This is a genomic window from Mesorhizobium sp. M1D.F.Ca.ET.043.01.1.1, from assembly GCF_003952385.1.
In the GTDB taxonomy this organism is placed as follows: Bacteria; Pseudomonadota; Alphaproteobacteria; order Rhizobiales; family Rhizobiaceae; genus Mesorhizobium.
Window position 1 is genome coordinate 5,564,861 of sequence record NZ_CP034444.1, and the last position, 57,284, is coordinate 5,622,144.

Genomic DNA, 57,284 nt, shown 5'->3' on the forward strand with positions numbered 1-57,284 from the left:
CGTCGATGGTCTCGTCAAGCTCGCGGCTCAGGTCTCGACAACCATCGATTGGACGGCCTGCCTGGATGCTTGCCGCTCCTCCCGTCCCGCCCGCGTGCTCGAACTCGGACCTGGTAACGCGCTGTCGCGGATGATGACCGAGTTCGAGCCCGGCATACCAGCGCGCAGCGCCGCCGATTTTCGCTCCGTCGCTGGCCTGCGCCGGTGGATGGAAAGTGGCGTCCTAAACATCCAACACAGATGCGGGACCAACCGCTCATGAAGGGAGATAACGCATGACTATTCTCTACTCGACCAAGGTGACGGCAACCGGCGGCCGCAAGGGAACGATCCGCAGCGAGGACGGCATTCTCAATCTCAAGCTTGCCATCCCCAAGGAACTCGGTGGTGTGGGCGGCGCCACCAATCCCGAACAGCTCTTTGCCGGCGGCTATGCCGCGTGTTTTGAAAACGCGCTGTTGCGTGTTGCTCGGCAGTCGGGGCATCGCTTCGCCGATGGCGACGTGATCGTCGTCGCTGAAATCGGCCTCAGCCGCAACGAAGCCGATGCCTTCGTGCTGCACGCCTCTCTCGCCATCACCGTCTCCGGCGTCGATCAAACGACAGCCGAGGAGCTGGTGAGAAATGCCGACGCCATTTGCCCCTATTCCAATGCCGTTCGAGGAAACGTCGATGTCGCGAAGGCAGTGGTTGCCATATGACGATCGGCAGAAACAGTGATGATAGCCTTCGGCATATGTCGCACGTCAGACCGACTTTTTTCTCGGGCCGAATGTCAGTTGCTTTCAAACAGGTCTTTCGTTCCCTTCAACATGCTAGTCTAACTGCAGCGCAGGAGCGGGGAGCGATGACAGGTCAAGCGATGGTCCGGACGGACGAGGGCTTGCTTGCCCCGCCGCATGTCGAAGCTAGCGCGCACGCTCCGATATCGTTCGGCAGCTTTCGCCTGGATCGGGCACAGCGGCTACTCCTGCAGGATGGCGAGCCTGTTCGGATCGGCTCGCGCGCCCTTGATTTGCTGATTGCCCTTATTGACCGTGCCGGCGACATCGTCAGCAGGCATGAGTTGCTGGAACTCGTATGGCGAAACGTTGTCGTCGACGAGGCGGGGGTGAGGGTACACATGGCTTCGCTTCGCCGGGCTCTAGGAGACGGTCGAGACGGGGCACGATACATCGTGAACGTCGCCGGCAGGGGCTATAGTTTTGTCGCTCCAATAACACCCAACGAACCGGATCCGCGGCCGCCTCCACCGGCGGCGTCTTTGGCACCCCGATCCACAGGCCGTGTTCCACCGCCACCTCGTTCGCTGATCGGCCGGGAAGCCGTCATCACTAGCCTGAGCGAACTCCTTTTGGCGCGCCGTTTCATCAGCATCGTCGGACCGGGAGGCATCGGCAAGACGACAGTCGCTGCGGCCATTGTCCAGAGGCTGCAAAGTGCATTCGACGACACGAACGTCATATTTGTCGATTTCGGCGCAATGACCGAGGGCCGCCTGGTTCCCGGGGCCGTCATCGCGGCGGTCGGCTGTGCAATTGGAGGCGCGGATCCAGTCACCGAACTGGTGACCTTCCTCGCGGACAAACGCGTGCTGATCATCTTCGACAGTTGCGAGCATTTGGTCGATCCGACGTCGCTCTTGGCCGGCGAGCTCTTTCAGCGCTCGCCAGGCGTGCATCTGCTGGTGACTTCCCGTGAATCGCTACGTGTCGATGGAGAGACCGTCCATCTCTTGAGCCCTCTGGCCTATCCGGCCGACGAGTTTCCGACAGCGCCCGAGGCGCTGGCGACACCGGCGGTGCAACTCTTCATGGATCGGGCAGCGTACAGCGGGTTCCACGGAGAGTTAACTGACAGCGATGCGCCCGTCGTCGGTGAGATCTGCCGCCGCACCGATGGCATCGCGCTTGCAATCGAACTGGCAGCCAGTCGAGTCGGAACTTACGGCATCCGCGGCGTCGCCAATCTTCTGGCCGGCAATGCGAAATTGCGCTTGGCCGGGCGGCGCACTGTCGTTCCACGACACCAGACGCTCGAAGCGATGCTCGACTGGAGCTTCGAGCTACTTGCGGAACTTGAGCAGCGGATCCTCTCCCGCCTCTCCGTCTTCGTCGGGCTCTTCTCGATAGAAGCGGCGTGCTCCGTTGCTGGCTCGGCCGGAGATGACGGTAAGGCGACAATGGTGTCGATAGCAAGCCTCGTCGACAAATCCATGGTCTGGGTCCAGCCGGTAGGTGAGGTCGTCTTCTATCGCCTTGCCGATGTGACCCGCGCATATGCAATGACGAAATTGCAGGAGTTCGAAGAGCCTGAACCTATTTCCCGGCGCCACGCTCGTTACTTTGCCAGCCTGCTCAAGGGCATTGCGCTCGAACATGGCGCCTATGCCGATATGCGACCATATGCACCGCACATCAACAATGTCCGAAAGGCACTCGAGTGGAGCTTTTCAGACCCGGAATCGCATGCTGTAGGGGTCGAACTGGCAGCCGATGCTGTACCTCTGTTTCTCAATCTTTGGCTACTTTCCGAAGGTAGGCATTGGTCGCGTTTCGCGTTGAGCGCGAGCGATGAAATCAAGGAACTCCCTCGGCGCGAAGCGCGACTGCCGGAGGCACCGGCAGATTCTGCCCAGAACCCACAAGACGATGCGCAGGAATTTTCTGACGCGATCGAGCCGGGAACGAATCTATTAGAGGCTGACGGCGGCGAAATGACGCGATTTCGTCTTTTGGCTGGTCTTAATAGCTTCCTGACGACGCTCGGTGACTTCGAAGGTGGGTTGGCTACTGCAAAGAGGTGCGCCATCATCGCGGATCGGAGCGGAGCGCTCAGCGACCGAGTCATTGCCGAATGGATGCTCGCCGCATCCTACCACACCGGAGGCGACCAGGCCGCCGCCATGACACATTGCGAGCGCGGCTTCGCGCTTGATGCCGAGATCGGCCACCCGGAGATCCGTCTATTCGGCTACGATCACCATTTGCGTGCCGAGCTTGCTTTGTCGCGCATCCTTTGGCTCAGGGGATCTCCCGAGCGTGCTTGCAGGCTGGTCCTGGAAACCATGGAGGGCGCCGCGCTGTCGTCCCTGCACGGTGACTACAGCATGGCCGCTGCTAACGGCGTCGCGGTTCTGCTCTGGAGCGGCAATACTCGGGACTCGGGCACCCACATCGACCGCTTGATAGCGCATGTAGAGACACATCCCTTCAAGTTAAACGCCGCCGCTGCCTTGGCGTTGAAAGGAGAATGGCTCGTGATGGTTGGGGAACCTCTGGCAGGCATCGCCGCACTGCAAGAAGCGCTCAAGATGCTTAACCGGGAGCAGTTTCAAATGGTTGTGCCAGGCGCAGCCAGGGCTCTGGCCGACGGGCTCGCTCAAAGCGGCCAGTATCGCGAGGCGCAAACGATGATCGATGAGGCCACTTCTTCCGCGGAACGAATGGGGCAAAAATTCTGGCTGCCCGATCTGTATCGGACAGAAGGTGAGATCAACCTGAAAGCACCTTCCCCCGATGTCGAGGCGGCCGAGCAGGCTTTCCTCGTGTCTATCAAGCTTGCGGGAGAACAGGGAGCTATAGGGTGGGAACTAAAAGCTGCGATTCCGTTGGCGCGCCTGTTAATAGGCCTGGAACGCGGCGCGGACGCGCTCGCGCTTCTCGCCCCGATCTATGAGGCGCATTCGGAGAGAACCGGCACAACTGATCTCGCGGATGCCGAGAGCATACTGGAATCTTTGCGATGATCGTCACTGATCCGACCGGCTCATCGCGAACGTGCCGGCGCGGCGCCCAAGGCCGGATCGAGAAGCGGAAGTTAAAGGCGCCGGCTCCTAATACCTGTCGGCTGACAGTAGGGAAGCATTTCAAACGATGGTAGGCGTGGCGCCCGCCATCGATGATGGTGGCTAGATCGCCAAACCGCCGGATACCTCGATGACCTGCGCGGTGACCCAGCGATTGTCGTCGGAGAGCAACGAAGTGATCATCGGCCCGACATCGTCGGGAACTCCTGCTCGGCCGAATGCTGTCATTCCGGCGACCTGCTTGTTGAGTTCCGGATTGTCACGAACCATGCCTCCGCTGAAATCCGTCTGGATCGACCCGGGCGCCACTGCGTTCACCGCGATACGGCGCGGACCGAGTTCCTTGGCCTGATAGCGGGTGAGAACTTCGATGGCTCCCTTGAGCGCACCATATGGAGCGCTGCCGGGAATGATGATGCGGGCGAGGCCGCTCGAAAGGTTCACGATCCGCCCGCCATCGCTGATCAGCGGCAACAGTTTTTGGGTGAGAAAGAAAACCCCTTTGAAGTTCACCCGATAGAGCGTGTCGAGTTCGTCCTCGGTCGTCTTCTCGATTGAATTGTGATGTGAGATGCCCGCGTTGTTGACGAGATAGTCAAAGTGCTGGGCGCCAAGCCCTGTCAGCGTGTCACGGACTTTCTCTGCGAACGCATCGAAGGTCGAGGCTTGTCCGACGTCGAGCTGCAAGGGGATGGCCTTGCGTCCGATCGCGGCAACCTCTGCCGTCACAGCTTCCGCTTCAGCGCGAGCCGAATTGTAGGTGAAGATGCTGTCGACACCGCAGCGCGCGAGGCTGACCACTGTGTTGCGGCCCAGACCGCGGCTTCCTCCTGTCACAAGCGCAATTTTGTTTTCAGGTTGCATCATTCGCCTCCACAATCGAGAGCCGGATCCGTTCCAGCGTTTGCCCTGAGAGCGTAAATTCGATTGTTATGGCGGCGCCAGTAAATATTTGAAAAAAATGGCAAAGAAGAAAGCGATTTCCCCAATAATCAACGTTTATAACTACGAAGTGATTTCAGTATTTTTCAATATATACGTTTTTGATTGACGCAAAATCTGTACATATATTCGCGTTTGGTAACAACGGGAGAACACCATGAGCCTGCAGGAAAAAGTCGCGCTGGTTACCGGCTCGGGTCGCGGCATCGGTCGCGCAATCGCGGAACGCTATGCCGCGCGCGGCGCAAGAGTTGTGGTGAATTATGCGAACAACAGCGCGCTGGCTGAGGACGCCGTCGCGAAAATTGTGAGTGCGGGAGGCAAGGCCATTGCGGTCCAGGCGGATGTCGCCCGCGTCGATGACATCAAACATCTCTTCGATACGGTGCTGGACACCTATGGGCGGCTCGACATCGTCGTCGCCAACGCGGGTATCGAGCTGGTCGCCCAATCCGTCATTGACTTCACCGAGGCAGACTTCGATCGGCTCTTCGCGGTGAATGCCAAGGGCGCCTTCTTTACGCTTCAGCAGGCTGCGCGCCACGTCGCCGACAATGGCAGGATCATCTACATAGGCACGAGCAATACAGCGTTCCCCCTGCCTGGCCGCGCTCTGTATGGTGGGAGTAAGATCGCAGCTCAGTTTCTCATCCAGGTGCTGGCTAAGGAGCTCGGCCACCGCGGCGTCGCGGTCAACTCAATCCTGCCGACCGCCATCGAGGGAGCCGGCGTATTTACGGACGGCGTGCGTTCTGAAGTCCGTGAGTTCGTGAAGTCATTCCGGCCGATGCAACGGATGGGTACCGTCGAGGACGTCGCCGACGCTGCCGAATTTCTGGCCGGTGATTTGTCGGGTTTCGTCAGCGGTCAACATCTAATGGTTAGCGGCGGCGGACCGGCGTGAACTGAGAAGCTGCAGTTGGCGTCTGAGTGGTCGATTAAGCTCGGGTTGTCCGCGATCGTATGAGCCACCGCAAGGTGGCGCAGCGGCTCCGATATACTGCTCGTTGAATCCAGCATTCGCAAAACGCGCTTTACAGCCTTTTGCAACGTTAAACTGGCGCCTTGATCGATACGGGTCGATGCTGAGGCCTGAATACAGAAAGCAACAATTCCGCAGAAAGAGGGGATGATGTACAGGCTAGGCGAAACTGCGCGATATTTCGGGCACGAGCTAAGGCAGCCGCTTGTTTCGGCACCGCCCGCTCCGGCCAGCCTCCTTGCAACCGATCAAGAGGCATCCAGCCTGGCAAGTCATTTTGCGCACATCCGGGCGAGCAGGAGTGTTGGCGGGCACGTTGGCGATTCTGCGGTGAGAATAAAGTTGCCCTTCATGGACGTCGTGCTCTCACTGTCCGCGTGTGCCTCCAATGGGACAATGGACGTCCAAGAGTTCGCCATGCCCGCGACCTCGGATGCCATTTCGGCCGACCCGGTTTTGCAGCAACTAGTCGAGCAGTTCCGCCGCTCCGAGAGCGACGATGAGGATGGACTTTATTCTGATGCCATCCGGCTTGCTCTCGCCGCACGATGGCTTCGTCTGCGCTCGAACGGGCAGAGCCAGCCTGTCGATGGATTGCAGCAGTGGCGGTTAAAGCGCGTGACGGCCTACATCGACCAGCATATTAACGAGGCCATCTCGCTTGCCGACTTGGCTCAAACCGCTGGCCTTAGCCGAATGTACTTTGCCGCGCGGTTTCGTGCAGCGACCGGCCTGCGTCCTCACGACTATATCTTGCGGCAGCGAATCGAGCGAGCCAAGGAACTGCTTCTACAAAACGAACAGTCCCTGGTCGACGTCGCCCTAACGACTATCAGCGGAGAACTCGCGCTGTAAGGAATCTGGCGCAATCCTTCGGGCAGTGCCTCGATGATCAGGACAACGCCGTGAGGACGCCTCCGGTTGTTTTCGGGCGACTGCGCAAGGCGCTGGATTTGGCCGGCGCAGATGTTCAGCAGGGGTCAGCGTAGAGACTAATCCGATGATGCAGCAATAGGCGCTCGTGATGGCTGGACATAACGAAGGTTCAATAGTCATCCAGACAGACAAAAACCGGTGCTTACAGGAAATACGTTGGCCTGATCGATGTATATTTTATAGATGTGCCAACGTGGTTGTCGTTGGGCATATCGCTTAACTCAGAAGGAACATGTCCAATGAAAATCAAAGCTGCCTGTCTCGGCGTAACGATTGCTCTTTCCATTTTTGGTGGTCAGGCGTCGGCCGGTGCACTGGATGAGCCGGACACCATGGAGCCATTCTTCACCGATTCCAGCATGAAAACGATGAAGCCCATGCAGGAATTCAAGGCCGTCTTCTTTGCCATGCCGGCTGAAAAGCAGGCGCAAATGAAGGGTGAATGCGCACGTCAAGTTCAGCAGCCGTACACGGACTTCTGCGCGAATGTAAACACGCTCGGAGGTCACAACTAAGACGGCGTTTGAGCCACCGGAACAAAGGTGCGGCGGAGAAAATCGGCAAAATCGCTGCAGCGAACAAATGCAACGAGATGGGCATTCCATCTCGTTGCTAACTGTCGACGACGACGACTGTTTCGATGATCCTTGGGTGTCGCTGGCGGCTGAAGGGCGGGTTACGTCCCGCTTGCGGGAAGGTGTCGCGCTTATGGCGCGGTCCGCGTCGTCTCGTAAAGAAACCAGCTTCGGCGTTCGGTCTCGTCGATCCAGACTTCTAGGAGGCTCGTCGAGGCTACGTCGTTATAGGTTTCGCATACGGCATGCGCTGCCCGGAGGAACCCAGTCAGCCTGCGGTTGTCGTCGGCAAGCTCTGCCAGCATGTCCTGCGGCGTCACATAGTCGGCGTCGTTGTCGAGCAGCCGCTGGATGCGGGCAATGTGTCCGATCGACCGCAATGTCGTGCCGCCGACCTTGCGGGCGCGCTCGGCCAGGGCGTCAGTCGTTGCGAAGATCTGATCGCTCTGCTCGTCAAGCATGACGTGATAGTCGCGAAAATGTGGCCCAGACAGGTGCCAATGGAAATTCTTGGTCTTGAGGTAGAGGGCAAAAGTATCTGCGAGCACGCCAGTCAGTGACCGGGCGATGTCTGTCGTAGCCTGTGCCCCGAGATCGGTGGGCGAATGCAATGCGGCGGGGTTGCGGGTTTGGAGCAGAGTGTTCTGCACGGGTCTCTCCTTACATTGTGCACAGGGCCGGCGCCGCCGGCTTCTGTATCGACGTGACGCAGCAAACAATACTAGCCACCAGCAGCCATAGATATCGGTACAGAGTTTATTTGGTTCATACATGAGGATGACAGTCTCGGTCGTCACCAACCCAAGGTATGATTTTCGGGGCATTCGTCCCGACATAGCGTGTCTAGCCAAAAGCAGGACATGTGCGGAGAGATGGTATGTCTAAGGCAGATGCAGACGATGCAACAGCGCTGGCCAACATATCGCTTCTCGCAATGTCCAGGATCATGGCGGTTGCAGGCCATGACCTCAAGCAACCGCTCCACGTGGCCATGCTGTCGATGGCGCGTGCAGTCGAGGAAGGCGTGCCGGAAGCTGCCGCCTATCGGCTGCGCGTCGCACTCGACGCGATGATGCGTCTGAACAGCGAACTCAGCGACATAGCCCGGCTGTCGCAGATGGACGGCGCTCTCCAGCCAAACCACCGGGTGGTGCGGGTGGCTGATATTCTGTCACGAGCCGATCAAGACTGGTGTTTTTACGCGGAGGCGTGCGGGATCGATCTGCAGGTGTGCTCGTCCGATCTCCTCGTGGAAACCGATCCGGAAATGCTGCACAGCATAATACGGAACTTTGTCGGCAACGCCTTGAAATACTGCGGGCCGGGTGGCCATGTCCGCGTAGACTGCCGGCTTCAGCACGATCGGCTCAACATCGATGTGGAGGACGACGGCTGTGGCATTTCGGCTTCTCGGTTTGAAAGCATCTTCAACGCGTTTGACCGGGGCGACCAAGCCGGCCGAACCGAAGGTCTCGGCCTCGGCCTGACGATCGTGCGTCAGACCGCAGACCTGCTGCGTCACCAAGTAACTGTGCGTTCGGTCGAGAATAAGGGCTCGATCTTTTCGATCGAGCTGCCCCGTCACCTTCCGGACACCTGCGAACCCGAACGATCTGAGGTAGGCAGAATCCATGTGTAATCCTCACTGGATATTTCGTCTGGTTTCCGGCAACGCCATTGACTTGGGGGGCACGAGTACATGGCGTTTTTCTTGCGCTCCAGCTCATTGTGTGGCTCCGACAAATCAGCGCTCCAGCGGCGCCTGCCTATGCGCTACCGACAGGGCTTTCGCAGGCGCCTTCGCGCGCGGCGATGCGTTCTACGAGAGCGAGACGGAAATGGTTGGCGGCGATGGTGAGGTCATACCTGTTTTTTTCGCCATAACCTTTCCAGCCTCGGCGGACGATGGCGACAATGTTCTCATATACGTGGGGGACATCACCGAGCGCAGACACGCGCAGGATGCGATCCAGCAGGCGCAGGCGGAACTCGCACATGCCGCCCGGGTAGCCACACTTGGCGAATTAACCGCATCGATCGCGCATGAGGTCAGCCAGCCGCTGATGGCAATCGTTACGAACGGCGAGGCTGGGATGCGGTGGCTGCGGCGCGATCCGCCCAATCTCGAGGAAGTCGAAACGGCGCTCGGACGCGCGGTCGCGGAGGGACGCAGGGCAAGCGATATCGTCAAGCGCATCAGGGCCTTCTTGAAGAAGGCACCGTCGCACCGTGGCGATCTCGTCCTGTCGGTGCTGGTCGAGGACGCCACTGCGCTCGTCCAGCGTGAGCTCGCGAGATCCAATGTTCAGCTGCACGTCGATATTCAGGCCGGCATTCCGAATGTGCGGGGCGACCGCATTCAACTGCAGCAGGTCCTGGTAAATCTCATGATCAACGCCGCGCACGCCATGTCCGCGCAGACTGGACCACGGCTGCTTTTCATCGGTGTTGTGCAGAACTCCCCGAAGAGCATCGAGATTACAGTACGGGATACCGGGCCAGGCATTTCGGAGGAGCATCTGCAACGGCTCTTCGAACCATTCTTTTCGACCAAGCAAGATGGGATGGGCATGGGTCTTGCGATATGCAGGACGACCGTGGAGGCCCATGGCGGACGGCTGGCGATCGAAAGCCAGCCCGGCGTGGGCGCGACCTTTCGAGTGACGCTTCCGATGACTGAAGGAAGCGCGGCAGATGACCAGTACGATCGGGGCGATTAGGATGAAAGCTGGTTCGACCCCCGCAGAACTTCCGCCGTTCGTGACCATCGTCGACGACGACCCGGGCGTGCGCGACGCGCTCGACAGCCTGTTCCGCTCCGTGGGAATGACGACCCGTGCGTTCGGCAGCGCGGCGGAAATGCTTCAGGCCGATCTGCCACAATCGTCAGGCTGCCTGATCCTGGATGTTCGGCTGCCCGGACTGAGTGGACTGGACTTCCAGGTGCAACTCGCCAGCCATGGCATCGATCTCCCCGTCGTGTTCATGACTGGACACGGTGACATTCCCATGACCGTGCGCGCCATGAAGGCGGGAGCGGTCGACTTTTTGTCGAAGCCGTTCCGCGACCAGGACATGCTCGATGCCGTTACCAGCGCGATCGAGCGCGATCGCCTAAAACGGATTGAGCGCGCCGCTGCGGACGGCCTGCGCGCCGACTATGACACGCTGACCCAGCGCGAGCGCGAGGTGATGGGCCATGTCGTGGCCGGGTTGATGAACAAGCAGGTTGCGGGTGTGATCGGCCTGTCGGAGATCACGGTCAAGATCCACCGAGGCAACGTCATGCGCAAGATGGGCGTCAGGACGCTTGCCGATCTCGTTCGCAAGGCCGAGGCGTTGGGCAGCTCCGGGCGTTGACGGGCCGCAAACCTCCGTATGATTTCCTTTCGGCTCAATCTCCCCCATTTAGAGGTGGAGCCCCGCTTTGGAGACCTGCCGTGAGCAGACCGGCACCTTTCACCATGTCCAAGATACCCGCGATTGCGATCGTCGATGACGATGAGGGAGTCCGAAGCGCTCTCACCAGTCTGTTCAGCGCCCTGGGCTACGAAGTCCGCAGCTATGCCTCCGCGCTGGAATTCCTCGGCGACGACGCGGTCGGCGATCCTGGCTGCATGATAACCGACATCCAGATGCCCGGCATGACCGGCGACGAACTCCAAGCGGAACTGATCGCCCGAGGCCGGGCGTTTCCGATGATCTTCATGACCGCCTTCCCGACCGAGGCGACGCGCGCCCGTGTAATGGCTGCCGGCGCTCTCGCCTATCTGGACAAGCCGGCCGAGGGCGATGCAATCGCGCGCTTCACCGAACGTGCCTTCTCATAATTCGTCTCGGACCAGACGGCGTGAGCCGCCGCTCAGGCAGGCCTTGGGCGAGCAGGATCCCGCAAGGGAGGTCGCATTCGCGGCCTGAGACATACGCCCGGGCTGCTGTTTCAAACCTTGGTATTAGCCGCCGAACCAAGTGTACGATTTTCCCGAGCCGCCCCTCTCCTTAGCTTCCCTCCATAAACAAGCACACCCGCTGGAGGCAGCTATGAACGCAGGCATGCTCGGTTTCGGCTGAACCGTCGCGAACTGGTCGCGGGACCAGGTGGATGACAATCGCGGCACTGCTTCCGGCCGTCGCATCGGCACAAATGACACCTCGGCTTTCGAAAGGAATTCGACATGGGCAGCGGTTACATCGCCACTAAGGACGGCACTCAGATTTTCTACAAGGATTGGGGTGACAAGGGCGCCCAGCCCATCGTGTTCCATCACGGCTGGCCGCTCAGCTCCGACGACTGGGATGCGCAGATGCTGTTCTTCCTTGCGAACGGTTATCGCGTCGTCGCGCACGATCGTCGCGGCCACGGCCGATCCACTCAGGTCGATACCGGAAACGACATGGACCACTACGCCGCCGATGCCTCGGCGGTCGCCGAGCATCTCGACCTCAGGAACGCTGTCCATATCGGCCATTCAACCGGCGGCGGCGAGGTGGCGCGCTATGTCGCCAAATTCGGCGAACCGCAGGGACGTGTCGCCAAAGCGGTGCTCGTCAGCTCCGTTCCTCCGCTCATGCTCAAGACCAAGGAGAACCCCAGCGGTACGCCGATCGAGGTCTTCGACGGCTTTCGCAAGGCGCTCGCAGCCAACCGTGCGCAGTTCTATTTCGACGTGGCGTCAGGTCCCTTCTACGGCTTCAATCGGCCGGGCGCCAAGGTTTGCCAGGGCATCATCGACAACTGGTGGCGTCAGGGCATGATCGGTGGTGCGCTGGCGCATTACGAAGGTATCAAGGCCTTCTCCGAAACCGACCAGACAGACGACTTGAAGGCGATCACCGTGCCGACCCTCATCCTGCAGGGCGACGATGACCAGGTCGTGCCGTACAAGGACGCCGCGCTGCTCCAAGCCAAGCTGATCAAGCACAGCACGTTCAAAATCTATCCCGGCTACCCGCACGGAATGTTGACCACCCATGCCGACGTGATCAACGCGGACCTGCTCGCCTTCATCAGAATCTGAATCGAGGGCGGGACGGATGCAATCATCCAAGCGTCCGTCCCGCGACAACTCGTTGCGCCGCTTTCGTTACACAGCAACAAGGCGATCGGGGAACCAACTATGAGTACCGCCAAGCAGAAATCCCAACATGTCGCATCTCTCGCGCGCCAGACGCCGCGTTTCGAAAGTCCCGAGGGCTCTGTCAGCCACGTGGATTCCAGCGATCTGCCGGTGCTGCGCCAGCTTTCGATCCGACGTCTGCTTCTTGGCGTGCATGGCGTGCGCGAGCCCCATTGGCATGCCAATGCCCATGAACTCGGATACTGCCTGCACGGCGAGGCGCTGGTCACAATCGCCGGCAGTCATGCGCAGCGCGACAGCTTCATCGTCGCCGCCGGCGAGATGTTCTTCATCCCCTCCGGCGCCATGCACAGCATCGAGAACATCGGCGAGCACGCCGTGGAATTCATTTTGGCCTTTTCACATGAAAAACCCGAGGACTTTGGGATGAAAGCCGCCTTCGGTGTGATGTCAGATGCCGTGCTCGGCAATACCTACGATCTGCCTTCTGCCGCCTTTTCCAGCTTCGACCGGTCTGCGAGAGCTAGCGAAATCCTCAGCATTCCCCGTCAGGCAAGTGTCGACGACCAGGACCGCCACGTAAACGCCTACAAATACAGCATTGAGGCGACGCCGCCTCAGATCGATTTTCCCGCCGGCACTGCACGCACCGCCAAGGCTGCCCTCTGGCCGGTCCTGCGCGACATCGCGATGTATTCGGTGACCATCAGCCAAGAGGGAATGCGCGAGCCCCACTGGCATCCGGAAACGGCCGAGTTAGGCTACATCGCATCGGGCACGGCTCGCATGACCGTCCTCGATCCCGACGGAAGCACCGACACCTATATCATCAGGCCTGGCGATACCTATTTCATCCCGCGCGCCTATCCCCATCACATCGAGAATGTCGGGGAGGGGACGGTTCATCTCCTCATCTTCTTCGACCAGGTTTCGCCTGGCGACGTCGGCTACAGGTCGCTGATCAACATGTTTCCCCGGAGCCAGATCGCCGCGGATTTCGGAATGGAGAGATATGACTTGCCGGACTTTCCCTTCACCGAGATCGACCCGTTGCTGGTGCCCCGCTGCAATCCAATAGATCCGGTGCCTTGAAATTTTAGCGCGCCCGCAGGCGAGCTTGGAGACGCCGTGGAGAACAGGAACCATCGGGCAAGAAACCCTGCGGAGAGATCAATGAATGTCGTCGTTCATCCCGCAAGCTTGAAAGCGGATGCTTCGAGCCCCGTCACTTTGCCGTCGGAAAAGCCGAGCATGTCGCTCGTGCGTCGCGTGTTGTTCGGCGTCGCCGTGGTCGCGGCGCTCGGCGTTGGGGCAGGGCTCGGCTGGGAATACTGGACCGTCTGGAGCTTCGAGGAAAAGACAGACGACGCCTATGTTCAGGCCGACATCGTGGCCATCGCGCCACAGGTTGCAGGATATCTTGCGAGCGTCGCTGTGTCCGACAACCAGCATGTCAAGGCTGGCGATATCCTGGCAACGATTGATCCTCGCGACTATCAGGCAGCCGTCGACAAGGCCAAGGCCGACGTTGCTGCAGCCGAGGCCTCCATCGAGAGCATCGAGGCGCAACTCGGGGAACAGCAGGCCCTGATCGAGGAGGCGAATGCCACGCTCAACGCCGACCAGGCGACCGAGACCTATGCTGGGCAAAACAACAAGCGTTTCGGCACGCTCGCTGACACGGGCTACGGCTCGGTGCAGAATGCCGAGCAAGCGGCCTCCCAGATCGCGGCGGCCTCGGCGATGGTCGCCAAGGACAAGGCAGCGCTCGATGCCGCGCGTGCGCAGGTCGGTACGCTCAATGCGCAGCTCGCAGGCGCCAGAGCCACGCAGCAACACAGCAAGGCCGTGCAGGGGCAGGCCGAATTGAACCTTGGTTATACGGTGTTGCGGGCGCCTGCCGACGGGGTGGTCGGAATGCGCGAGCTGAGGGTGGGCCTTTACGTCCAACCTGGAACGCAGCTGCTCGCGGTCGTGCCGCTCGCAAACATCTATATCATCGCCAACTACGAGGAGACGCAGCTTGCCAACGTGAAGCCGGGCCAGCCCGTAAGGATCGACGTCGATACATTCGCGGGCACTCCCGTGCGCGGCACCGTCGACAGCATTGCGCCGGCGAGCGGACAGGAATTCGCGCTTCTGCCACCCGACAACGCGACAGGCAATTTCACCAAGATCGTGCAGCGCATCCCGGTGCGGATAGCGATCGACCGGACCGATCCACTGGCTGGACGCCTCCTGCCCGGCATGTCGGTCACCACTACGATCGATGTTGCCCAGACCCAGCGGGCGAAATAGCCGGAGGACGGTATGGACGGGTCGGACCAGATAGACGTGTTCCAGGCGGTAACGCCGAAAGAACCTGACGCCAGCTTCCGCGAATGGGTATCCGTTTTTGGTTGCATGGTCGGCGCGCTGATAGCCGTCCTCGACATCCAGATTACCAACTCGTCGCTGCCCGAGATCGAAGGTGGCATCGGCACCGGTTCCGACAACGGAACCTGGATATCGACCGCCTATCTGATCGGCGAGATCATCATGATTCCGCTGACCGACTATTTCAGTCGCGTCTTCACCGTTCGCCGCTTCCTGCTGACGAGCGTATGGCTTTTCCTCGCCTTTTCCGTCGCCTGCGCCTTCGCGACGAACCTGCCGCAGATGATCGTGCTGCGCGGCATGCAGGGGTTCTGGGGCGGCGTGATGATCCCCATGGCGTTCGCGCGCGTCCTGACGACGTTGCCGAAGCGCCAGCAGCCGGTCGGCCTTGCCGCGTTTGCGCTGACGGCGACATTCGGACCATCGATCGGGCCGACCATCGGCGGCTACCTGACTGAGAACTACGGCTGGCAGTACATCTTCTTCATCAACCTTGTTCCGGGCACCTTGATGCTGGCGCTGCTCTATCCGACGCTTGAGAAGCAAAAGATGAATCTCGGCCTGCTGAAGCACGGCGACTGGTGGGGTATAGCCTTCATGAGCGTCGGCCTCGCCTGCCTGCAGACCGTCCTCGACGAAGGCAACCAGGACGGCTGGTTCGGCTCCCCATTCATCGTCAGGCTGTCGATCATCGCCGCGGTGGCGCTTGCGATCTTCGTCGCAATTGAGCTGAAAGGCCGTAATCCCGCAGTCCAGCTGAGGCTTCTCGCGCACCGCAATTTCGCACTTGGCACGCTTGCCAATATCGGGCTTGGTATTGCGCTGTTTGGTTCGGTCTATGTGCTCCCCGCCTATTTGCAACAGGTGCAGGGCTATAACGCCGAGCAGGTTGGCTTCGTGCTCGCCTGGGCAGGCCTGCCGCAGCTTCTGATCATCCCTTTCGTTCCTCGGCTGCAGAAGCATTTCGACGCGCGCGCCATTGTCTGCACCGGGCTGGTGATCTTCGCCGTCAGTTGCATCATGAACGCCCATCTCAGCGCGGACAGCGGTGCGGATCAGTTCATGTCGTCCAACATAGTTCGCTCGCTTGGCCAGGCGATCGTGCTTGCCCCGCTAGCGGGTATTGCTGTGATCGGCATCCCGAAGGAGATGTCAGGCGCGGCGTCGGGCGTCTTCAACATGATGCGGAGTTTGGGCGGTGCGATCGGCACGGCGGCGCTCGCTACAGTCGTCACCAAACGCGAACAATATCATTCAAACATCATCGGTCAGTCCGTCACGGCTTATGACGCTACCGTTGAGCAATTGCTCGCGGAAGCACAACATAGGTTCCTGCAGCAAGGAACGGGCGATCCTGCCCTTGCCCGTCATCAGGCCGAGGCTCTGCTGGGCAGCCTGGTCGAGAAGCAATCCCTTGTCATGGCCTTTTCGGACACATTTTTCGTGCTGGGGTGCACTTTGCTCGCAGCGGCGGTAGCGGTGGTCTTCACACGCACCCGCGAAAAAACAGTCGGCTCAACCTGATAATCGTGCAACTCCGAGTATTCCAGCCGCGTGAAGCAGGTGGGGCGGATACGGCCTTGTCGACAGCTTCGCCAATTGGGCGTCTTCATGCAGCTTACGCACAGCATTTGCGGCATGCCTTTGGCGCGCCAGTGGCGACCGACTAGCTTAGCTCATGCGCCGCCATCTCGTTAGGCAATCGCGACTGCGTCCGCAGCGCAATGAACACGTCGCAAGCAAGGGGCTCTTCGTTTGGACGATTCCAAGCCGGCAGAGGTACCTCATTTCTGCGCTTGCACCAGTGCTGGACGTGACGCCGCAATGTCACCCTGCAATATCGAAATGCCAGCGGTGTTCTCAAAAGACATGGGCGGCTCCTGCGGTGATTATCGCGGCAGCCCAGGCATCGGCTTGGTCCACGCCGGAGAGCCCCAGCGCATTTGCCGTCCATCCCCAACGGCAAGAGCGATCCCCGCAGGAGCGCATCGCATTCCCCTCCCATGCGAGTCTCCGTCCGACGGATGCGATCGGCCGATGCCTGAGCTACCCCTATAGCGGGGTGCGGCCTTGCCTTGAAACCGGACAAGCTAGCCGGAGAAGAGCGTCTTCGATGCAGTTGATCTCGCGTCAAATCTCCTCACCCAGGAGCCGTTGGCTCTCGCGCTTACATCGGCGGCGCTGGCTGCCAGGTTCCGCATGAGTCAGCTTAGCCGGAACCGCATCGTTTCAATCCTCAGAATTACCGAACGCCCCTCTCAAGTGAAGCAGACCGATGCTCGCGACAGCCTGAATCCGCTCCTGCGTTCTGGACGTGAGCCGGGTTGGGCGTAGCCACGATGATTCCATCAGGTCGGTCTGCGGCAATCATGTCCGCGAAGCCTGGAAACCACTTCACGCCGGCTTCCTTGGCAATGGTCTCGCCAACCGGCGTGGGAGATCGACCACGGTACTGAGTTGCGCCGAGGACTCGGCAAGAGGTGCTGAATATGGCGCTTACCGATGAGGCCTGCCCCAACGACGGCCAGCTTGACCCGTTGGGTCATGGTCACCTCAGCCCTTGCCCGCCGCCTTGATCATTGTCGCCGCGCGTCGGATGGCAAGCTGGTATCCTTCCGTACCAAGGCCGCAGATCACGCCGTCGGCGCGGTGCGAAACGAACGAATGGTGTCGGAAGCTTTCGCGCTTGTGCACATTGGAGATGTGGATCTCGATCACAGGCCCCTCGAACGTGTTCAGAGCGTCGAGGATGGCGAGTGAGGTATGGGTGAAGGCCGCCGGGTTGATGACGATGCCCGCACCGTCCTCGCGCGCCTCATGGATCCAATCGATGATCTCGTATTCCCGGTTGCTCTGATGAAAGCGGATTTCATGGCCGAGTTCGGCTGCCAGCTTGCGGCAGTCCGCCTCTACGTCTGCGAGCGTTTCATGCCCGTAGATATGCGGCTGGCGTTTGCCAAGCAGGTTGAGGTTTGGTCCATTGAGAACGTAGATCAGGCTCATAGCATGGTGTCCTTCTTGAGCACGCTGTTCTGGTCAGACGAACGCGATTGCTTGAACAGCAAAATCAGGGTCCGACTCGTAGAGATCTGCGCGCAAGCCGAGCCTTCCAGCTTCGAGAGCAGGCGCAGCGATCGTCCGCGCGGCCTCGAGAACGGCAGTGAGAAGCTTCTGCTTGGTCTCTGCAGTACGACCCGGTGCCATCCGCACGATGATCTGGATGAAATGATGATCGACATGCTCATCGCCCACGCAGGAGTATGTCGCCTCCCGCGCAAGCGTGCGCACGGCGGAAGGTTTCACAAGGCCGCCATCGCGAACGCAGCGATGCACGGTCAACGTCAGTCGGTCCATGGCTACATGCTCGCCTGCGCCCCGGCTATAATCGATGATGATATGCGGCATTTGGGATATCCCCATCAAGCCGACAGGCGGCATAGGTCCGTAAAGTGAAGGGACATGCGCTCTGCGTCCGGTGCTATCCCGGTGAACAATTCGAACGCCGCTGCTGCCTGGTAGACGGTCATGCCGCCGCCCCGAAGGGTCCGGCAGCCTTTTCCTTCGGCGAGAGCAAGGAGCTCTGTGACGAGCGGCATATAGACAATGTCGGCCACCCAATGGCGTGGCAGAAGCCATTCCGCATCGATCGGCAAACCAGGATGGCTCTTCATACCCGTCGGCGTCGCGTGGATAAGGCCGTCCGCGGAGCGCAGGGCGGTGCCGACATCCGTCGTGGCACGCGCGCAATCCCACGAGAACCGATCGTTCAACTGCTGAGCCAACGTTTCTGCCCGTTTTGAATCCTGGTCAAAGATCGATAATCTCTCAATACCGAGCTTGATGGCGGCATGCGCCACGGCGACACCGGCGCCGCCGGCACCAAGCAGGACGGCATGCGACTTCGCGACGTTCGGAAGGCCGCGCTGGAAATTCTCGTAGAAACCGTACCAATCCGTGTTGTGGCCGATCCTCTCGCCGTTGCGGAAGACCACGGTGTTGACCGCACCGAGCATCTTTGCATCCTCGGAAAGGCGATTGAGGTGGGCGATCACTGTCTGCTTGCACGGATGTGTAATGTTACTGCCGGCAAAACCGCGCTGCTCTTCCTCGTCCAGCAGGTCCGGCAGCGCGGAGGCGGGAAGGCCTCGCTCGGCGAAGTCGAGAAGCTCGTAACGGTAATCGAGGCCCTGGCGTCGCCCCTCCACTTCGTGAAGGGCCGGGGACTTTGACATTTGGATGTCAGCACCGATCAGCCCCACGAGGAATTTCTTGTCGTGCATTTGCATCGCTTTCGAAAGTCAGTGATGGGCCAGGATTTCACCGAGGAAGGTTTTCGTGCGCTGGTGCTCGGGAGACTTGAAGAAGACTTCCGGTTCGGCCTCTTCGACGATTTCTCCGGAGTCCATGAAGATGACACGGTCAGCGACCTGACGGGCAAACCCCATTTCGTGCGTGACACAGATCATCGTCATGCCGTCGCGGGCGAGCCCGATCATGGTGTCGAGCACCTCTTTCACCATTTCGGGATCGAGGGCAGAGGTCGGTTCGTCGAAGAGCATGACCTTCGGCTCCATGCAGAGCGCGCGGGCGATGGCGACGCGTTGCTGTTGTCCGCCCGATAGCTGCGCGGGATATTTGTCCGCCTGGTCAAGGATTCGAACGCGCTCGAGATATTTTCTAGCCAGTCGCTCTGCGTCAGCGTGGCTTACGCCACGAACACGCATTGGGGCGAGGGTACAGTTCTGAAGTACCGTTATGTGGGGGAAGAGATTGAAGCTCTGGAAGACCATTCCCACTTCGCGACGTACAGCGTCGATCGATTTGGTGCTTCCGTCCAGTACGTGACCCTCGACGACGATCTGGCCTTCCTCGATCGTCTCGAGGGCATTGATGCAGCGGATTAACGTTGATTTCCCGGAGCCTGACGGCCCGCAGAGGACGATCTTTTCGCCTTTGCGGACCGACAAACTGATCGATTTCAAGGCATGGAAAGTGCCGTACCACTTCTGCACATCCTCAAGGGAAATCAGCGTCGATTGATCTTTTGCGGTGAGCACGGAACCCTCCATTTGGGCTTTTACTGCACGGTGAACGGGATGTTCGGAATGGATTCCGGGAACTGCGGCAGATCGATCGCCATCCACTTCTTCGTAATGGCGGCGAGCTCACCATTGGCCTTGATCTTGTCGATGAAGGCGTTGACGGCTTCGTTCCAGTCCTTCTCGCCGAGACGGGTACCGACGCCGTTGTAGGTCGTCAAAAAGTTAATCTTGCGCTCGTACGTGCCGGCACTCGCCGCATCCAGACGCTGACCATAGAACTGGTTGCCGCCAACCGCCTTTACCTGTCCGGAGACCAGGGCCTGGATGGTTGCGGCGTCGTCATCAAAGCGGCGAACCGTTGCGGTGGATCCGACGGCGTTCGTTACTGCCTTGTCCTGCGAACTGGATTTCGGAACGCCGATCTCCCATCCTGCAACGTCCTCAGGCTTCGTAACGGTGTCGGATTTGGCAGCATACAGCGAAATCGTGTTGGCGGCGTAAGGCTTGCTGTACTGAATTGCTTTCGCGCGTTCTTCCGTCATCGCCATCGTTGCGAACAGGATGTCGACCTTGCCGGTGGTAAGCGCCGGAATTCGGTTGGCAACGGCGAGCGGCTGGAATTGAACCTTCACGCCCAATTCCTTGGCAAAAAGGTTGGCGATGTCAGCGTCGAAGCCGTCCTGCGCGCCGCTTGTGTTGACGAATCCCCATGGCGCATTGTCGCCCTGGATGCCGACCACGAGCGTGCCCTTTGCCTTGATTTCCTCTAAAGTTGCCGCAGAGGCGGCCGCAGTGCCAATGGTTGCGAAGGCAATAGTTGCCAGTGCAATTCCAAGAAAAATCCTACGACTGTTATGCATGCTATTCTCCTCCTTACGAGTTTTGCTTCGAGCGAAGCGGTTAGCGGGCAGCTTTCGCCATCCGTTTTTCAAGGCGACTTCCCGCATGGGAGAGCGGCCAGCAAATGATGAAGTAGATTGCGCCGACAATCCCGAAGGCGAGCAGCGGACGATAGGTCTGGTTCGAAATGATCTGGCCGGCGCGGGTCAGTTCAATGAAGCCGACGATTGCTGCCAGCGACGTGCCCTTGGTGAGCTGGACAAGGAAGCCGATCGTGGCGGGCATCGAAATTTTCAGGGCCTGCGGCAGGATGACGTCTTTCATCCGTGAGACATAATGCAGACCGAGGGCGTTGGCGGCTTCCGTCTGGCCCTTCGGCACAGCCTCGATGGAGCCGCGCCAGATCTCGCCCAGGAAGGCGCTGGCATGGAGCGTGAAGGCGACTGCGACCGCGATCCACGCGTTAACGTCGATGCCCAACAGCGCAACGCCGTAATAGACAACGAAGAGCTGCATCAGAAGGGGCGTGCCCTGGAAGACGCCGATATACCCTGCGGTGATCGTGCGAGCGACCTTGTTCTTCGAGGTGCGCAGGAGCGCGATCAGGATTCCGAATATCCCCCCACCGATGAAGCCCACGATCGCAAGCAGCAGGGTCCATTTCAAACCCTGCATCAAAAAGAGAAATTGATCTTCTCCGATGGGACCCATGGCTGCTTCCTATCGCGTCGGGTAGTTGAAGTAGTGGCGAGAAATGAGCGCAAAAAGGCCCATCATCAGGCTTGAGATGGCCAGGTAGATAGCGGTCACCGTGAAATAGACTTCGAAGCTGCGGAAGGTGTCAGACTCAATGCGCTGGGCGGCCGAGGTCAGCTCATAGGCGGCGATCGACGTGCAGACGGACGTTGTCAGTGTCAGCATGATGAACTGGCTTGTGAGCGAGGGATAAATCGCCCGCAGCGCCGGCTTGAGCACGATGAGCCGGAAGACATCCGCCTTGTGAAGACCAAGTGCGAAACCTGCCTCGATCTGGCCGCGCGAAACGCTCTCGATCCCGCCGCGGATGATCTCGATTGCGTAGGCCCCACCATTGATGCCGAGGGCAATGATTGCCGTGACGGTCGGATTGAGGCGGATGCCCATGAGAGGAAGGGCAAAATATATGAAGAAGATCTGCACCAGGAATGGCGTATTGCGCACAACCTCGACGAACACGATCACGGCAGCCCGGGTGATCTCGCTCTTGGAATTCTTTGCAACGACGCCCAGGAGCCCGATGACGAGTGCGAGGAGCATCCCAGCTAACGCAAGGCCAACCGTTCCAAGCGAACCCCATAGCAATTCCGGGGCGCGGTCGAGGACCGCACCGAAATCGAACGTATACCGCATTTAAGACTTCCTCCTCCTGACCGGCCTAGGCCGTGTCGGCGCCGGATCAATGATCCGGTTTCAAAATTCCCAGTGCGCTGGCATGCAGATGCTTTAGATGTGCCTCCGGGTCGACCGACCCGACGAGTGGCACTTCGACCGAGATAGCAGCGCCGTATTCAGTTGCCGCACAGAGGTCCTCCAATGGCAGTTCGCCCTCTCCAGGAGCGAACCTACCGCTTCTCGCCTCGGCGATCATTGCGTCCGATGTTTTGGGCGCAGGACCGCGGGCGTCGCAAAGCTGGATGTGTTTTACCTTCCCTGCATTTGCGCGAAGCTCGTCGATCGAGGCTCCGTTTCGGAAGAAGTGAATCCCGTCAACGAGGGCACCGGCGTTCTCTGCTCGACAGGCATTCAAGACCTCTACGCTGTCCCGAAAGGTCCTTACCGTCCGCCAGCCCATGTTTTCGATGTCGACTGACATGCCATATCGCGCCGCGACGGCGCAAAACTCTGAAAGGTTTGTGGCAAGACGGCCGCCGTCTCGATCATCGCCGCAAACACTCAGCCGGCGCGCCCCTATGTTCGCGGCGGCCGCCACGGTCGCCTCATGGGAGGCCGCAACGAACCTCTCGTCGATCACGAAGAACTCGATATCGAATATCTTGATGCCTTCGCCATCGGCAATTGCCTTGAATTCCTGGGCACTGTGGCTGCCCACCGGCAACTCGTAGAAAGGGGCTCCGGGAAAGGCGGGGTGCAGACGAAGCCCTATCGACGCAAAACCCGCCCGAGCAGCTATCACCGCGAATTCCTTGGGCGGCAGCCCGATCGATGAAAAGTGCGCCACGCCCAGTTCAAGGCGCGGCCCTGGCGTCGCGACGGTCATCACCAGGTCCCCTTTGTCGCAAGGTGATTGCGCAGATTGGTTCCAGTGCGGTGAATATGCTGACGCAACATATCGCACGCATAGTCCAGATCCCGGGCGACGGCTCCCTGAGCGATCTCACTGTGCTCCTGGCTGACGTTGCGGTCACCCGACGTGCGGGTCAGAAACACCCGGCGATAACGGTCGTTGAGATTAAGCAGCAGGCTGCAGAAATGGAGCAGGATCGGCTTCCCGCAGCCGGATATAAGTGTCAGATGGAATTCGCGGTGGAGCTCTTCCCAGCGCTCGAGTGTCTCGGGGCGGGCCGCGTCACGCTCAGTGCGGTTAAGGCGATGCAGCGCGCGCATGACGTTGCCTTCCCACTCCACATCGCCGATCCGCATGGACTCGCGAAGCGCAAAGACTTCGAGTTCTTCGCGCAGGACGGTGATCTCTTCCAGATTGGCCAAGGAGATTGATGAAACGCGGTAGCCGCGATTGTCCTCGAACTCCACCAGACCGTCCGATATCAGCCGCGCCAACCCTTCACGCAGCGGACTGAGGCTTACGTTGAACGTCTTGCGTGCCTTGTCGAGATTGATCTTGCTGCCGGCCTGAAGCTCGCCGGAGATGATCGCCTCACGAAGACGGGATGCAAGCTGGCTCCCAATCGTGTTTTTGCCGTCATCGAGAAAGCCAGAAGACGATGGAGCATCTTCTGCCGGCGGGGCAGATGCGCCGTCATCATGCGGTACCATTGTCCAGGCTCCCGAAATTGATCGTCGATGATGGGTATTATAAACGATTATTCCTGTCAACGTCGGCGTGCCGAAATTTGCAAAAAAGCCAAGCGATAATCTCATTTCTTGCGATAAAAGCTATTTAAATCAAGTAGATAGATGTTTCCATCCCGATCCTTTCGGCATCTTGGTGTGGTGATATTGCGCGGCGGCGGCCTTGACAGATAATCGATTATTTGGATATTCGGGCAAATCGGGAGGTAGCCCCACATGGTGATCAAAACTGAAGGCGATCTGACGCCAGCCGTCCTCGCTGTGATGAATCGCACTGAAGACCCCCGCCTGCGAGAAATCCTCGTGTCGATGGTCATGCATCTTCATGCTTTCGTGCGCGAGGTTCGACTGACTGAGGTCGAGTTTCGGGAGGCGACAGCCATGCTGAACGAGATTGGGCAGCTGCATACTGATCACCACAACGAGTTTGTGCTGATGGCCGGTTCTCTTGGCGTGTCTTCACTTGTCTGCCTGCTGAACAATGGCGACAGAGGACAGACTGAGACCTCCCAGTCGCTGTTGGGCCCATTCTGGCGCCTCAACTCTCCGCGAGTCGAAAATGGCGGGTCGATCATCCGATCCGAGACGCCGGGCACTCCCTTGTTCGTGCATGCCAAGGTCGTTGACCGCGACGGTAAGCCAATTGCCGGCGCCGAAGTGGATGTCTGGCATGCATCTCCCGTCGGTCTTTATGAAAACCAGGACCCGGACCAGGTCGAGATGAACTTGCGCGGCAAATTCACGACCAACGAGCAAGGTCGGTTCTGGTTCAGGACCGTCAAGATGGTCGGGTATCCGATACCGGTCGATGGCGTGGTCGGACGCCTGCTCAAAGCTCAGGGACGCCATCCGTACCGACCAGCGCACCTGCACGCACTGATCTTCAAGCATGGATACAAGACGCTGATTTCCCAGGTCTTCGACCCCAGCGACCCGAACATCGACTCCGATGTTCAGTTCGGTGTCACGGCAGCGCTGACCGGCGACTTCCTTCGTCATGAGGAGCCCCATCCGACCGAAGCGGATATTCCTGGTCCGTGGTTCTCGCTCGACTACACCTATGCCATGGAGCCCGGCGAAGCCGTTTTGCCGCGTCCCCCGATCAAATAAATCACGATTAGCAGAGCAAACGATATGATCACCGAAGAAGAACGCTGGGCCGCGGCAGACGCGCTGCTCAAAGCTGAAATCGAGCGCAAGCCGATCATACAGCCCAGCAAGACCTACCCGAACCTCGAACTCGAGGACGCCTACCGAATTCAGGCTTTGTGGGCGGAGGCGAGGGTAGCCAAGGGCGCACGGATCGTCGGGCATAAGATTGGCCTGACGTCACGCGCAATGCAGATGGCTTCGAAGATGACGGAGCCGGACTACGGCTGCATTCTTGACGATGCGCTTTACAACGACGGAGCGCAGATCAGGGCTGACTTGTTTATCAAGCCGCGCCTCGAGGTCGAGCTGGCCTTTGTCATGGGTGAGGATCTCGTCGGGCCCGGCGCCAGGATCTATGACGTCATGCGTGCGACCGAGTTCGTTCTCCCGGCGCTCGAGATTATCGACTACCGGACCGAAGTCCCTCGAGCGATCACGGACACCATTGCGGACAACGCGGCTTTCGGCGCCCTCGTCGTTGGCGGCCGTATAATTCGCCCGATGGACATCGATATCCGTTGGGTCGGAGCGACTCTTTCCAAGAACGGCGTCATCGAGGAATCGGGCGTGTCAGCGGCGATCATGGGACATCCGGCAGCCGGCATAGCGTGGCTGGTCAACAAACTTCATGCTGTGGGCGGTGGCCTGAAGAAGGGACAAATAGTCCTGGCCGGCTCCTTCACGCGTCCTGTCGATATCGCGAAAGGTGATGTCATCCAGGCCGACTATGGCCCTGTTGGCTCCATCGGCGTGTCGTTCGTGTGAGGTGCCAGTTGGAACATCCCGTCAATCGGTTCAAGCGGAAGCTCCTTGCTGGTCAAAGTCAGATCGGCCTGTGGTGTGGCCTGCCGGGAAACTACGCCGCGGAAATCGTCGCGCCTTCAGGTTTCGATTGGCTCCTGTTCGACACGGAACATTCTCCGGGTGACGTTCTGACCGTCCTGCCACAATTGCAAGCGGTCGCACCATACGACGTTTCCCCAGTCGTCCGTCCGGCCATCAACGACCCCGTTCTCATCAAACGCTTCCTGGATATTGGCGTTCAGACACTGCTCATTCCCTACGTTCAGAACGCGGAAGAGGCGCAAGCCGCAGTCGCGGCCGTGCGATATCCTCCGGTTGGAATTCGCGGTGTTTCTGCCCTGACGCGCGCCACTCGTTTCGGCAGAGTTGCGCACTATGCGCAAAATGCGGAACGAGAAATTTGCCTGTTGCTGCAAGTTGAGACGCGGGAAGCGCTTGGCAACCTCGAGTCGATTGCATCGGCAGAGGGAGTGGATGGCATATTCGTAGGACCGGCAGACCTTGCAGCGAGTTTCGGACACAGGGGCCAACCGAGCCACCCGGAGGTTGTCGATGCAATTGTCGACGCGATTGAACGCCTGAAAGCGTTGGGCAAGCCTGCGGGCATTCTTACCCCGGATGAGAAGTTCGCGGCACGGTGCATCTCACTGGGAACACTATTTACTGCCGTTGGTGTCGATGTCGCTGTCCTGGCGAGGGGATCGGAAGCACTCGCGGCACGATTTGCATCGCAAGGAGCGTGCCGCGATGCCGGAACATGATGAACTCCTCACTGAAATCGCACCGACGGGAGTCATCAGAGCGGCGGTCAACATGTCGAATGCCGCACTTGTCCAACTCGATCCAGTGACAGACGTTCTAGCAGGGCCGAGCGTGCAGATCGCGATCGCACTTGCGGCAGAGCTCGACTGCTGTTTGTCGCTGGTTCGATACGGATCGGCCGCTGACATTCTTGCGGCTGCCGAAGGCAACGAGTGGGACGTTGCATTCATTGCTCCCGATCCGTCACGTGCCGACAGGTTCTCCTTCTCGCCCCCCTATACCACGGTGACCGCCAGCTTTCTGGTGTCAGACAGTAGCCCGCTAGGCAGCGTGGGGCATGTCGACGTCGGAGGGGTGCGCATCGCCGCGGCCAAAACCGCTGCGTATACAAAGCAGCTTGAGCGACAGATTAGAAATGCAATCCTCCTCCACACCGAAAATCCCGCCTCCGCCCTGGACATGCTTATATCCTCCCAGTGCGATGCGGCTGCGGGCTTGACCGAGTCCCTGTCACGTTTCTGCGAAGAGAATCCAGGTTTCCGCGTTGTTGAGGGGACATTCTCGAAAGTGCCTCAGGCGATCGCTGTGCATCGGAGGTGCGTTCACGCTTCAACCTTCCTGTCGGACTTCATCCAGCAGCATTGCAGCGTGGGTAAGCCGAGCACTGGGTAGGACCCGGCCTGGGGTAGGGATCATTGTGGTGGCTGTGCGCGGCCAGGACTCATCCCTCGCGGCCGGCGCGCCATTCCTGCCAACGGATCACGGTGTTCACGCCGAGCCACGCCAACGGCTCGGGAGGAAGCCTCGCGGGCTGTGGCTGATCCGAGAATGTGTTGAGCATGTCCGAGCGGGTGCCGGTTGCGAGATCGACGGCCATGATGCCGGCGAGCGTGCTCTTGACGGTCCCAAGACCGTTCTCGCAGCATGCCGAATAGAGGCCCTCTTCGATCTCGCCGAAGGCCGGAACATGGTTGCGGCTGAGGCAGAGCCGTCCGGCCCAGACATATTCGAACGGAACGTCCTTGAGGTCCGGGAACCTGGCGTCCAGGGATGCCCGCTGCTCGGCGGCGATGCCGGCTAGTCGTTTCTCGCTCACCTGAACGGGCCAGTCGTAGGTGAACCGCGTCCTGATGACGATGCGCGAAGACCCGTCGGCGGAGATCTTCCTGACCGTTGCGCCCATCGGGTCGGCCGGCAGCAAGGCCCACAGGTCGCTGCCAGTCGACTTCGATGTGAAGGGGGCGGTCATCGACGCATAGGTGAAGATGTGCATCAGACGGCCGCGGAAATAGCCAAAGTCGTCGATGTGGCCATTGACGCCGAGGACCACCTTTGGAGCGGCAACTGTCCCATTGCGCGAGCTTGCCTTCCAGGTCTTACCCACCTGTTCGAGTTTGAGCACCGGCGAGCGCTCGAACATGTCGACTTTGGAGACCAGCCCCGCAGCGAACCCCCGGATATAGTCGGCGGGCTGGATCATCACCGTGCCCGGCGTATAGAGGCCGCCCAGGTAGTAAGACGAGCCGGTCAACTCCCGCATCCCGGCGGCATCGATGAAGCGGTGTTGTTCACCGATGGCCTTGAGAGAGTGACCATAGTTGGCATTGAGCGTCATGCCGCGCTCTGTCGCTGCGGCATTGATCTTGCCCGACGGATCGAAGGTGCGTGCGGACATGCCGTACTCCGCCGCGGCGTCGGCAGCGAAAGAGATCGCGGAACGGTTCTGCGCGATCTCTGTCCTGGTTTCGGCTTCACCGGCGACGGAGTATTCGCCCGACGACAGATTGTGCGGCACATCGATCATGTAGCCCGAGTTCCGGCCAGCCGGACCCTTGGCGATTTCTCCGGCTTCCAAGAGGACGATCTTGTCTCCGGGTCGAAGCTGGGCGAGGCGTCGCGCTGCCGAAAGGCCGGCGAAGCCGCCACCGATGATCAGCCAGTCGGCGGAGGTGTCGCCATCAAGCGTGCGGACCAGGAAGCTGCGTTTGCTGATCGCCTCCCAGCCCGAGGTTCCGGATTCCGCCGGAAGGCGCTTGACGACGAGGTCGCTCATCTGACCGTCTCGTCGACCGAGCGATCCGAGACGTCGATCCAGACCGTCTTCAATTCGCAGTAGTTGTCGTGCGCGAAGACCGATTTGTCGCGCCCGCCGAAGCCGGACTCTTTGTAGCCGCCGAACGGAGTGGTCGCGTCGCCTTCGCCGAAGCAGTTGACGGTGACGACGCCGGCGCGGATTTCACGCGAAAGCTTGATCGCCTTGCGCAGGCTCCCCGTATAGACCGACGCGGTCAGGCCGTAGTTGGTGTCGTTGGCGAGCGCGATGGCCTCGGCCATCGAATTGAATGTCGTGACCGAAAGGACCGGCCCGAAGATCTCTTCCTGGAACAGGCGGCTCGAAGGCGCAACACCGTCAAAGACGGCCGGTTCGACATAGATGCCTTTTTGCGTGCCGCCGCCATGGGCGAGAGCGAGCTTTTCGGTTTTTGCATCGGCGAGAAAGGATTTCACCTTGTCGAAATGGCTCTTGCTGACGAGCGCGCCGATGCGGTTTTCCGGGTCGAGCGGGTCGCCGGTCTTCCACTCGCGCATATAGGCGCCGATCCGCTGCAGCAATTCGTCCTTGATGCTGGCCTGGACAATAAGACGCGAGGTGGCCGAGCAGTTCTCGCCCATGTTCCAGAACGCGCCGTTGACAACCTGCTCGGCGACCAGATCGAGATCCTCGGCATCGTCGAGGACCACCGCCGGGTTCTTGCCGCCGCATTCCAGCACGACGCGCTTGAGATTGGAATCGGCCGCATAGCGCAGGAAGCGGCGGCCAGTCGGCGTCGATCCGGTGAACGCCACCATGTCGACGCCCATATGCAGGCCGATCGGCTCGCCGACCTCCTTGCCGCCGCCCGGCACCACATTCAAGACACCAGCCGGGATGCCGGCCTCGTGAGCGAGCTCGGCGACCCGAAGCGTGGTGAGAGTGGTTTCCTGGGCGGGCTTGACGATGACCGAGCATCCCGCCGCCAGCGCAGGGCCGATCTTCCAGGCCAGCATCAGGAGCGGAAAGTTCCACGGCAGGACGCAGCCGACGACGCCGACCGGCTCGCGCACCACCATGGTCAGCGCCTTCGAGCCGACAGGCGCCGTGTTGTCGTAGAGCTTGTCGATGAGTTCGGCGTGCCAGCGGATGGTATGGATTGTGTCCGGCACGTCAACGGTCTGGCATTCGCGGATCGGCTTGCCGCTGTCGAGGCTCTCCATGACCGCAAGCTCGTGGCGGTTGCGCTCCAGGAGCTTGGCGAACTTCAGCAGCACGGCCTTGCGCTCGCCGGGGGCGAGGTGCTGCCAGCGGCCGTCGTCGAAGGCTTCCCTGGCCTTGGCCACGGCGAAATCAACATCCGTTGAATCGCATGCCGCGATCTCGGCAAGCACTTCGCCCGTCGCCGGATTGGTCGTCTTGAATGTCTTGCCGGAATGCGCCGGACGGAATGCCCCGTCAACAAAGGCGTTGGTCGGGAACTGAATCTCCGCGGCGAGTGCCTTGTATTCGGCGGCGGTCAAAGGCTCATGCATTGGTTTGCTCCCGACGTGATCTGGGCGACCGTGCGCTTCAAGGTGGCGACGACGGTCTGAAGGGTTCGCTTTTCTTCTGAATTGAGAGGGCGCAGCGGCGCCCGCACGCCGCCTGCCTTGAGGCCGATCAGCTCGCATCCATGCTTGATCGACTGGACGAACTTTCCACATTCGAGGAAGCCCATCAGCGGCAGCATCGCGCTCATGATGGCGCGGCCCTTGTCGAAGTTCTTCTCGAGCACGCAGGCCTCGTAGAGCGCGACGTGCTCGCGCGGCAGGAAGTTCGAGCCGGCGCAGACCCAGCTCCTGGCGCCCCAGGCGAAGAATTCCAGCGCCTGGTCGTCCCAGCCGCAGGAGAGCGAGATGTGCGGGAACTTACGGGCAAGCCTGTGCAGGTTGCCCATGTCGCCGGAACTCTCCTTGATGGCGATGACGTTCCGCGACTTGCCGACTCGGGAGAAATACTCCTCGCCCATCATCACGCCCATGCGGGCAGGGTAGTTGTAGAGCATGATCGGCAGGTTCGCGGCGCGGTCGACGGTGAGCGCGTGAACCGCATTCTCGCGCTCGGTCGGCAGGGCGTATGGCGGCGAGGAGACGAGGATAGCGTCGGCGCCGATCTCTTTCGCAGCCTTGGCGTATTCGACTGAATCTTCCGTTCTGATGGCGCCCGTGCCGATGATCAGCGGAATGCGCGTGCCGATCACCTTCTTGGCGAAGGCACCGAGATCGAAGCGCTCCTGGGCGCTCTGGGCATAATATTCACCGGTCGATCCGCCGACGATGATGCCGTGCACCTTGGCTTCGATGAGCGACTCCAGAACGTCGGCGAAAGCGGCGTTGTCGATCCGCCCGTCGGGGCCGAGCGGCGTGATCGCCGGTGTATAGATGCCTTCGAATTTCAAGACAGTTCTCCGTTGATGGAGTGGTTTCGATCGATACGCTGTTCGACCGAACAGGGCGTTTTGCAAACTCTCGCGTCATCGCTTTCCGAGAACGGAATTGCGTACCTCACGCGGCTGACCCGGATGACAGAGCCGCCGTGATCTGCCGCAGCGAAATCAGTCCGAGCGGCTGGCCGCCGTCGCCGGTGACATAGGCCGAGTCAAAATTGGAGTTCGTCAGTTCCTTGGCGGCGGTCTCGAGCGTCAAGCCGGACTTCAGACTCGGCAGCGATCTGCCGTCAGATTGCGGCGGGGGTTCCATGACGGCATCGACCTTGATGAAGCGGCCGCGATTGACGTCCTTGACGAACCGCTCGATGTAATCATCGGCAGGACGCAGAAGGATATCCTGGCTGTTGCCCTGCTGGATGATCGAGCCGTCGCGCATGATGACGATCTGGTCGCCGAGCCGCAGCGCCTCGTCGAGATCGTGGGTGATGAAGACGATGGTCTTCTTCAACTCGGTCTGCAATTCGAGAAGCATGGTCTGCATGTCGGTCCGGATCAGCGGATCGAGAGCCGAGTAGGCCTCGTCCATCAAGAGGATCGAGGCATTGTTGCTCAGCGCGCGCGCCAGCCCGACGCGCTGTTGCATGCCGCCGGACAGTTCGTTCGGATAGCGCGTCTCAAAGCCGGAAAGGCCGACGCGATCGATCCAGCGCATGGCCGTATCGCGGCTCTTGGCCGCTTCGACGCCGCGCACCTCCAGCCCGAATGTGACGTTGTCGATGACGGTCCGGTGCGGCAAGAGGCCAAACCGCTGGAACACCATCGCCGTGTGGTTGCGGCGGAATTCCCGCAGCTCCAGCTCCGACATTTCCAAAACGTCGCGACCGTCGATCATGATCGAGCCGGATGTCGGCTCGATGAGGCGGTTGATGTGCCGGATCAGCGTCGACTTGCCCGAGCCCGACAGACCCATGACGACCTGGATCTTGCCGGCCGGCATGGAGATGTTGATGTTGTTCAAACCCAGGATTTGCCCGTGCGCCTTTGACAATTCGGCCTTGGTCATGCCGCCGCGGACCGCCTCGACATATTTCTCCGGCGACTTGCCGAATATCTTGTAGAGGTCGCGGATTTCGATCGATGCGTTGTTGCTAGTCATGTGCTGCACCCCGGTGCTTCTGCAGGCGGTGGCCATAGGCCTGGCTGATGCGGTCGAAGATGATCGCGATGCCGACGATGGCAAAACCGTTGAAGATGCCTTGCGTGAAATACTGATTGGCGATGGCCTGCAGGACGTTGAGGCCGAGCCCCTGCACGCCGATCATCGAGGCGATGACCACCATGCCGAGCGCCATCATGATCGTCTGGTTGATGCCGGCCATGATTGTCGGCATGGCGAGCGGGATCTGCACTTTCCAGAGCTTTTGCGAGCGCGAGCAGCCATAGGCGTCGGCGGCCTCCAGGACCTCCTTGTCGACCAGGCGGATGCCGAGGTCGGTGAGGCGGATGATAGGCGGGATGGCGTAGATCACCACCGCGATGAACCCCGGCACCCGGCCGATGCCGAGCAGCATGACGACCGGAATGAGATAGACGAAGGGCGGCATCGTCTGCATGACGTCGAGCACCGTCTGCATGACCCCGCCGACGCGCTTGTAGCGGTTCATCAGGATGCCGAGCGGGATGCCGATGGCGATGGCGAAGAGGGTCGAGGTGAAGACAAGCGAAATCGTCTTCATCGCATCTTGCCACAGGCCAAGGAGACCGATGGCGATGAGGGTTCCGACGACCGCTGCGACCACCGCCCAGCGCCGTGCCGCAAACCAGGCGATGACCGCAATTGCGATCACGACCAGCGGCCAAGGCGCGTTCGAGATGGTGTTTTCGAAGAAGATGAGAACGCGCTGCAGCGGATAGAAGAAATCCTCGATCGATTGACCGTGGCCGCGCGTCAGCGCTTTGAGCGCGCCGTCGATGGCCCGCTTGACCGCGAGCAGGAACTCAGGATCGAGTTGAGGGAATTTGAAAAGCCAATCCATTTCACAATGCCCTATCGTGAGTGCGCCATTTGGCTGCACATTGCCGGCCATGGGCCGAGAGCAGGGAATACAGGCTACGCCGGCAGACCGAGCCGCCTGGTGGAGGCCTTGAGTGCCCTCAAAGCCCCCACTTGCCCGGTAGCCGGATTTTAGAGCGCGGCCTTGACCTTTTCGGCGACGTCAGCCGGAACCCACTTGGTCCAGACGTCCGGCATCTTCTTGATGAACCACTTCGCGCCGTCCTCGCCGTTGGCCTGGTTGTCGGTCATCCACAGCATCACCTTGCCGACTTCGGCCTGGGTCCAGCTGCGCTTGGCGAGATAGTCCTTGACCGGCCCAACGTCGTCACGGGCCAGGAACTTGCTGCTGGCCAGCGTCACCATTTCAGCCGGCTTCCAGTAGTTCGGCTTCGGATCGGGGCAGTCCTGCTTCGACGTGCAGCGCGCCCACTCGGCGTCGTCGTGAGCCATTTCGAGGCGCACCATCGGATATTTCACCAGGAGCGATGTCGGCGCCCAATATTGGGCGAGAAGTCCCTGCTTCTGTTCATAGGCCTTGGAGATAACGCCATCGAGCGCTGCCGCCGAGCCGGTCGGGACCAGCGTGAAGCCCTTCTTGTCACCGTCGATGGCCTTGTAGAGCTGCGCCGTCACGACCGTGTCGCCCCAGCCCTGGGGCCCCTGGATAACACCGCCTTTCGAGGGGTCTTCCGGAGCCGGAAACAGTTCCGGATGCTTCATGGCGTCGTCGACGGTCTTGATATCAGGATGCGCATCCGCGACATATTTGGGAATGTACCAGCCGGAAACCTGTCCGTCGCTGATAGCCGTCCCGATCTGGCTGATCCGCCCCTCGGCGGCGCCCTTCTTATAGACGTCGCCAAGCAGGCTTGGCGTCGATTCCGACGAAATGTCCGGCTGGCCCTTCTCGATCATCGCGGTGATCGTCGGTACGGTGTCGCCCGCAACGGTCGTGGCGTTGCAGCCATAGCCGTTCTTCAGGATGAATTGGTCGACATTGGACATGGCCTCGGCCGACTGCCAGCTGAAGACCGCCAATGTAACGTCGCCGCAGGCCGCCTGCGCGGCACCGGCGCTCAGCAGAGCCCCGAGGGCAACGGCGGGAAATAGGATTTTTCTCATTGTGTTCTCCTCATTTTACGCGTGGCTGTCTGACAGACCGGCACCGAACCCACGCTGTCCGGCGAAACTGCTTCGGATACGAGGCATCACTCCTTGCCCTCCCTCCATTCGCAAACCGGACCTTGGGAGACGGCAGCTTGCGAAGACTTTGGCCGTCCGGCTCACCATCAGGCGGCCTCGCGCTCGACGAGGGTTCCGAGCGCCTGTCGCAGAGCCGCTATTCTGTCGGCGGGCAGCGCGCGCAAAGGCTTGCGGGGGCTTCCAGCGCCATAGCCGATCAACTCGGCCGCGGCATAGACCGACTGCACGTAGTCGCCCCCCCAAAGGAGGGACATGACCGGCTCGAGCGACGCCCAGATCTCACGCACTTCAGCCCAATTTTTTGCGGCCGCCGCGTCGACCAGAGCCAAAGCCGTCTTGGGCGCAAAATTCGCACCGCCCCATATGAGGCCGCTGCATCCTGCGTAGAGCGCGTAGGCCGCCAGATGGTCCGCGCCATTCATGACCGGAAGGCCGGTGGGAATGAGCGATGCCTGCTTGCCGAGATCGCCGCCGCTATCCTTGACCGTGCAGAAGCCGGGAATTGCGCACAATTCCCTCAGCAGCGATGGTGTGATTGCAACGCCCACTGCCTGGGGCACATTGTAGCCAATGATCGGCAGTCCGCCTTTTGCGGCCTCGGCGTAGAAGTCGATTATGCCCTGGTCATCCGTCGGGCCTTCGAAGAAGGGCGGCAGCACCATGACTCCATGGGCGCCGCAATCCTTGGCGTGGCGTGTCCGCTCGACAACGTCGTCGGCGAGCAGCGCGGAGGTCTGAACGATGATCTTCGCGCGCCCGTTGATGATCTTGGCGCCTCTCTCGACCAGAGACCTCGACTCGTCCGCCGACAGGTAGACGTGCATGCCCGTTCCGGAACTCAGAACGAAGCCCCTGATGCCGGCTGCGATATAGCGCTCGATGTTTTGCTCAAGCCTGCCGAAATCGATGCGGCCCTGCGCGTCGAAGGGCGTGGTGATCGCCAGAGTCAGGCCTGAGAAAGCGAAATCGGACAGGACAATTCTCCATCGATGGAGGAGCCGTTTTCAATCGACGCGTCTTTCGGCCACAGAAAAGCCTCTGCGAACTCTCCTGCGAGAATCCTCAGCGCCCGAAACCGGTCGATCGCTTTAATGGCGCGCAAAATCGCATACCGGCGTGCCGGAGTCAACGAATTGTATTATTTGCGTACACAATTTTTATAATTGGATAACACACTGCTGCCTGAAGAACGTGAGCCGGCGCGTCGTTCGGGCCGAAAACACGACAAAAGCTGTCGCCGGCAAAGCCTCAGCGCGAGCAGAAAGAGCCGCTTGCGCCTGAGCGCCGTGAGAAACCAGTGCCGAAAAGGGGGAGGCGGTCGCAAGGCCGTACCGGCCAGCGGGGCAGATGAACAACCGCGGGGGCAGAGTAAATGGTCGATCTTAATGGAATGCCGATGCCGTCAGGATTCGCCGACCAGGGCATCCGCCTTCAAGCCTTGGGGCGCGATGAACATTTCCATCGTCTCGCGCGACAGTTCCCAATGCTCGAACACCAGGTCGACGACGGCGTCTTCATCGTGACCGCTAATGGCCGAGATGAAGCCGTCATGGTGTTCGACGGCGATCCCCAAACGCCGACGCATGTCATCATTGCGGGGGCGAAAGAAGGTGTGGCCGATACGGGCGTGATCGATCAGCAACCTGCCGAGGCTCGGCTGAAGGTAGGCGTTGCCAGACATCTCGCCGATGATCTCATGAAATCTGTTGTTCTCGACCACCATGGAAAGTGCGTCGCCGGACTTGCTCGCGGCGCGGAAACGCTCCTGCGTGTCCTTCAGGTCCGACATCTGCGAAGGTTTGAAGTTCTGGACCGCCAACCGGCCGATGGCGGCGTAGACCATGGGAGCGACCAGGAAGAACTGTCGAAGAGTCGAGTGGTTCATCGGAACGACCCGGGCGCCCCTGTTCGCACGAATCTCGATGTAGCCTTCGCCCTCCAGTCGGCGGAAGATTTCCCTGACCGGCGTGCGCGACAGGCCATAACGCTCGCTCAGCGCCACCTCATCCAGATCCTCGTCAGGATCGAGTTCCATGGTCAGGATGCGACGCTTCAGATCGTCGTAGAGATTGCCCTTGCTTCCCTTCATGGCGCACCTTCGGAATGATTCTAACGTCCGCTCACTGCTGCTACTGTTGTAACGGTCTCATGGGCTCGCGGGTGAGCCAACAGATTGTATTTTCTTGGTACACAATATATAGGCGGATGATCGATAGCTCGCCAGAGGGAAAGGCATTTTCGTCTCGATGAGCTTTGGATAACGCAAGGGATGGTCCCGAAAACGAATGGCCAAGAAGTTTGCGTTTCTGCTGGTCCGCGATTTCACCCTGTCGCCGCTTTCGCTCTTCATCGATACGCTGCGCCTGGCGGGCGATGAAGGCGACCGCAGCCGCAGGGTGGAATTCGACTGGCAGATCGTCGGCGAGCGCGGCCTGCCGATTCGCGCGAGCTGTGGCGTCGAACTGCTGCCGACGAAGGCGATAAGCAATCCGGAGGATTTCGACAACATCGTTGTGGTCGGTGGACTGCTCGACACGAACCGCAATCTCAGTTCGGAAAAGGAGGCATTCCTTTTGCGGGCCGTCGAGAAGGGTGTGCCCATAACCGCACTTTGCACGGGAAGCTTCGTGCTCGCGCGCTATGGCTTGCTGGACGGCTACAGCGCTGCCGTCAGCTGGTTCCACATCAAGGACTTTCGCGCCGAGTTTCCCGAGGTGAACGCGCATGCCGACAGCCTGTTTTCCGTCGACCGCGGCCGCGCGACATGCGCCGGAGGCACAGGTGCTGCCGACCTCGCCGGCTATTTCGTGTCGCAATTCATCGGCCAGAAGGCGGCGGAAAAAGCCGCCAAGATCCTGGTGCTGGATCGGATCCGCAACGTCAGGGACGTGCAGCCCGTCGGCGACCTGTTTCCCGAGGCCGCGAGCCGCGCGGTGAAGCGGGCCTTGCTGCTGATGGAAAGCAATCTCCAGGAGAAGGTGTCGGTCACCGAGATCGCAAGCCGCCTGAATTGCTCGCGGCGCCAGCTTGAGCGCCTTTTCGCGACCGAACTGGGCACCAGCCCAATGGCCGCCTATCTGGCACTGCGGGTGCATTATGCAAAGTCGCTGCTGGAAGGGAGCGACCTGCAAATAGGGGACATCGCCTACAGATGCGGCTTTGAAAATGCCGGGCATTTCAGCCGGGTGTTCCGCCAGCATGTGGGCATCACGCCGACGCATCTTAGGCATCCCAACCGCTTGGCTGGTCAAGCCGCGAAATGATGCTTGCGCAAACAGCGCGAGGCGAGCGCGGCGTCCTTCGAGCAATTCGGATCCTTCAACAGACAATTTAAGGGTGATCCATTGAAACCATCAGCATTCCGTCGCGGCCCATTGGGGTAAAGCGCAACTGGATTCATGGACATATGAGTCACGACCGACGAACCTTCCGGCAATCAGTACCGTCGCTGCATGGGTTGATCCCAGCACGCACTCCCAAGGGCCACGTGTTGGGTGCCATGGGATGCTGTACCGGACGCAGTACCGCAGTGCACTTGCGAAAGGGAGAGCGGGGGCAGGATGAGAAAGCTCGCCGACAGTACAGCTTAAACTCTGCGGTAGCTTAATCCTAACCGCAGCCGGGCTGAGCGTTACGTCGAGGCGCCGAGCATCTCCGGCCTGCCGGAGTGATCGTCGCGGTTGCAAAGATGCCGTCTCCTTGCGCGTCACGTCCGGCCAGGCGACGTCCCGTGATCCCGCGCCGCTTCTGATAGTTCTCTGGCCGGCTTGTCCGAGGACTGAGCGCGTAGAACAGCCGGCGAGCTCTCTGTTGGGTTCGCATCGAAGTTCCGGTTTCCACCCTGACGAACCTGCCTCCCTTGCCGTGCATTGCTCATCGCCGCACTTTTGATGTTCGGGCTGCCGGTACGCGCTGTGATGCGCTAAGTATGTCCGTTACCGAGCACCGCCCGGAGCCCTGGGTCGTTCTGGCGGAGACGTTCCTCGATCCATTGCGCCGTGCGGTCGTAGGCGTCCGAAAACAACTCGGAATGCCGACTCCAATCCATGAAGCCGACTGTGCCCGAAACCTGCGGACAGACCAAGACATCCTCGTCGCCGACGGCAATGTCCTGCGGCCCGTGTGCCAGCATACTCGCGGCAATAACCTGAAGCATGCTCGGAAGCTGCGGCAAGCGGGCCCGGCCGAAAGGATTCAGCAGGGCGACCGCCATTTCCGATCTGCCGGGGATGCGGTCATAGTCGATGTGGTATTTTTGCGGTCCACTGGACCCAAAGCTCACAATGACATTGGGGCCTGTCTTGAGTTCCCTCATCTGTTCCAGCGGCAAATTGTTCATGATGGCGCCGTCCACCAGCATATCGCCGTCAGCCGTAAAGAACGGCGGCAGGACACCCGGGAGCGAGCCGGATGCCCGAACGGCTTGCCAGAGTTTTCCACGCCGGTGGAGATGGGGCTGACGGCTGCTCAGATTGGTCGAAAGCGCAAAGAACGGAAGCCAAAGATCTTCGATCAGAACATCGCCGTATTCCTCCCGAAGGGCTCGATCGAAGGCTTTGTGGTCTAGAAGCGCGAAACGCGGCAAGGTGGGGCGCCGAAACGCCCGACTCTTGACAAATATGTTATGCGTGCCGCGGTCGATCTGCTCTGCGTCCAACCCTCTTGCGAAGCCGGCCATCATGGCCGCTCCGGAACTCGTCCCGCCGAGATAGTCGAAGCGCCCGCCCGCCTCGACGAAGGCCTTGTAGACGCCCAGATGGGCGCTGCCCAGGGACCCACCCCCCGCCGCCACGAAGCCACGTGCCTTGCAGGAAATAAATCGGACCAGGCGCTGGATATCAGCCCCGTCCTCCAGCGCAACATGATGATGCTGGCCGACATGGGGACGCTCATCGAGCCACGCAGAGGTGCCGGAGACCGCAGCCGAGCGATTGTCGTGAATTAGGACAAGCCGACCGGTCGATGGTGGATGGACCGATAGCGCCAATTCCTCGGACGTGTTCAAGCGAGGCGAGGAGGACGCGTTCGCTAGCAACAGGACGGTATCGGCCTGGCGAATGCAGACTCGTGTCCATTCATTAGGCTCTTCATCGGCGACGTAGACAACGAAGTCAGCTTGCGCCTCCAGTTCGTTCAACCAGTTAAGGACCGGCTGGTCGTCGATCGGACGACCTGCGAACTTCGCGTGGACGTCAAGCCGGGAAACGAACTGAGCGCGCGTGACCGCACCGAACTCTTGCTGTAGGTGCCCGATGAAAACCGGTGAGATGCGACTTCCGCCGGCTGCAATGATGGCAAGCGTTCGGATCTTGGCAGGTTTCTGGAGACGGGACAAAATCGGAGATTGCGTGGCGAACCGGCGCGCCAGAGATATTGTGACCGCCTCTCTCAGGTTCGGCAAAGCCTCGGCCGCCTTCTCGAAATGATTACGACTGATTTCAAGGACGATCGAATCGCGCGCTGCAAGGACCGTGGCCGTACGGGGCAGCCCAGCAAAGAAACCAATTTCGCCGACTAGTTCGCCCTGTGCGATCTCGGCGACCGAGCCAATCGGATCTCCTTTGTGTACCGTAAAGCGACCGGACAGCACGACGAAGAACCTGTCCGATGGATCGCCTTCGCGAACCAGGACCTCACCGCGCCTTAGGACTCGACGGTCGGACTCGGCAGCCAAAGCCTCGAGCGCCAGCAACGACGCCCGATCGAACATCAATGTCGCCGACAATAATCTCGCGGCGAGAGAATCGACGGAGGACATTTGAGCCATCCCGGGGACGCATTCGCTCCGGTGATTGTATCCCGTACCGCTCGTGTTTGCAGCCTCGCACGGCGCGATCCGAGCCGAACCGCAAGGCGGGACATCGGTCCCCCGACCAGCCTACTTGCAATTCTGCGGCCGACGTAGTGTCGCGCGGGGCGGAGCCCTCTCGATTGTTCGAGGTCGCTGCTTCGGTGATCAAGAGCTTATGAGACCGACGGCTTGGGACATACTCCTCTAATCTCGGTTCCTAGACGGGTTCGGGCGGCAGGAGGCCGATGCAGTCGGCGGGCTGGTTCCAATCGGAACCTGCGCGGGACTCTTCGCCCTGCAGCGCGCAGTGAGTGACGGCCGCTTTGTGCCGCATACCGGCCGTTCAGCCACACATGCGGCGGCTTGAAAGCAGACTTCTGGACGATCACGAAGTTACTGAACGTATAAGCTCAAACCTGATCGTCACGCCGGCTTGTCGTCGGGGTGCCCAAGTTCGCAGAACCAGCCGCCGAGATATTTCACCGACGGCTTGGTCGGGTCGGGAACGGGCGTCTTCGCCTCGACGGCGGCGCGGAATGGCTCTGCACTGTCATGCGCGACGAATCCCAAATGGTCCGCGCCGCTGTTGTCGACCATCTTCAGCTTGTTGTTGGAGACGCCGAACGAGATCGTGTGGCCGACGCGTGGCGCGGTCAACGATGCCTCGACCAGACGCACGCAGTCGGCGAAGGAGAGATAGGACCACAGCATGCGGCGGTCGGCGGGTTCCGGGAAGGACGAGAAGATGCGCAGGCACACGGTCTCGATGCCGAACTTGTCCCAATAGAGCCGGCTGAGGCTCTCGACGAAATTCTTCGACACCCCATAGAGGCTGTCGGGGCGCACCGGCGCGTCGACGCCGATATGCGCCTCGATCTCGTGATAGCCGATGGCATGCACGGAGGACGCATAGACGACGCGCTTCACGCCGTGTTTCCGCGCGCCTTCATAGATGTGGTAGGAGCCGCGGATGCTGGAATCGAGGATTTTTTGCCACTCACATTCGAGCGGCGCGCCGCCGAAATGCACGATCGCGTCGCAGTCCTTGGTCGCCGCGATCGTCGCCTCCATGTCGGCGAGATCGAACACCGCTTCTTCCTCGTGCGGCGCGAGATCGGAGAACGGTTCACGCCCCGCCACTCGAATTGTCTTTGCCAGCGGGACCAGCCCCTTGCGCAACACCGAGCCGAGGCGGCCGGCGGCGCCGGTGATCAGGATACGTTCGTAATGCGGCATTCTCTACTCCACTTGCGCGACGGCGGCGTTGATCCGCGCGATCGCCTCGGTCAGCACCTCTTCGCTGGTCGCGGTCGAGATGCGGAAATAGGGTGACAGTCCATAGGCGACGCCGGGCACCGACGCCACCCGGCCTTCGTTCAGAAGATAGTTTGCCACGGTCGCATCATCCTCCAGCACGGCGCCCTTGCGCGTCTTGCGGCCGATCAGGCTGGCGCAGCCGATATAGGCGTAGAAAGCGCCGTCCGGCGGCGACAGCGTCAGGTCGTTGATCTTGCGGATGCCGTCGACGACCAGGTCGCGGCGCGCCTCGAAGGCTTGGCGGAAACGCGCCACCTCGTCCTGCGGGCCGTTGAGCGCCGCGACGGTCGCTGCCTGGGCGATCGAGCACACCGACGTGCAGGACTGGCTTTGGATCGTCGACATCGCTTTGATGAGCGGCGCCGGTCCGGCCGCATAGCCGACGCGCCAGCCGGTCATGGCATAGGATTTCGACACGCCATTGACAATCAATGTCCGGTCCTTGAGCCCGGGACAGGCCTTGCCGAAGGACACGAATTCGCGTCCGTCGAAGAGAATGTGCTCGTAGATCTCGTCGGAGAGGATCAGCACCTGCGGATGCTTCGCCAGCACAGTGCCTAGTGCCTTGAGATCGGCCTCGGAATAGACCGCGCCAGACGGGTTCCCGGGCATGTTGAGGAAAAGCCACTTTGTCCTTGGCGTGATCGCTTTTTCCAGCAGCGCCGGCGTTAATCGGAAACCGGTGGTTTCCGGGCATTCGACGACGACCGGGGTGCCGCCGAGCAGCTTCACCATCTCCGGATAGGAAACGAAGTAGGGGGCCGGCAGGATCGCCTCGTCGCCGCTCTCCAGCGTCGCCATCAGCGCGTTGAAGATGATCTGCTTGGCGCCGTTGGCGACAACGATATCGTCGGCCACATAGTCGAGTCCGTTCTCGCGCCGGAACTTGCCGGCCACCGCCTCACGCACCTCAAGCGTGCCCGCCGAAGCGGTGTAGAGCGTCTGTCCCGCTTTCGCGGCGAAATGGGCGGCATCGATGATGTGAAGCGGGGTCGGGAAATCGGGCTCGCCGAGCCCGAGGTCGATCACGTCGACCCCCTTGGCGCGCAACGCCTTGGCGGCCTGCGATGCCGCCATTGAGGCCGAAGGCTTCACCACCGACAAGCGCGAGGCAAGATAACTCATCTGTCGTTCTCCGAGATGTATCCTTTGGATCGGTCGTCGGCCTGCGCGGCGGCGCTGCGCTTCAACGGATCGCCATAGCCGCCACCGCCCGGCAGTTCGAGGATCAGCCGACGCCCGGCCGGCACATGCTGCCAGCCCTTCGGTCGCATCTTCGTGCCGTCATCGAGCTTGACCACGCCGGCGATGCCGGGCTTGCCGCCATTGCGTCCCCGCGGTGGATGGTTGACGCGGTCGAACATGGCCGAGAAGTCGAACTCGTGTCCCTCGATTGCTGCGATCTCGATGATCTGCCCCAGGCCGCCGCGGAATTCGCCGTCGCCGCCTGAGTCCGGGCGCAGTTCCTTGCGCCAGATGACGATCGGCCCGGTGTGCTCCGTCGCCTCGATCGGCATCGTGTGCACGCCTGACGGAAAGGCCGTCGCCGACAAGCCGTCGAGCCCGGGGCGTGCACCCATGCCGCCGGAGTTGAACATCAGCACCTCGGCGCGGCGGCCCGAGCTGCCCGCGACCGGGCGAACCGAGATGTGGATGTTCCACAGAGCGCCTGCGCCCTCGGCGAGGATCTTGCCCGGCAAAGCCTGAGAGATCGCGCCGAGCACGAGATCGGGAACCATGTGGCCGAAGATGTGTCTCAGCGCCACCGGCGCCGGCCGCACGGCGTTCAGGATGTTGACCGGAGAGGACACGGTGAAGAAGGCAAGCGAGGCGGCGTTGTTGGGAATGTCCGGCGCCACGACGCATTTCAGCGCGTAACAGGCATAGGCCTTGCTGTAGATGATAGGGCAGTTGATGCCCCAGCGGCTCATCGGATCGGTGCCGGTGAAATCGACTTCGACATGGTCGTCGCGGACCGAAACCGTGGCCGCGAGCCTGACCGGCTCGTCGTAACCGTCGGTCACCAGCTCGTTCGACCAGCTGCCCTTGGGCAGCGCCTTGATGCGTTCGAGCATGGCGTCGCGGGTGCGCGAGAAGATGAACTCGCCGAGCCCGTCGAGCGAGGTCAGGCCGATCTCCTTCATCATGTCGACGAGGCGGCGGTGGCCGACTTCGTTGCAGGCGGCGAGCGAGTAGAAATCACCGACGACCTGGTTCGGCTCCCGGACATTGGCGCGCAGGATCCTGACCAGGTCGAGATTGATCTTGCCCTTCTCCGCGAACTTCATGATCGGAATCTGGATGCCTTCCTCATAGACCGACTTGCCGTCGGCGCCGAAACCGCGCCCGCCGACATCCACGACATGCGCCGTGCAGGCGAAGAACGCCACCAGTTTGCCGTTGAGGAACGACGGCGACACCATGGTGATGTCGTGCAGATGGCCCGTGCCCTGCCAGGGATCGTTGGTGACATAGGTGTCGCCCTCGAACATGTCCTCGCGCGGGATTTCGTTCATGAAATGCAGCACGGCCTCGGCCATGGTGTTGACGTGGCCGGGCGTGCCGGTCACGGCCTGCGCCAGCATCTGGCCGCGCGGGTCGAACACGCCGGCCGACAGATCTCCGGATTCGCGCACCGAGGTCGAGAAGGCGGTGCGCAGCAAGGTGAGCGCCTGCTCCTCGACCACCGAGATCAATCGGTTCCACATGACCTGCATGCGGATTTCGCCAATGCTGTTCGTGCCTGGGTCGCTCATGCCTGGCTGCCTTTGCGGGTCAGAAGGATTGCGCCGTCGCTCTGGATGACGGCGTCGAAGCTGGTGGTGACGACGGTCGAGGTCTCACGCTCGACGATCACTGCCGGGCCGGCCACGCGGTCGCCGGTGCAAAGTGTGTCGCGCTCGACAATGCCGTAGCTGCGCGGCGCGCCGCTGACCGGATCGAAGACCGCGCGCGTCGTCGTTGGTTGTTTGGTTTTTTTGCCGGTGGCCAGTTCATGCTTGGTGACGGCGGGCCGGACATCCGTCGCCTTGACCGACCAAGTGACGATCTCGATCTCCAACCCGTCGAGCCCTTCGATGGCGCGGCCGAAGAAGCGCTGGTAGTTCTCCTCGAACCGGTCCTTGAGCCTTGCGACCGCATCGTCGCCGAACGGCTCGTCCGCCAGCGGCACGGGAATTTCCCAGCCCTGGCCGGCATAGCGCATGAAGGCGGTGATCTCGCAGACGATCCTGCCGCTGGCGCCGCTGCGCACGAAGCCTTCGGCGGAGGCCTTGAGGTCAGCAAGCAACGCGTTGACCTCGGCCGGCTTGAACCGCGACAGGCGCGTCAGTTTCGACGCCAGCGCCTCATAGCCGAACGGCGCTTTCAGGAAGCCGATCGCCGAGCCGACACCCGCGCCCCGGGGAACGATGCACTGGTCGATGCTGAGCTTCTCGCAGAGCCTTGCGGCGTGAAGCGGGGCCGCGCCGCCGAACGCGATCATCAGATTGTCGGAAATGTTCTTGCCGCTCTCGACGGCATGGACGCGTGCCGCGTTCGCCATGTTTTCGTCCACCACCTCGCAGATGCCGAAGGCCGTCGACATGGCATCGAGCGACAGGCGCTCGCCGACGTCGCGCAGGATGGCCTGCTCGGACGCAGTGGTGTCCAGCTTGATTGCGCCGCCGGCGAAATTGTCGGGATCGAGCTTGCCGAGCGCCAGGTCGGCATCGGTGATCGCCGGGCGCTTGCCGCCGCGGCCGTAGCAGGCCGGGCCCGGTTCCGATCCGGCGCTTTCGGGCCCGGTCTGTATACGGCCCATGGCGTCGACCCAAGCGATGGAGCCGCCGCCGGCGCCGATCTCGATCATCTCGATCACCGGGATGGAGATCGACATGCCGGAGCCTTTCGAGAAGCGGTAGGTGCGCGCCACTTCGAAGGTTCTGGCCGTGCGCGGCGCATAGTCCTCGATCAGGCAGATTTTTGCGGTCGTGCCGCCCATGTCGTAGGAAACGACCTTTTCCAGGCCGAAACGCCGGGCAATATCGGCGGCGAAGATGGCGCCGCCAGCCGGGCCGGACTCGACCAACCGCACCGGGAACTCCGAAGCTGTCTCCACCGAGATCAGCCCGCCGCCCGAATGGATCATGAAGACCGGGCATTCGGCGCCCATCTCCTTCAGTCGTGTCTGCAGGCGCGCCAGATAGTCGGCCATCTGCGGGCGCACATAGGCGTTGGCGCAGACGGTGTTGAAGCGTTCGAACTCGCGCATCTGTGGCGAGACTTCCGCGCTAATCGAGATCGGAATGCCGAGCTTCGTGGAGAGGATCTCGCGGGCGCGGCGCTCGTGCTCCGCGTTGGCGTAGGCATGGATGAAGCCGATCGCCACCGAGCCGAAGCCGCCGGCGGCAATCTTGTCAGCGATCTCTTCAAGAGCGGCTTCGTCGAGCGGCTGCAACTCCTGGCCTTCGGCGCCGATGCGGCCTTTGACCGTGAAACGATCCTCGCGCGGGATGAGCGGCGTCGGCAGTTGCAGGCTGAGGTCATATTGCTCGAAGCGGTTTTCCGTCCGCATCTCGATCACGTCGCGGAACCCTTCCGTCGTGACCAGCGCGGTCTTGGCGCCGCGCCGCTCGATGAGCGCGTTGGTTGCGAGCGTCGTGCCGTGGATGATGATGCCGATTTCGGCGGGCAAGATGCCGGCATCGCGGACGACGACGGCGATGCCGTCGAGGATCGCCTGCTCGGGAGCCGCGTAGTTGGTCAGCACCTTGGTCGAGAACATCGTCCCCCTGACGTCGAGGGCGATGTCGGTGAAGGTGCCGCCGATGTCCGCGCCGAGGCGGATGTCGTCAGTTCTGGAGGTCATGCCTTGGCCTTCTGGGAAGCGAGCGCGGCGTCGCGCATCTGGGAGAGGGTCTGCCGGGGCGTGAGCGCTTCAGGCGAGACTGCGATGTCGAGGACGGCGCCTGTCCCGGACTGCAGCGCTCGCTCGAACGCCGCCGCGAAATCCTGCGTGGCTTCGACCCGCTCGGCGTGAAAACCGTAAGCCTTTGCCAGCGCCACGAAGTCAGGGTTCTCGATCGTGGTTCCCGAGACGCGGGCCGGATAGTTGCGCTCCTGATGGGCACGGATCGTGCCATAGATGCCGTTGTTGACGATCAGCACGATGGGCTGTGCGCCCGCCTGCATGGCGGTGCCGAGTTCCTGGCAATTCATCTGGAAGTCGCCGTCGCCGGCGAAGCAGACGACCGTGCGCCGAGGGTAGGCCACCTTGGCGGCGATCGCTGCCGGCAGGCCATACCCCATGGCGCCGGATTGTGGCGCGAGCAGACGGGCTTGCGGCCCGAACTTGAAAAACTTGTTCGGCCATACCGTGAAATTGCCGGCGCCGTTGGTGAGGATGACGTCGGCCGGCACGGTCTCGCGCAGCCAGGCGCTGACCGCGACCATGTCGACAGGACCGGGCTGCACGGGCGCGGCGAAGGTGCCTTCATAGGCCTTGCGCGCTGCAGCGCGCCAGTCGGCCCAGGTGCCTTTGATTGGGGTGAGCGCCTTGGCGAAGGCGTTCGGCCCGGCGTGAATGCCGACCGCCGGCACATAGATCTTGCCGATCTCGCGATCGGAACCGTGGACATGGATCAGCTTCTGGCGCGGTACGGGCACGGAAAGCAGCGTGTAGCCGTCCGTCGTCATCTCACCGAAGCGGACATTGACCGCCAGGATCACGTCGGCATCGCGGATGAGGTTCTTCACATGCGGCACCATACCGACGCCGGCCTCGCCGACGAAGACCGGCGAGTGGTTGTCGAACTGGTCCTGGTAGCGGAAGGCCGCGACGACAGGAATGTCAGAGGCTTCGGCTAAGGCCTGGAGCGCGGCACGTCCGTCCGCCGTCCAGTTGGCGCCGCCCATGAGCAGGACCGGCCGCTCGGCCGATGCCAGCAACTCGAGCACGGATGCAATCGCGTCCTGTGACGGCGCCGGCTCGAAGATTGCTGCCGGCCCGTTGAGCGGCGCGGCTTCGGTCAGGGTGGTCAGCATGTCTTCCGGCAGCGCGACAACGACGGGGCCGGGCCGTCCGGTCAGGGCCGTCGTCCAGGCCCGCGCCACGATCTCGGGGAGGCGCTCGACGTCGTCGATCTCGACCGCCCATTTGGCGACGGTTCCATAGACCGCCCGGTAGTCGATTTCCTGGAACGCCTCGCGGCCTTTCATGTCGGTTCCGACCTGGCCGACGAACAGGATCATCGGCGAACTGTCCTGCATGGCCGTATGGACGCCGATGCTGGCATTGGTCACGCCCGGGCCGCGCGTCACGAAGCAGATACCCGGCGTGCCGGTCAGCTTGCCATAAGCCGAGGCCATGAACGACGCGCCGCCCTCGTTGCGGCAGAGCACGTAATCCAACTTGCCATGGGTGTCGTGAAGCGCGTCGAGGACGGCCAGATAGCTTTCGCCGGGAACGCCGAAGCTCTTGGTCGCGCCCAGCGCAATCAGGCACTCGACAAGAAGGTGACCGCCATTGCGGACCATGCTTCGAAATCCTCTTGGAACTTGCTGCAAGCGGACCGAGCCTGCCTTTTCGGATTTATTCCTGCACTCTGGTGGATCGCGGCGAAATCAAGAAATGCGATCCATTCGAAAGTTTTTCTTTATAGTGGCGAGCGCACCAGCACACCGGGGTTCATCGTCCCCTTTGGATCAAGCGCGCCCTTCAACCGCGCCATGAGGTCCCGCTCCACTGCGCTTCGGTTGCGATCGGCCATGCCGATCTTGGCGCGGCCAAGTCCATGCTCCGCCGCGAAGCTGCCGCCCATTTCCGTGGCAAGCGATGACAGCGCTTCGGCGAACTCCACGGCCTTGCCGTCGAAGTCGGTGCGAGCCTCCGGAGGAGACAGATTGTAGTGGATGTTGCCGTCGCCGAGGTGCCCGAACGGATTGATCCGCACACCAGGCAGAATGTCGTTGCAGACTTTGGCGCCGGCCTCGATGAAACGGGCGATGGCGCCCGGCGGCACCGAGATGTCATGCTTCAACTGCTCGCCCTCCAGACGTTGTGCTTCCGGTTGTTCCTCGCGCAGCCGCCAGAACTGCGCCCGCTGCGCGCCTGAAGAGGCCAGCGCGCCATCTACCACCATGCCTTGCTCCATGCCCCATTCCAGCGCCGAATTCAGGATCTCGTCCAGCGGGACCCGCGTCGACCCCGACGCGAGTTCGACGAGCAGATAGACGTCGCCCCGCGTCTCCAGTTGGTAGGCGAGGTCGGGCAGATGCTTGAGCGCCAGCGCCAGGCCGACATCGGAGAAGAATTCGAGCCCGGCAAGGAACTCGCCGGCCTCGCCGCGCAGGAAGGCGCCGAACGAAACGGCGGCGGCGAAGTCGGACATGACCAGAAGCGCGCTCGCCTGCTGCTTAGGTGCGGGATAGAGCCGCAGCACCGCGCGCGTCACGACGCCCAGCGTGCCTTCGGCGCCGCAGTAAAGCTTGCGCAACTGGTAGCCTGCATTGTCCTTCTGCACCGCGCGAAGGCCGTCCCATATCGCGCCGTCCGGAGTCACGACTTCGAGGCCCAGCACAAGATCCTGCATCATGCCGAAGCGAAACGCCTGGCTGCCACCGGCATTGGTGCCGATCAGGCCGCCGATCCTGGCGCTGCCTTCGGCGCCGAGATGCATTGGGAACATCAGGCCATGCGGCTCGAGCGCCTCGTGCAGCGTGGCGAGCACGACGCCAGCCTCGACAAGGATCGATCCGCCCTCCGGATCCGTCTCGCCGATTGCCGCCATGCGCGAAAGAGATACGATCACCGCGTTGGGCTGCTGGGCCACGGCGCCACCGCACAGGCCTGTGTTGCCACCTTGCGGTACAACGGCAAGTCCTGCCTCGCGGCACGCCTTGACGAGTGCGGCCACCTCGGCGGTATTCGACGGCCGGGCGACGCCAAGGGGCCGAACGCCATAGCGGTTGAGCCAGTCGCGCTGGTAGGGCTCGGCGTCAGGGCCCGAAAGCCAGCCTTTCGGGCCGAGAATTTGGCGCAACGTGGTGACGGGGTCGGTCATTGAGATACCTGACATGTGCGGCACGCCGCGTATAGACAGTGGCGGCACCCGGCTCAATGACCCAAGACCTGCGACAGGAATTGCCGGGTGCGCTCGTTACGGCAAGAGGTGAAGAACTCCTCAGGCGGCGCTTCCTCGACGATCTCGCCGCCGTCCATGAAGATCACCCTGTCGGCGACCCGGCGCGCAAAGCCCATCTCATGCGTGACGCAGATCATCGTCATGCCTTCGGAGGCAAGCGTGACCATGACATCCAGCACCTCGGCGATCATTTCCGGGTCGAGCGCCGAGGTCGGCTCGTCGAACAGCATGATCTGCGGCTGCATGCAGAGCGCGCGCGCGATCGCGACGCGCTGCTGCTGGCCGCCGGAGAGCTGACCGGGAAACTTCGTCGCCTGCTCGGGAATGCGGACCTTCTCCAGATAGCGCCGGGCGGTTGCCTCGGCTTCCGCTCGCGGCCGCTTGCGGACGATCATCGGAGCAATCATGCAGTTCTCCAGCACCGTCATGTGCGGAAACAGATTGAAGTGCTGGAAAACCATGCCGACCTCGCGCCTGATACCGTCGATGTTGCCGACATCGTCGTCGAGCTCGGTGCCGAGCACGGTGATCTTGCCGCCATTGTGCTGCTCCAGCCGGTTGATGCAGCGGATCATGGTGGACTTGCCGGAGCCGGAGGGACCGCAGACGACGATCTTTTCCCCGCGTTCCACGGAAAGATTTATCTTCCGCAGCGCGCGGAACGACCCATAGTATTTGTCCAGGTTCTCGATGCGAACCGCTGGTCCGGATGACTGCGTCGAATTCACTTGCGGGCCCCTCCTATCGTTCGCCGACCGACATGCGCCGTTCGAGGAAGGCGCCGTAGCGGGACAGGCTGAAGACGAAGACGAAATAGATCAGCGCAATGAAGGCATAGACCTCGACATAGGCGAAGCGCCAATCGCCGGTTCCGTAGGCGGCGTTGCCGGAAGCCAGGATTTCGAAGAAGCCGACGATCACCACCAGGGAGGTCTCCTTGAACGCGACCACGAACTGGTTGATCGTCGCCGGCAACGCGTTGCGCATGGCCTGAGGCAGAAGGATGCGGCCGATGCGCTGCCAATAGCTCATGCCGAGCGCCATCGCGGCCTCTTCCTGTCCCTTCGGGACGCCCTGCATGCCGCCTCTGACGATTTCGGCCTGATAGGCGGAGAAGAACAGGGCGGAACCCAGGATCACCCGGTAGAGCTTGTCGCCAGCCAGCCACTGCGGCAACGCGAACGGCAAAACGATGGCGAATGTGAAGAGGATCGAGATCAGCGGCAGCGAGCGAACCCCATCGATGATGAGGCCGGTGGTCCTGGAAATCCAGGGCAGGTCCGACCGACGCAGCAAGGCCAGGCAGATCGCCAGCGGGAAGCCGATCAGGCATGTCGTCACGAAGATGAAGAGGGTCAGCGCCAATCCACCCCAGGCCTCCTCGCCGACATAGGGCAGGCCGAGCACACCGCCTTTCATGAGCACGTAGTAGAGGGCTGTTCCGGTTCCCCATACCAGCGCGATCCGGCGCCCCGTCCAGAAGGCCGGGATACAGCTTAGCACCGTCATAGCCACCACGGTGACGCAGGCCAGCGCGGAGCGCCATTGCTCTTCGAAGGGATAGAGTCCGAACAGGATGATGCGCCACCTGGCGGCAATGACCGACCAGCAGGCTCCCGCCGCCGCCTGGCAGGCCTCCGGCCCGCCGCTGGTGGTGAACACGGCCGAGAAGATCGCCCAGTTGAGCAGCTTCCAGGCCAGCAGGACCATGATCGCCAGGGAGACCAGCGACAACAAGGCCTGCAGCGGCGTCGCAAAAAAGCGTCGTCTCAGATCTTCGAGTGCTCCAGGAGCAGGCGGCGCGACAACGACCATTTCCATCTGTCACCCCCTCAGTTGATTGCCCTTGAGGGCAATGGCCTTGTTGATGCGGTTGAACACGGCAGCCAGGCTGAGATTGATGGTGAGGAAGCCCGCCATCAGGATGCCGATCGCTTCCAGCGTCTGACCGGAATGGTTGATGGTCAGTGCCACGATCATGAAGAAGTCGGTGAAGCCGACCGCAATGCCCATCGTCGTCGCCTTGATCAGCCAGATATACTGGTTGGCGAGGATCGGCAGCATGGCGCGCAGCGCAAGCGGCAGCTTGACCAGCGTGAAGACACGCCAGGGGCTGAGGCCCAGGGAGAGCGCGGCCTCCACCTGGCCCTTGCCGACGGCCTTGAAGCCGCCGCGCACGATCTCGGCGATGTAGGAGCCGCCATAAATGGCGATGGCGACCGCGAGCGCGGAAAATTCCGGCGGGATGCGGAAGCCCCCTTTCAGGTTGAGGCCCTGCAGGGCAGGGAAGTCGAGCAGCGGCAGGTCCGGCAGGCGACCGACGATCAGGATGACGGCGGCGCAGGCCAGCGCCGCCGCTACGCCGGCGAGTTGGATGGCGAGCCGTTCGCCGACTGGTTGGCTGAGGCGCGATGTCCTGCCCAGCCAAACCGGCAGCACGACGGCGGCAATCACGGCCACAATGGCCAGCGCCATGGCCACGCCGCCGATATTGGGAGCAGGGAGGTAGAGCCCGCGGCTGGTCAGCAGCACGCCCCAGGCCTCATGCGCGGCGCGCGGTGTCGGCAGGTGCGTGATGATCGCGTACCAGAAGAAGACCTGGAGGATCAGCGGGATGTTGCGGAAGATATCGACATAGGTGCGGCCTAGCAGCCGCGCCAGCTCGTTCGAGGAGGTGCGCGCGAGCCCGACGACCGTCCCGACGATCGTCGCCATCATCAATCCGATGCTGCCCAAGAACAGCGTGTTGATGATCCCGATGAGGAAGAACCACCAATAGGGATCGTTGGCCGTGACGGGCAGGAGCGAGAAGCTCACATCCCAGCCCGTCGATTTGTAGAGGAAGTCGAATCCCGAGGTGATCCCTTGCTCCGCAAGGTTGCGCCTCGCGATCATCACCCCGGCAAGCACAAGTGCTGCAAGCGAGCCGACATAGAAGACCTGCAACAGCGCGTTGCGGACCTTCTGATTTCTCAGCAGGCCGACCATTTGCCAATCCTTCCTGAATAGCCGCCGGTTCCGCCGGGCGAGAGCCAGGCAGAACCTATCGCGGGATACGTTTAGAAGCGGATCAGTCGATCACCAGCGGGAACAGGACGCCGCCATTGTTCCAGAGGTTGGTCAGGTCGCGATCCATCTTGTAGGGCGACTCCTTGCCGAGATCGCGATCGAAGATCTCGGAGTAGTTGCCGACCTTCTTGATCACGTTGTAGGCCCAGTCGTCGGCGAGCCCGAGACCCTTGCCCATGCCCGGCGAGACGCCGAGGAATTTGGCGACCGCCGGAGACGTGGGCTTGGCCTTGATCTCGTCGACATTCTTGGAGGTGATGCCTTCCTGCTCGGCGAACAGCAGGGCGGTGAGCGTCCAGTTGGCGACGTCGACCCAGTTGTCGTCGCCTTGCCGCACGATCATGACCTCGGGTTCGACCGCAAGCACGTCGGGCAGGATCACATGGTCGTCGACCTTGCCCTTGGCGACACGCGCGATTGCAAGGACCGGGCCCCACTGGGCGTACATGTCGCAGCGGCCCGAGAAATATGCCTGTTCGAGTTCTTCCGTCTTTTCGATGACGACCGGCTCCAGCTTGATCCCGACTTTCTGCGCATAGGCGGCAACCTGCTGCTCGATGGTCGTGCCGGCGGGAATGCAGATGGAGCCGCCATCGGCGTCCTTGAGCGACTTCAGATTGAGCTCCTTGTGCGCCATCACCTTGGTCGTGCCGAGGTAGTACGACATGGAGAATTGCAGGCCGAGTTCGGTGTCGCGGCTGAGCGTGCCGCCGGAGGCCTTGATGATGATGTCGACATCGCCCGACTGCAGCGACGGCCAGCGCTGCGCCCAGCTGATCGGAACGACCTTCAGTTTCGCCGGATCGCCGAACACGGCCGTGGCCACCGCCCTGCACAGGTCGATGTCCATGCCCTTCCAGTTGCCCTTGTCGTCCACTTCGGCGAAGCCGAGATAGGAGCCGTCATGGCCGGTGCAGTTGAGTACGCCGCGCGCCTTGACGGTCTCGAGCGTCTTGCCGCCGGCAGCTTGCGCCGGCGCCGAGAAATGAACCAGGCCAAGGGCCAGGGCCGCAGCCCCCCATTGCATCATTTTCATGTTTGTTGTCTCCACTGTTGAGGTTGTTCCGTTTCTTGTTGTTGGAGATCCGAAACAGCGTTCGGAACTCAGTCGCGAAGCCGCTCCTAGTCGGAGAGCGGAGCCGGTTTCGGCAAGGAGGAGAGCTTGAGATCGCTTCCCCAATCCTGTTGGGCGAGCCACCGGTGCAGGGCGGCGACGGCCTTGACGCGCAGATGCCCGCGCGGGACGACGAGGTAGAAGCCTGGAACTTCCTCCGGCCTCATATCGGCAATGGCGTCGCGGCCGATCGGCGCCACCAGTGCGCCCGACCGCAAATCTTCCTCGGCGTCGATCACCGAGACCAGGCCCACGCCGATGCCTTGCAGGGTCGCGCGGCGCATGGTGGCCGCGTCGTCGAAGCTGATGCTGCGGTCGCCCTCGGTCTGCTCCACGGCGAGGTGGCGCAATATGTCCGGCCACAGGCGCTTCGACTTGACGGTGTCGAGCAGCGTGAAGCTTGTCAGGTCCTGCGCCGACTTGATCTTCTCGCCGATCGCCGGCGTACAGCAGATGATCTTGGGGTCCGGCACCAGCAGGGTGGTCTCGTATTCGGGCCAGCCGCCGTAACCCCACAGGACCGTCATATCGATGTCGTCGCGCCCGAAATCGGGCAGGTCGACCATCGTCGTCAGGCGCAGGTCGGCGCCCGGCAGGATTTCGCGGAACAGCGAGAGCCTTGGCAGCAGATAGTGCGTGGCGAAATACGGGCTCGCATTGAGGTTGATGCGGTCCCGGTAGTTCGACTTGGTGACGCGGCGGACACCCTCCGAAAACTCGTCGAAGCCAGCCTTGACGTAGTGCGACAGCAGGATCGCCGACTCCGTCAGCTCGATCGACCGCCCCTTGCGCTCGAACAGCGTCACCTGGAGCGTGTCTTCCAGGAGCTTGATCTGCTGGCCGACCGCCTGCGGCGTAACCAGCAGTTCGTCGGCCGCCTGCCGGAAGCTCTTGTGCTGCGCAACGGCGTGGAAGACACGCAGCGCATTCAGCGAGGGAAGGCGAAGCTTGCCGGTCATCTAAGTTCCGCCTCCGTTTGTTCGAGACTCCGCTCATTCATGCACTGCCGCATCTTCCGCCGCCTGTCGGCAGCGGAAGTTGCGTCAGGCGTAGATGTAACCACCTGAAACGATTACGTTTTCGCCAGTCATGTAGGTGTTCTTGGGGCCACCGGTCATGAGCACCCACTCGGCAATCTCGGTCGGCTCGGCGCCGCGGCCGAGCGGGCTCGCCTTGGCCAGTTCCTCCAGAAAGCCGAGGGCTTTAGCCTTCTCCGTGGCCATGCCGGCCGGCGCCACCGAATTCACCAGGATACCGTCCTTGGCCACGTGATGGGCGAAGGAACGCGTCAGGCTGACGACCGCCGCCTTGGTTGCCGCGTAGTGGGCGTTCTGCGGGTGCGCCTTGAAAGCATCCACCGAAGTCAGGTTCACGATCCGTCCGCGCACCTGGGCTTTCGGCTCCTGCGACTGCATGTGGCGAACCGCCGCCACCATCATGTGATAGGTGCCCTTGATGTTGATGCCGTTGGAGGCGTCCCACTCGGCATCGGTAATCTCGAGGAGCGGGCGGCGCGGATAGATCGCGGCGCAGTTGATCAGCGTGTCGACGCGCCCGAGCGTCGAAACGATGGCGTCGAAGGCGGTGTGGCACTGAGGACCGACCTGGATGTCGCAGGTCGCGGTGGCCGTCGGCAGGCCCTTGGCCTTGGCGGGCTCCAGCGCGGATTCGGCGGCGCCCTGGTTGATGTCGATGATGCCGATCTTTGCCGCCCCGGCCTCTACCGCCATGCGAGCCAAAAGCGCGCCGAGGCCGGCGCCGCCACCAACGATGAGAACGGAAAGATCTTTCATCCTATTTTCCTTGCTTGCTGCCGCTCGGGCTGGTCGGCCGGGTCGGCATGATGTCGAAGCGGGTCACGTCGACCGATGCCGGTAGGCCGAGCAGGGCGACGACCATTTTGGCCACGTCGTCCGGCTGCACGGCGACGTTGCCGGCGTACATGGCGGCTCTCGCCTCCGGGTCGAGGATGTCCTTGTAGAGCTGCGTTTCGACGCGCCCGGGCACTATCTCGGTCACGCGGATGCCATGGGGGGAAAGGTCGGCGCGTAACGCGGCGGCGAAGCCGGCGAGTGCCGCCTTGGTGGCGGAATAGACGGCGACGTTGGGGAATGCCGCATGGGCGGCGGAAGAGCCGGTGAACAGGATATGCCCCGACTGCCGCTCGCGCATCTGCGGCACGACGAGCCGGGTGAGCAGGATCGCCGCGCTGACGTTCACCTCGAGCGCGGTGTCGATGTCGGCGATCTTCATGTCGGCGAAATTGCCGAGCGGCGGCATGATGCCTGCGTTGTTGATCAGCACGTCGATGGTGAGATCCGCCACGACCGATTCCAGCGCCTCGCGGTCGGTGACGTCGACGGCGATCGGCACGATGCCGGGTCGTTCGGCCTGCAACTCCTTGAGCGCGGCTTGGCTGCGCCCGACGGCGTAGACGTCATAGCCGGCGTCGCTCAACGCGACCGCCATGGCCCGCCCTATGCCGCTCGTCGCACCTGTGATGAAGGCTGTCGTCACGTGGGCTTCCCCGATTGCCTAGGTTTCAGTTTGCGGCCTGGGCCGGTGCCGCGAAACCAAGAAAACCAGCAAAAAGGAAAGATAAACTTTCGAAAGCGCTTGTCGTTCCCGAAACCCGTGAGTGTGTCCACGCAGTCGCCAAAGCCGAAAAGCCAAGGAAACAGTGAGAAATCGACGTTTTCAGTGTGGGCGAAGCGGTTAGCGACTGCTGGTGGAGCAAAAACATGGCTTTCGCGACGTGTAGCCGTATTTGCTCCAGGAGACCCTGATACCCAGGCCTTATCCGCCGGTCTGCACGGGCCGCTTCATATCGGTGAAAAGTGAGGCCGCTGCCGCCTTCTGCTCGGCGTCCGTCGCCTCGACGCCCGAGGCCCGGGCGAGGGCGCGCACCCGCCCGAGACTGTTGTGCAGGTGCTTGCGCATGGCCTGACGGGCAGCGCGGCCGTCCTGCCTTTCGATGGCGTCGACGATTGCCTTGTGTTCGTTGTGGATGCGCGCGTAATAGCTGTCCTTCAGGGCAGGCTCGACCACATAGCCGAGCTGGAAGCGCGGCACGATTATCGGCCCGAGATAGCTCAGGAAGCCGTGGATGAATTCGTTGCGCGCGGCCTTGGCGATCGCGAGATGGAAGTCGTAGTCGTAGTGGATCTGGACGGCTGCGGGATCGGCCTGCTGGGCGTCAACCTGTTCCATCATGGCGCGGATATCGCCTGCGTCCTTGTCGGTCCGGCGCTCCGCGCAGAGCCCTGCGGATTCCACTTCGACGCTCAACCTGAGCTCAAGCAAAGCAATGGTTTCCGGCAAGGTCCTCAGCGTCTCGTCCGGTATCGAGAAATTGCGCGGCGCAGGCGTTTGGCTGACGAACATGCCGCGCCCCTGCTGCGGCACCACCATGCCCTCCGAGCGCAGCCGCGCCACGGCTTCGCGTACGACGGTGCGGCTGACATCGTATTCGGCGCAAAGCTCCGCCTCGGTCGGCAGTTGCGCGCCGGGCTGCAACTGTCCGGAGCGGATCTTTTCGGCCAGGCTCTCCGCCACAAGGGTGGAAAGTGGCTTGCGCTTCGTCATTGACGTCCTTTCGCTCAAGTCCAGATTCGGGATGATGCCCGAACCGGCAAGACCATTCAAACCGCCGCGGTGACGATCAACTCGACCAGCATTCCGGGCTTGGCCATGCGTCCTTCGCCGGAGGAGCGCGCCGGCGCATGCTCCTTCGGCATCCAGGCGTCCCAGACGGTGTTGACCTCATCGAAATCGCGCACGTCGTCCAGCCACATCTGGACATGAAGGATGCGGGTCTTGTC

General features: G+C 61.5%; 54 protein-coding genes (2 of these 54 running past the window's edge). 19 read left to right on the forward strand and 35 right to left on the reverse strand.

What is annotated here, in order from left to right:
* From EJ067_RS26960 to EJ067_RS26970, 3 genes are all read left to right on the forward strand, one after another.
* On the forward strand, window positions 1-262 hold the 3' portion of the coding sequence (locus EJ067_RS26960) for an acyltransferase domain-containing protein (protein ID WP_126088205.1). The gene continues 707 nt to the left of window position 1, outside the view; the window shows 262 of its 969 coding nt (coding positions 708-969); the start codon falls outside the window, past its left edge; it ends in the stop codon at window positions 260-262.
* A gap of 13 nt (window positions 263-275) precedes the next feature.
* The gene (locus EJ067_RS26965) at window positions 276-701 is read left to right on the forward strand and encodes an organic hydroperoxide resistance protein (RefSeq protein WP_126088206.1); all 426 of its coding nucleotides are present in this window, start codon (window positions 276-278) and stop codon (window positions 699-701) included.
* Between the two features lie 146 nt (window positions 702-847).
* Entirely contained in the window at window positions 848-3,748 is a 2,901-nt protein-coding gene (locus EJ067_RS26970) for a winged helix-turn-helix domain-containing protein (protein WP_189510121.1), read from the forward strand.
* 162 nt (window positions 3,749-3,910) lie between these two features.
* Here the strand turns inward: EJ067_RS26970 and EJ067_RS26975 are convergent, their stop codons facing one another.
* Window positions 3,911-4,672 carry an SDR family oxidoreductase gene (locus EJ067_RS26975; RefSeq protein ID WP_189510805.1) on the reverse strand — a complete coding sequence of 254 codons (762 nt, stop codon included), beginning with the start codon at window positions 4,670-4,672 and terminating at the stop codon, window positions 3,911-3,913.
* A gap of 235 nt (window positions 4,673-4,907) precedes the next feature.
* On the opposite strand from EJ067_RS26975, the gene EJ067_RS26980 reads away from it, so the two are divergent.
* From EJ067_RS26980 to EJ067_RS26990, 3 genes are all read left to right on the forward strand, one after another.
* The gene (locus EJ067_RS26980) at window positions 4,908-5,654 is read left to right on the forward strand and encodes an SDR family oxidoreductase (protein WP_126088208.1); all 747 of its coding nucleotides are present in this window, start codon (window positions 4,908-4,910) and stop codon (window positions 5,652-5,654) included.
* Between the two features lie 429 nt (window positions 5,655-6,083).
* A complete protein-coding gene (locus EJ067_RS26985) occupies window positions 6,084-6,587 on the forward strand; it encodes an AraC family transcriptional regulator (protein WP_245468061.1) in 504 nt (167 codons plus the stop codon).
* 320 nt (window positions 6,588-6,907) lie between these two features.
* A complete protein-coding gene (locus EJ067_RS26990; RefSeq protein ID WP_126088210.1) occupies window positions 6,908-7,183 on the forward strand; it encodes a hypothetical protein in 276 nt (91 codons plus the stop codon).
* Window positions 7,184-7,374: 191 nt separating this feature from the next.
* Here the strand turns inward: EJ067_RS26990 and EJ067_RS26995 are convergent, their stop codons facing one another.
* Window positions 7,375-7,893 (reverse strand): DNA starvation/stationary phase protection protein, encoded by a 519-nt coding sequence (locus EJ067_RS26995; RefSeq protein ID WP_245468062.1) that lies wholly within the window; start codon window positions 7,891-7,893, stop codon window positions 7,375-7,377.
* 227 nt (window positions 7,894-8,120) lie between these two features.
* Here EJ067_RS26995 and EJ067_RS27000 point away from each other — a divergent pair, with 227 nt between their 5' ends.
* The 8 genes from EJ067_RS27000 to EJ067_RS27035 all read left to right on the forward strand — a co-directional run bounded on the left by EJ067_RS27000 (window position 8,121) and on the right by EJ067_RS27035 (window position 16,221).
* Window positions 8,121-8,882, forward strand: coding sequence for a HAMP domain-containing sensor histidine kinase (locus EJ067_RS27000; RefSeq protein ID WP_126088212.1), 762 nt, complete (start codon window positions 8,121-8,123; stop codon window positions 8,880-8,882).
* A gap of 199 nt (window positions 8,883-9,081) precedes the next feature.
* Window positions 9,082-9,963, forward strand: coding sequence for an ATP-binding protein (locus EJ067_RS27005; protein WP_245468063.1), 882 nt, complete (start codon window positions 9,082-9,084; stop codon window positions 9,961-9,963).
* Between the two features lies 1 nt (window position 9,964).
* Entirely contained in the window at window positions 9,965-10,603 is a 639-nt protein-coding gene (locus tag EJ067_RS27010) for a response regulator transcription factor (RefSeq protein WP_126089761.1), read from the forward strand.
* A gap of 80 nt (window positions 10,604-10,683) precedes the next feature.
* Entirely contained in the window at window positions 10,684-11,073 is a 390-nt protein-coding gene (locus tag EJ067_RS27015) for a response regulator (protein ID WP_348639496.1), read from the forward strand.
* Between the two features lie 345 nt (window positions 11,074-11,418).
* Window positions 11,419-12,261, forward strand: coding sequence for an alpha/beta hydrolase (locus tag EJ067_RS27020; RefSeq protein WP_126088214.1), 843 nt, complete (start codon window positions 11,419-11,421; stop codon window positions 12,259-12,261).
* 99 nt (window positions 12,262-12,360) lie between these two features.
* The gene (locus EJ067_RS27025; protein ID WP_126088215.1) at window positions 12,361-13,413 is read left to right on the forward strand and encodes a cupin domain-containing protein; all 1,053 of its coding nucleotides are present in this window, start codon (window positions 12,361-12,363) and stop codon (window positions 13,411-13,413) included.
* Window positions 13,414-13,494: 81 nt separating this feature from the next.
* Complete coding sequence (locus tag EJ067_RS27030; RefSeq protein ID WP_126088216.1) at window positions 13,495-14,619, forward strand: HlyD family secretion protein; 1,125 nt, start codon at window positions 13,495-13,497, stop codon at window positions 14,617-14,619.
* Window positions 14,620-14,631: 12 nt separating this feature from the next.
* Window positions 14,632-16,221, forward strand: coding sequence for a DHA2 family efflux MFS transporter permease subunit (locus EJ067_RS27035; protein ID WP_126088217.1), 1,590 nt, complete (start codon window positions 14,632-14,634; stop codon window positions 16,219-16,221).
* Between the two features lie 1,029 nt (window positions 16,222-17,250).
* Here EJ067_RS27035 and aroQ read toward each other — a convergent pair.
* From aroQ to EJ067_RS27085, 9 genes are read right to left on the reverse strand one after another with little or no spacing between them, the layout of a single operon-like run.
* Entirely contained in the window at window positions 17,251-17,700 is a 450-nt protein-coding gene (gene aroQ / locus EJ067_RS27045) for a type II 3-dehydroquinate dehydratase (protein ID WP_126088218.1), read from the reverse strand.
* 33 nt (window positions 17,701-17,733) lie between these two features.
* Window positions 17,734-18,102 (reverse strand): 5-carboxymethyl-2-hydroxymuconate Delta-isomerase, encoded by a 369-nt coding sequence (locus tag EJ067_RS27050; protein WP_126088219.1) that lies wholly within the window; start codon window positions 18,100-18,102, stop codon window positions 17,734-17,736.
* Window positions 18,103-18,116: 14 nt separating this feature from the next.
* Window positions 18,117-18,977 (reverse strand): shikimate dehydrogenase, encoded by an 861-nt coding sequence (locus EJ067_RS27055; RefSeq protein WP_189510123.1) that lies wholly within the window; start codon window positions 18,975-18,977, stop codon window positions 18,117-18,119.
* A gap of 18 nt (window positions 18,978-18,995) precedes the next feature.
* Window positions 18,996-19,766, reverse strand: a complete 771-nt coding sequence (locus tag EJ067_RS27060) for an amino acid ABC transporter ATP-binding protein (protein WP_126088221.1) — start codon at window positions 19,764-19,766, stop codon at window positions 18,996-18,998.
* A gap of 8 nt (window positions 19,767-19,774) precedes the next feature.
* The gene (locus tag EJ067_RS27065; protein WP_126088222.1) at window positions 19,775-20,599 is read right to left on the reverse strand and encodes a transporter substrate-binding domain-containing protein; all 825 of its coding nucleotides are present in this window, start codon (window positions 20,597-20,599) and stop codon (window positions 19,775-19,777) included.
* A 40-nt stretch (window positions 20,600-20,639) separates the two neighbouring features.
* A complete protein-coding gene (locus EJ067_RS27070; RefSeq protein ID WP_126088223.1) occupies window positions 20,640-21,290 on the reverse strand; it encodes an amino acid ABC transporter permease in 651 nt (216 codons plus the stop codon).
* 9 nt (window positions 21,291-21,299) lie between these two features.
* Window positions 21,300-21,968 (reverse strand): amino acid ABC transporter permease, encoded by a 669-nt coding sequence (locus EJ067_RS27075; RefSeq protein ID WP_126088224.1) that lies wholly within the window; start codon window positions 21,966-21,968, stop codon window positions 21,300-21,302.
* Between the two features lie 46 nt (window positions 21,969-22,014).
* The gene (locus EJ067_RS27080) at window positions 22,015-22,836 is read right to left on the reverse strand and encodes a sugar phosphate isomerase/epimerase (RefSeq protein ID WP_126088225.1); all 822 of its coding nucleotides are present in this window, start codon (window positions 22,834-22,836) and stop codon (window positions 22,015-22,017) included.
* A complete protein-coding gene (locus tag EJ067_RS27085) occupies window positions 22,836-23,573 on the reverse strand; it encodes a GntR family transcriptional regulator (protein ID WP_126088226.1) in 738 nt (245 codons plus the stop codon). The genes EJ067_RS27080 and EJ067_RS27085 overlap by 1 nt, the downstream gene beginning before the upstream one ends.
* A gap of 252 nt (window positions 23,574-23,825) precedes the next feature.
* Between EJ067_RS27085 and EJ067_RS27090 the strand changes: the two genes are divergently transcribed.
* Genes EJ067_RS27090 through EJ067_RS27105 form a run of 4 tightly spaced genes read left to right on the forward strand, consistent with a single transcriptional unit; the run spans window position 23,826 to window position 26,999 of the window.
* Window positions 23,826-24,719, forward strand: a complete 894-nt coding sequence (locus EJ067_RS27090) for an intradiol ring-cleavage dioxygenase (protein WP_126088227.1) — start codon at window positions 23,826-23,828, stop codon at window positions 24,717-24,719.
* A gap of 24 nt (window positions 24,720-24,743) precedes the next feature.
* Window positions 24,744-25,526, forward strand: coding sequence for a fumarylacetoacetate hydrolase family protein (locus EJ067_RS27095; RefSeq protein ID WP_126088228.1), 783 nt, complete (start codon window positions 24,744-24,746; stop codon window positions 25,524-25,526).
* Window positions 25,527-25,534: 8 nt separating this feature from the next.
* Complete coding sequence (gene hpaI / locus EJ067_RS27100; RefSeq protein WP_126088229.1) at window positions 25,535-26,326, forward strand: 4-hydroxy-2-oxoheptanedioate aldolase; 792 nt, start codon at window positions 25,535-25,537, stop codon at window positions 26,324-26,326.
* Window positions 26,313-26,999, forward strand: coding sequence for a transporter substrate-binding domain-containing protein (locus EJ067_RS27105; RefSeq protein ID WP_126088230.1), 687 nt, complete (start codon window positions 26,313-26,315; stop codon window positions 26,997-26,999). The genes hpaI and EJ067_RS27105 overlap by 14 nt, the downstream gene beginning before the upstream one ends.
* A 49-nt stretch (window positions 27,000-27,048) precedes the next feature.
* On the opposite strand, the gene EJ067_RS27110 is transcribed toward EJ067_RS27105, so the two are convergent.
* From EJ067_RS27110 to EJ067_RS27145, 8 genes are all read right to left on the reverse strand, one after another.
* Entirely contained in the window at window positions 27,049-28,380 is a 1,332-nt protein-coding gene (locus EJ067_RS27110; protein WP_126088231.1) for an FAD-binding oxidoreductase, read from the reverse strand.
* The gene (locus tag EJ067_RS27115; RefSeq protein WP_126088232.1) at window positions 28,377-29,894 is read right to left on the reverse strand and encodes an aldehyde dehydrogenase; all 1,518 of its coding nucleotides are present in this window, start codon (window positions 29,892-29,894) and stop codon (window positions 28,377-28,379) included. Before EJ067_RS27115 ends, EJ067_RS27110 begins: the two co-directional genes overlap by 4 nt.
* Window positions 29,879-30,799: a dihydrodipicolinate synthase family protein gene (locus tag EJ067_RS27120; RefSeq protein ID WP_126088233.1), complete on the reverse strand. Its 921-nt coding sequence runs from the start codon at window positions 30,797-30,799 to the stop codon at window positions 29,879-29,881. The genes EJ067_RS27115 and EJ067_RS27120 overlap by 16 nt, the downstream gene beginning before the upstream one ends.
* A 106-nt stretch (window positions 30,800-30,905) precedes the next feature.
* Window positions 30,906-31,946 (reverse strand): glycine betaine/L-proline ABC transporter ATP-binding protein, encoded by a 1,041-nt coding sequence (locus tag EJ067_RS27125; protein WP_126088234.1) that lies wholly within the window; start codon window positions 31,944-31,946, stop codon window positions 30,906-30,908.
* A complete protein-coding gene (locus tag EJ067_RS27130; protein WP_126088235.1) occupies window positions 31,939-32,826 on the reverse strand; it encodes a proline/glycine betaine ABC transporter permease in 888 nt (295 codons plus the stop codon). The genes EJ067_RS27125 and EJ067_RS27130 overlap by 8 nt, the downstream gene beginning before the upstream one ends.
* Before the next feature lie 149 nt (window positions 32,827-32,975).
* Window positions 32,976-33,968 carry a glycine betaine ABC transporter substrate-binding protein gene (locus tag EJ067_RS27135; protein WP_126088236.1) on the reverse strand — a complete coding sequence of 331 codons (993 nt, stop codon included), beginning with the start codon at window positions 33,966-33,968 and terminating at the stop codon, window positions 32,976-32,978.
* Window positions 33,969-34,135: 167 nt separating this feature from the next.
* A complete protein-coding gene (locus tag EJ067_RS27140) occupies window positions 34,136-35,023 on the reverse strand; it encodes a dihydrodipicolinate synthase family protein (RefSeq protein WP_126088237.1) in 888 nt (295 codons plus the stop codon).
* Window positions 35,024-35,451: 428 nt separating this feature from the next.
* The gene (locus tag EJ067_RS27145) at window positions 35,452-36,138 is read right to left on the reverse strand and encodes a GntR family transcriptional regulator (RefSeq protein WP_126088238.1); all 687 of its coding nucleotides are present in this window, start codon (window positions 36,136-36,138) and stop codon (window positions 35,452-35,454) included.
* 196 nt (window positions 36,139-36,334) lie between these two features.
* On the opposite strand from EJ067_RS27145, the gene EJ067_RS27150 reads away from it, so the two are divergent.
* The gene (locus EJ067_RS27150) at window positions 36,335-37,312 is read left to right on the forward strand and encodes a GlxA family transcriptional regulator (RefSeq protein ID WP_126088239.1); all 978 of its coding nucleotides are present in this window, start codon (window positions 36,335-36,337) and stop codon (window positions 37,310-37,312) included.
* Window positions 37,313-37,971: 659 nt separating this feature from the next.
* On the opposite strand, the gene EJ067_RS27155 is transcribed toward EJ067_RS27150, so the two are convergent.
* From EJ067_RS27155 to EJ067_RS27230, 16 genes are all read right to left on the reverse strand, one after another.
* Entirely contained in the window at window positions 37,972-39,807 is a 1,836-nt protein-coding gene (locus EJ067_RS27155; protein WP_189510126.1) for a patatin-like phospholipase family protein, read from the reverse strand.
* Window positions 39,808-40,263: 456 nt separating this feature from the next.
* A complete protein-coding gene (locus tag EJ067_RS27160; RefSeq protein ID WP_126088241.1) occupies window positions 40,264-41,076 on the reverse strand; it encodes an NAD(P)-dependent oxidoreductase in 813 nt (270 codons plus the stop codon).
* A gap of 3 nt (window positions 41,077-41,079) precedes the next feature.
* Entirely contained in the window at window positions 41,080-42,282 is a 1,203-nt protein-coding gene (locus EJ067_RS27165; protein WP_126088242.1) for a pyridoxal phosphate-dependent aminotransferase, read from the reverse strand.
* Window positions 42,279-43,913, reverse strand: coding sequence for a hydantoinase B/oxoprolinase family protein (locus EJ067_RS27170; protein ID WP_126088243.1), 1,635 nt, complete (start codon window positions 43,911-43,913; stop codon window positions 42,279-42,281). The genes EJ067_RS27165 and EJ067_RS27170 overlap by 4 nt, the downstream gene beginning before the upstream one ends.
* Complete coding sequence (locus tag EJ067_RS27175; RefSeq protein WP_126088244.1) at window positions 43,910-46,006, reverse strand: hydantoinase/oxoprolinase family protein; 2,097 nt, start codon at window positions 46,004-46,006, stop codon at window positions 43,910-43,912. Before EJ067_RS27175 ends, EJ067_RS27170 begins: the two co-directional genes overlap by 4 nt.
* Window positions 46,003-47,673, reverse strand: coding sequence for a thiamine pyrophosphate-binding protein (locus tag EJ067_RS27180; RefSeq protein WP_126088245.1), 1,671 nt, complete (start codon window positions 47,671-47,673; stop codon window positions 46,003-46,005). Before EJ067_RS27180 ends, EJ067_RS27175 begins: the two co-directional genes overlap by 4 nt.
* A gap of 119 nt (window positions 47,674-47,792) precedes the next feature.
* Window positions 47,793-49,214 (reverse strand): FAD-binding oxidoreductase, encoded by a 1,422-nt coding sequence (locus EJ067_RS27185; protein ID WP_245468064.1) that lies wholly within the window; start codon window positions 49,212-49,214, stop codon window positions 47,793-47,795.
* 38 nt (window positions 49,215-49,252) lie between these two features.
* A complete protein-coding gene (locus EJ067_RS27190) occupies window positions 49,253-50,008 on the reverse strand; it encodes an amino acid ABC transporter ATP-binding protein (protein WP_126088246.1) in 756 nt (251 codons plus the stop codon).
* Window positions 50,009-50,021: 13 nt separating this feature from the next.
* On the reverse strand, window positions 50,022-51,101 hold the full coding sequence (locus EJ067_RS27195; RefSeq protein WP_126088247.1) for an amino acid ABC transporter permease: 1,080 nt from the start codon (window positions 51,099-51,101) through the stop codon (window positions 50,022-50,024).
* 3 nt (window positions 51,102-51,104) lie between these two features.
* The gene (locus tag EJ067_RS27200) at window positions 51,105-52,268 is read right to left on the reverse strand and encodes an ABC transporter permease subunit (RefSeq protein WP_126088248.1); all 1,164 of its coding nucleotides are present in this window, start codon (window positions 52,266-52,268) and stop codon (window positions 51,105-51,107) included.
* Between the two features lie 82 nt (window positions 52,269-52,350).
* Entirely contained in the window at window positions 52,351-53,385 is a 1,035-nt protein-coding gene (locus tag EJ067_RS27205) for an amino acid ABC transporter substrate-binding protein (RefSeq protein WP_126088249.1), read from the reverse strand.
* A gap of 86 nt (window positions 53,386-53,471) precedes the next feature.
* The gene (locus tag EJ067_RS27210) at window positions 53,472-54,422 is read right to left on the reverse strand and encodes a LysR substrate-binding domain-containing protein (protein WP_126088250.1); all 951 of its coding nucleotides are present in this window, start codon (window positions 54,420-54,422) and stop codon (window positions 53,472-53,474) included.
* Window positions 54,423-54,506: 84 nt separating this feature from the next.
* A complete protein-coding gene (locus EJ067_RS27215) occupies window positions 54,507-55,256 on the reverse strand; it encodes an SDR family oxidoreductase (RefSeq protein ID WP_126088251.1) in 750 nt (249 codons plus the stop codon).
* Between the two features lies 1 nt (window position 55,257).
* Window positions 55,258-55,980 carry an SDR family oxidoreductase gene (locus EJ067_RS27220; protein WP_126088252.1) on the reverse strand — a complete coding sequence of 241 codons (723 nt, stop codon included), beginning with the start codon at window positions 55,978-55,980 and terminating at the stop codon, window positions 55,258-55,260.
* Window positions 55,981-56,259: 279 nt separating this feature from the next.
* Entirely contained in the window at window positions 56,260-57,048 is a 789-nt protein-coding gene (locus EJ067_RS27225; RefSeq protein WP_189510128.1) for a FadR/GntR family transcriptional regulator, read from the reverse strand.
* Window positions 57,049-57,104: 56 nt separating this feature from the next.
* A protein-coding gene (locus EJ067_RS27230) for a RidA family protein (RefSeq protein WP_126088254.1) crosses the window boundary here: on the reverse strand, window positions 57,105-57,284 show its 3' portion. The gene runs 168 nt beyond the window's last position; 180 of the gene's 348 nt are visible here — the last part of the coding sequence; its start codon lies beyond the right edge, outside the window — the gene reads right to left on this strand; the stop codon is at window positions 57,105-57,107.

Bases quoted from the DNA above. Each gene is read 5' to 3' on its own strand.
- EJ067_RS26965 (WP_126088206.1), top strand. From the start codon at position 276: ATGACTATTCTCTACTCGACCAAGGTGACGGCAACCGGCGGCCGCAAG.
- EJ067_RS26970 (WP_189510121.1), top strand. From the start codon at position 848: ATGACAGGTCAAGCGATGGTCCGGACGGACGAGGGCTTGCTTGCCCCG.
- EJ067_RS26975 (WP_189510805.1), bottom strand. From the start codon at position 4,672: ATGCAACCTGAAAACAAAATTGCGCTTGTGACAGGAGGAAGCCGCGGT.
- EJ067_RS26980 (WP_126088208.1), top strand. From the start codon at position 4,908: ATGAGCCTGCAGGAAAAAGTCGCGCTGGTTACCGGCTCGGGTCGCGGC.
- EJ067_RS26985 (WP_245468061.1), top strand. From the start codon at position 6,084: ATGGACGTCGTGCTCTCACTGTCCGCGTGTGCCTCCAATGGGACAATG.
- EJ067_RS26990 (WP_126088210.1), top strand. From the start codon at position 6,908: ATGAAAATCAAAGCTGCCTGTCTCGGCGTAACGATTGCTCTTTCCATT.
- EJ067_RS27000 (WP_126088212.1), top strand. From the start codon at position 8,121: ATGTCTAAGGCAGATGCAGACGATGCAACAGCGCTGGCCAACATATCG.
- EJ067_RS27005 (WP_245468063.1), top strand. From the start codon at position 9,082: ATGGTTGGCGGCGATGGTGAGGTCATACCTGTTTTTTTCGCCATAACC.
- EJ067_RS27010 (WP_126089761.1), top strand. From the start codon at position 9,965: ATGAAAGCTGGTTCGACCCCCGCAGAACTTCCGCCGTTCGTGACCATC.
- EJ067_RS27020 (WP_126088214.1), top strand. From the start codon at position 11,419: ATGGGCAGCGGTTACATCGCCACTAAGGACGGCACTCAGATTTTCTAC.
- EJ067_RS27025 (WP_126088215.1), top strand. From the start codon at position 12,361: ATGAGTACCGCCAAGCAGAAATCCCAACATGTCGCATCTCTCGCGCGC.
- EJ067_RS27030 (WP_126088216.1), top strand. From the start codon at position 13,495: ATGAATGTCGTCGTTCATCCCGCAAGCTTGAAAGCGGATGCTTCGAGC.
- EJ067_RS27035 (WP_126088217.1), top strand. From the start codon at position 14,632: ATGGACGGGTCGGACCAGATAGACGTGTTCCAGGCGGTAACGCCGAAA.
- aroQ (WP_126088218.1), bottom strand. From the start codon at position 17,700: ATGAGCCTGATCTACGTTCTCAATGGACCAAACCTCAACCTGCTTGGC.
- EJ067_RS27050 (WP_126088219.1), bottom strand. From the start codon at position 18,102: ATGCCGCATATCATCATCGATTATAGCCGGGGCGCAGGCGAGCATGTA.
- EJ067_RS27055 (WP_189510123.1), bottom strand. From the start codon at position 18,977: ATGCACGACAAGAAATTCCTCGTGGGGCTGATCGGTGCTGACATCCAA.
- EJ067_RS27060 (WP_126088221.1), bottom strand. From the start codon at position 19,766: ATGGAGGGTTCCGTGCTCACCGCAAAAGATCAATCGACGCTGATTTCC.
- EJ067_RS27065 (WP_126088222.1), bottom strand. From the start codon at position 20,599: ATGCATAACAGTCGTAGGATTTTTCTTGGAATTGCACTGGCAACTATT.
- EJ067_RS27070 (WP_126088223.1), bottom strand. From the start codon at position 21,290: ATGGGTCCCATCGGAGAAGATCAATTTCTCTTTTTGATGCAGGGTTTG.
- EJ067_RS27075 (WP_126088224.1), bottom strand. From the start codon at position 21,968: ATGCGGTATACGTTCGATTTCGGTGCGGTCCTCGACCGCGCCCCGGAA.
- EJ067_RS27080 (WP_126088225.1), bottom strand. From the start codon at position 22,836: ATGACCGTCGCGACGCCAGGGCCGCGCCTTGAACTGGGCGTGGCGCAC.
- EJ067_RS27085 (WP_126088226.1), bottom strand. From the start codon at position 23,573: ATGGTACCGCATGATGACGGCGCATCTGCCCCGCCGGCAGAAGATGCT.
- EJ067_RS27090 (WP_126088227.1), top strand. From the start codon at position 23,826: ATGGTGATCAAAACTGAAGGCGATCTGACGCCAGCCGTCCTCGCTGTG.
- EJ067_RS27095 (WP_126088228.1), top strand. From the start codon at position 24,744: ATGATCACCGAAGAAGAACGCTGGGCCGCGGCAGACGCGCTGCTCAAA.
- EJ067_RS27105 (WP_126088230.1), top strand. From the start codon at position 26,313: ATGCCGGAACATGATGAACTCCTCACTGAAATCGCACCGACGGGAGTC.
- EJ067_RS27110 (WP_126088231.1), bottom strand. From the start codon at position 28,380: ATGAGCGACCTCGTCGTCAAGCGCCTTCCGGCGGAATCCGGAACCTCG.
- EJ067_RS27115 (WP_126088232.1), bottom strand. From the start codon at position 29,894: ATGCATGAGCCTTTGACCGCCGCCGAATACAAGGCACTCGCCGCGGAG.
- EJ067_RS27125 (WP_126088234.1), bottom strand. From the start codon at position 31,946: ATGACTAGCAACAACGCATCGATCGAAATCCGCGACCTCTACAAGATA.
- EJ067_RS27130 (WP_126088235.1), bottom strand. From the start codon at position 32,826: ATGGATTGGCTTTTCAAATTCCCTCAACTCGATCCTGAGTTCCTGCTC.
- EJ067_RS27135 (WP_126088236.1), bottom strand. From the start codon at position 33,968: ATGAGAAAAATCCTATTTCCCGCCGTTGCCCTCGGGGCTCTGCTGAGC.
- EJ067_RS27145 (WP_126088238.1), bottom strand. From the start codon at position 36,138: ATGAAGGGAAGCAAGGGCAATCTCTACGACGATCTGAAGCGTCGCATC.
- EJ067_RS27150 (WP_126088239.1), top strand. From the start codon at position 36,335: ATGGCCAAGAAGTTTGCGTTTCTGCTGGTCCGCGATTTCACCCTGTCG.
- EJ067_RS27155 (WP_189510126.1), bottom strand. From the start codon at position 39,807: ATGTCCTCCGTCGATTCTCTCGCCGCGAGATTATTGTCGGCGACATTG.
- EJ067_RS27160 (WP_126088241.1), bottom strand. From the start codon at position 41,076: ATGCCGCATTACGAACGTATCCTGATCACCGGCGCCGCCGGCCGCCTC.
- EJ067_RS27165 (WP_126088242.1), bottom strand. From the start codon at position 42,282: ATGAGTTATCTTGCCTCGCGCTTGTCGGTGGTGAAGCCTTCGGCCTCA.
- EJ067_RS27170 (WP_126088243.1), bottom strand. From the start codon at position 43,913: ATGAGCGACCCAGGCACGAACAGCATTGGCGAAATCCGCATGCAGGTC.
- EJ067_RS27175 (WP_126088244.1), bottom strand. From the start codon at position 46,006: ATGACCTCCAGAACTGACGACATCCGCCTCGGCGCGGACATCGGCGGC.
- EJ067_RS27180 (WP_126088245.1), bottom strand. From the start codon at position 47,673: ATGGTCCGCAATGGCGGTCACCTTCTTGTCGAGTGCCTGATTGCGCTG.
- EJ067_RS27185 (WP_245468064.1), bottom strand. From the start codon at position 49,214: ATGTCAGGTATCTCAATGACCGACCCCGTCACCACGTTGCGCCAAATT.
- EJ067_RS27195 (WP_126088247.1), bottom strand. From the start codon at position 51,101: ATGGAAATGGTCGTTGTCGCGCCGCCTGCTCCTGGAGCACTCGAAGAT.
- EJ067_RS27200 (WP_126088248.1), bottom strand. From the start codon at position 52,268: ATGGTCGGCCTGCTGAGAAATCAGAAGGTCCGCAACGCGCTGTTGCAG.
- EJ067_RS27205 (WP_126088249.1), bottom strand. From the start codon at position 53,385: ATGAAAATGATGCAATGGGGGGCTGCGGCCCTGGCCCTTGGCCTGGTT.
- EJ067_RS27210 (WP_126088250.1), bottom strand. From the start codon at position 54,422: ATGACCGGCAAGCTTCGCCTTCCCTCGCTGAATGCGCTGCGTGTCTTC.
- EJ067_RS27215 (WP_126088251.1), bottom strand. From the start codon at position 55,256: ATGAAAGATCTTTCCGTTCTCATCGTTGGTGGCGGCGCCGGCCTCGGC.
- EJ067_RS27225 (WP_189510128.1), bottom strand. From the start codon at position 57,048: ATGACGAAGCGCAAGCCACTTTCCACCCTTGTGGCGGAGAGCCTGGCC.